Raw genomic sequence first — 57,671 nt, 5'->3', positions numbered from 1 at the left:
TACGTTTCTTCAACTTCTTCTGCTAAAGTCGGTCCACCAGATATATGCGTATCATGTAGACATGTGTCCACAATATGTCTGAATGTAAAGGCCTTATCTTCAACAAAATCTAAGTATGGCTGGATCCAAACGTCTGGATTAAGGAGAAGAATTTCAGCTTCACTAATAATCATATAAGAAAGATGTCCTGTGCTTGGTCGAATAAACTGGTAGACCTCTCCTCCATCTGTTAGCTCACCTACTTGCACCGATTCGATATACATTGCCCATTCCTTCATACCGCCTTTAACATAATACATTTCAATACCTAGTTGTTGCTCGAGTGTAGTAACTTGATCGAGTGAAGACTCTTCATCTTCCCCCAGTAGAATGGCTTCGAGTTCTTCATTCATGATTCGCTTATCGTTAAAATCTTCCTCAATCCTTAGCATTTCTACTGGAAAAGATAACTCTTTTGAGTACGTTTTGTTACGACCATCAATCAATACAAATAGCTGCCCTTCCCGACATCGCTTATACAATTGACGCGGTGATAATGATTGAGCCATAGTACCCCTCCCTATTCACTTCTTGTCTTCTTATTTTGGCAGTGGTAATCATTTCTATACCATTAGAATTGGACCTACATAACTCTACGGTTTTCCTACCCCGGCAGAATTGTTGAAAACTCGAAACTGAGAAACTCTATTTTTTATGGGTCCGTTACGTTTATTTAGAGTTAGGTGTGCCTGGCTATATATTCTCTAACGGCCCCGCTGCTTGAGCGTGATGGTGTACACTTGAATCTACACATGGTTTGTTTCCGTTTCTCTGATTATGGAAAGGTTAACGGAAATGTTCTCAGCTTTGAGTGTTGTGCATAAAAAAGGGGTGGCTTATATGGAGCGAGTGAATCTATTTATTAACAGGTACTTGTTTAAAATAGCCACTAAAAAAGCGAAACCCTATAAGGTTTCGCTTTTAGCTTGAAATTCTTTATTAAAGTATAAGATCCCTTTTAAAGAAGGTACTTACTTATTTGTCAACGCTACCTTCCCATGCTAGCATGCCGCCATCCATGTTGATGACATTGTAGCCGTTCTCTTCCAAGAACGCTGTAGCTTTACCACTACGTCCACCAGAGCGACAAACCATTACATATTCTGTGTCTTTGTCTAACTCATCTTTACGCTCATCAAGAGAACCAAGAGGAATATGCTTAGCTCCTGGAATTTTCCCTTCTTCAACCTCTTCAGGTTCACGTACATCTACGATATTAATTGCTTCGTTACCTTCTACTTTTTTACGAACTTCTTCTGGTGTAATGTTTTTCATTATTAATTCCTCCTTCATATTAGTTCCAGGCGTTTATACCGCCACGAATATTTGTAATGTGTGTAAATCCTTGTTTTTTTAACAATCGAGCTGCCGCCATACTGCGTGTCCCACTTTGACATAGTAACACGACTTCTTTAGACGAATCCAACTCGCTTGAGACTGATTTCAAGGATTGAAGCGGGATATTGTTGAATCCCTTGATTTGGTTTCTATTATACTCCCCAGGGGTACGAACATCAACGAATTGATCTGCCTTCTTTCTGTTTCGTAATTTCTCTTTAGCTTCTTCTGGAGAAATCTGTTCTACACCCTTTGGTGGGATTATTGTTTTAACGATAAAATAGATTGCTATTCCAACTAGCAAAACTGTTATAATTGTATCCAAAGAATCCTCCCCTTACCTCTTCTTTTAACCCCTATGGGTATATTTTAATAGGTGGGGAGGTATTCGTCAATCCCCTTCTTATTTTGTTGCAACAATATAGTATACTTCATTGTTTAGATGTCCAACTTCAACGTCAAACCCTTCTTCTGCTACTTTCTCAGCCAGCTCGTTAGAGGCAATTCGATGTGCTTTAGGTGGCCCCTGCTCCCCATCAACTTTTTCCCAATCCAAAATAAGGAGACGACTGTTCTCCATTAGAATGCGATAAACTTCCTTTAATGTTTGATGAAGATCAGGTACTTCATGCAATACGAAAGCCGTTAGCGCTCTGTGGAACGAAGCATCCGGAAGATTTAAAGAGTCTAAACTACTTTTCATACGCTCTATATTTGTAATGCCTTCCCCTTCAGCCCTTGAAGCTAACAGTTCCAACATTTCAAATTGCAAGTCGACTGCCGTAACGCGGTCTTTCGTTTCTTGAGCAATAGGTAATGTTAAATACCCATTACCAGCACCTAAATCGGCAACTTTCTCTTCACCTGATAATTGAAGTAGTTCTAAGACCTTTTCAACAGGTACCGTTTCTTGGCGAGTAGGGTCTACTAGCTTTTCAGCTTTTTTCGGATCAAATACCTCTCCTGCCATGATGATGCACTCCTTTTTTATCTAAGTTAAATTGTGTTCTCATTCACTACTGTAGTTTTACCAATTTAGAAGAAAAGCTAAACATAGACAATGGTCTTTAATGTAAGTAAGGAGCCTTTTAGAGATCCTCGAAGGAAAACCAGTGATCCCAATTCTAGCCAGGATTAAGAAACCCATTAAAAGTCCTTAACCAAACATAAATAAATAAAAAAGGGCTACCCTAGCGGCTTCCCTTCATTTATTTTATAACCTATTTTTCCTTCTTAATCGTTTCCGGACAGATTTACTAATAATCATAATATAGAACATAACTGGCGCAGCTACTAAAGTGACAGCATGATCCGTTATGAGGTTCTGCGAATATAAAAGCATCAAGGTTGCTAAAATGGTTAAAGCCCCTAAGTCGACCCACTCATACCACTTCATTTTTGTTCACCCATTTTTTATTTATGGTATGTGAGTTTGAATGAAAACGGTACTCTTACTACCCTCTGCTCACTGCTTTTTTTGCTGACACTGCAGCGAATGTTATGGTAATAGCGCATGCAATCGTAATGGCAATAATTCCTTTAGCAATACCCCAGAATTTCCACCCATCTATCAAAACCGTCCGCATGCTTTCAAAAATATACGTTGTGGGGTTAATGGTAGCCGCTACCTTTAACCAAGAAGATTCAATGAGCTCATAAGGTACAAACGTTGTACTTAGAAATATTAAGGGAAAGAAAATTAGTGTACCCGCTTGAGCAGCTTGAGCGTTTTTTGTTTTTAGAGCGATTCCTGCTGAGTACCCCGCAAAAGCCAGACCCCATCCGACAGCTAATAGTAAAACAACGAGCACGCCTAAAAAACCCGTAGCTACTTCAAGCCCCATTAAGAAAGCAACAATAAGAATTAATATGGTTTGAACAAATAACTGCAACATACCGGCAATAATAGGACCAAGAACAATGGATAGTCGTGAAGCAGGTGTGAGCAGAAGTCTTGAGAAGAAGCCATTTTCGATATCCTTCACAATTCCTTGCCCCGCTCCCCCTGCACCACCGATCGCTGCTGAGACTACAGAAACTGGCAGTATAAACGCTAAATAATTCGCCCCTTCAAACGCAGGAAGCTGGGATATACCACTCAATCCACTGTCGTAGACAAGGAGAAAGAAAGTAGAAATTAGTAAATTAGGAATAAAGGAAAACGGACTCCGAAGCGTAGTTAGAACACTTCTCTTGGATAATACCCATATATCTTTTAATAATCCATTACCCATGTTCAACCTCTCCTCTCTTTCGTTCTCCTTCTGCTGTAATCTTTAGGAAAATATCATCAAGAGTAGGCGTGTTGACATTAATGGTTTGAGCGGCCAAATCTTGCTGATCTAATAATCGGACGATCTCCATTAGCCGTTTCGCACCATCTTGAACATATATATTCAATTCTGTAGTATTCTTCACATAATCAGCATCAGGCATATGTTGTGTAATAGCTGCTTCTGCTTTTTCAGCTTCTCCTTCATTTTCGAAAGTCATTGCAATAATATCGTTACCAATTTGGGCTTTTAACTCCTGAGGTGTGCCCGTTGCTACGATTTCTCCATCATCGATAATAGAGATACGATCTGCTAACGTATCTGCTTCTTCTAAGTATTGCGTAGTGAGGAAGATTGTTGTTCCCTCTTCTTTATTCAATCTCTCTAAGTAGTCCCATATGCTCTTACGATTAGAAGGATCAAGCCCTGTAGTAGGTTCGTCTAAAAAGAGAATTTTAGGCTTGTTAACTAATGTCAGAGCAAGATCCAATCTCCTTCTCATTCCTCCTGAGTAATTTCCGCAAATCCGGTCAGCAGCTTGTGAAAGCTGAACCACTTCAAGCAATTCATTTGTTCTCGATTTAGCTTGTTGGTTGGTAAATCCGAATATCCTGCATTGGAGATGCAACATCTCTCTTCCTGTTAAACTTGGATCAATTCCTGTTTCTTGAAGGGCCACGCCGATATGCTCACGTACCTCCTTAGGATTTGTAAGTACATCTTGCTCTGCAACATACACTTTTCCAGCAGACGGGCTAATTAGTGTTGTGACGATTTGCACCGTTGTAGATTTCCCAGCACCGTTAGGTCCTAAGAAGGCAAAAAACTCCCCTTCTTCAACCGCAAAACTTACATCCTTCACCGCTTGAACATTCCCTTTTTTAAAGGTTTTTGACAAGTGTTCAACGTAGATCGTCCCTTTCACCATATTCATAAACTCCTTTCCTGACTTAAGTACTATATTCCATCTCACTCTCTTCTTTCCTCTTTATTCAAAAAATATCACCCTTGGATATGTTTCATACTTTTAATCTTAGTAATGTTTAAAGGTACATTAGTAAGGGTACATTCAATAAAATAGTTAAGATAAAGAAAGGATTCACTTTGACATGGAAAATGTATTACAACTCTATATATACATAGCTGTAATTCTGAACGGTTTAATCGGATTAATTAGCTATAAAAAAAGCCAGCACCAATTTGTACTAGCTACTGGTGTTACTCATATTATTTTAAGCATACCTTTATCCTGGACGTTTGGACCACTAGTTTTTGCCATTGGAACGACTCAAGTCTTTTACGGTATTATTCACACACAATCTCGAAAAGCTATAGAATAAAAAAGGGGTGCCCTCTACTTTGGACACCCACCCCCTTAATTATTTGACTTTCTTACACGTTTCTCAATAAACCAACAAAGGTCCTCTACGGTTTTAAAGTATTGAAATTCTTCTCCATAAGGAACTTCATCCAAGCCGCCGCCTGGCAAATCCCAATAATTCATTAATTCACCGAACGAAGAACGAAAACGGTCACTTTCCCCTTGGAAAACGTAAGAGAGTGGAGTTTTGGTATTGATATTCTCAACCGGCTTCTCAAACTCTTTCTGTAAGTTTTCATTTACGTACTTTACTACTGTTAAGTAGATTTCGTAAATAACCCCTTTATTCCCTGCAGACTTCTTTAAATCTTTTCTCGCTCGTCTAGTTTGAAAATCGATCAATTCCCCCATGAGTTATCCTCACCTTTTTTAAGAACTAAGCAAAAGCGTAAAGTTTTAGTGACAAGCGTCAGAACTATAACAACTCCTCTACAATGATTAGACAATTATTCTACGAATCTTGTAATATTATACAACTTTTAATGTTATTTCAATAAAGCTATAATGGTACTGGTACTTAGCATTTTAGAAGAGGGTACTGAGTGAAGAATCTGCAGATGATTTGTTTCCAAGAGGTCAAGAGGAAACACGTGCTATAAGGAAGTAATTGATGTTATACATTATATCCTAACACAAAGCAGGACACTTTTAACCACTATACCATTTGTTTCCTATATTATGTAACCCGTCTTTTAATAATAATTGTGTTTTCTTAATATAGATTTTACTATTCGCCTGAAATAATAATTTTACACTTATTGTTCCTCACTATAAAAAATTAAAATCATATTTTTTGAAGAATTGCTTCAATAAGAGGTACCATAAAAGTACAAATGAATGGTGAAGGAGATCTATGCTATGAATCAAACTCTAGAAACTCTATTGCAACACCGCTCAATTCGATCATTTACGGATAAGGTGTTAACAGAAGAGCAAATTAATACCGTTGTGGAAGCAGCCCAAATGGCTTCAACTTCTAGCTATATGCAAGCTTACTCAATTATCGGAGTCACAGATCAAGAGAAAAAGGAAGAACTAGCGGATATAACAGGACAGTCGTACGTTAAAGATAACGGACACCTTTTCATTTTTTGTGCTGACTTATACAGACACCAAATTCTTGCATCTGATTTACAAAAACAAGACATGATTCAAAATATCGAGAACACAGAACATTTTCTCGTGTCTTCGATCGATGCTTCACTTGCTGCACAAAACGGAGCCATTGCCGCTGAATCAATGGGGCTTGGAATGTGCTACATCGGAAGTATTAGAAATAACATCGAGCGCGTAGACCAACTATTACAATTACCAACACACGTCATCCCGTTATTTGGTATGGTTGTAGGTTATCCAAATAAGCAAACCGAACAAAAACCACGCCTACCAAAACGAGCAGTTTATCATGTGAACACGTATAACAAGGACCAATCCGATGACCTACGTACTTTTGATCAAACCATACAAGAATATTATAAGAACCGTCAGCAAAACTCACGATTGGACTCATGGACAGATCAAATGATTCGTCGTTTCAGTCATCCTATGAGAATGGATGTTAGTGATTTTGTTCGATCCAAAGGATTTAACAAGCGCTAACTTAGTCTTTAGTCCGTTTTAATGTGTTTGCTACAATAGTGTAAAACCTTTAAAGGATAGGATAAGATGGATCAACTTATACAAGAACTGAACCAAGCCAATCATATTACAGTATTAACGGGTGCAGGTGTAAGTACAGCAAGTGGCATCCCTGATTTTCGCTCTTCAAATGGTATTTGGACAGAAGACGAATCACGGGAATACTTTATGTCTAATCAATATTTTCACTTAGACCCAAATGATTTTTGGAAGAAGTATAAAGATATTTTTCAACTTAAACTTCTACGTAACTATAAGCCAAATGAAGTACACAGTTTCATTCATAGTCTCGAGGAAAAAGGGAAAAAGGTTGCTGTGATCACGCAAAATGTGGATGGATTACATCAAAAAGCCGGTTCCTCAAACGTTATTGAGTATCATGGTTCCTTAACCACTTCAACTTGTCCTGGTTGTGGGGCTTCTTATGATATGGATTACATCAATAACAGTGTGGTTCCCCGTTGTGAACGTGAGACGTGCGGAACTATATTGAAACCTGATATTGTTTTGTTCGGAGACGCCATTACAGAGCACGATCGAGCTGAAGCAATTATTGACCAAACCGATCTTGTACTTGTTTTAGGAACATCTCTCCTTGTAATGCCCTTTAACTTCTTACCGGAGTATGCATATTCGAGAAAGATCCCAACGGCTCTTATTAACCGAGAAGAAACTCCTAAAGACCGCTTATTTCACTATGTCATCCATGATGATTTGATTAGCACCTTACAACAGATTGAAGGTCAATTAACTTAATAAAAGTTCATTAACTATTTAGTATTAATCTACAGGAAAACGAGTTGTCCAAAAAGCCTGACCTAGCTACATACAGCAAGGGACTAATCTCTGGTTTCCTAACGCATTTAAACAAAACAAGCCGCTTGCGTATGCAAGCGGCTTGTTTATTAAGATGTACCTTTAGCCATATTAAATTTCTTAATAAGAGGCTTAATGGTCAATCCTTGTACTACTAAAGAGAAAAGTACGACAGAGAACGTGAGAAGCAATATATCTTCGCGTCCAGAGAAATCAGCCGGGAGACTAAGAGCTAATGCTATGGATAAACTCCCTCGAAGACCAGCCCAGTTCACAAGGAATCGCTCTTTCTGAGTCAGGTGTGAAATATAACTAGTTGCTGTATAAATCGCAATCGTTCGCCCAACTAAAACAATAACGATTGCCAACGCAATAATTCCCCATTTTCCAGTAAAATCAACCTCACGAATTTCAATTCCAACCATCAAGAAGATAATAGAATTAGCCAGCAAAGTAATCGTGTCCCAAAAGGTATTTATATTAACCTTAGTCTCTTCTGACATTCCTATTTTCTTTCCGTAACTACCAAATAGAAGTCCTCCAATTACTACTGCAATAACGCCTGATACTTTAAAGTGCTCGGCAATAAAGTAACTTCCGAAAAACAATAGCATAGACAGAGCAATTTCAAGAGGGTAGTCATCAAAAATGCGAATAACCTGGGAAAAGATAAATCCGATTACTAAGCCAACAAGCGCTCCTCCAATGGCAAATTTCAAGAATAAGAAAACTCCACTACCAACTCCAGCAGCGCCCATATCCATATACGTTAACAAATAGATAGAGGAAATTTTAAACAGCACTACTGCAATACCATCATTGAATAAAGACTCACCTTCCATAATGGTGGACATTTTCTCTGGCACACCAAGATCTTTAAAGATGGAGATTACACTAATTGGGTCAGTCGCACTCATAAGAGCTGCAAATGTAAAGGCTACTACTATCGGTAAACCTAGTAGAAAATATACACTAAACCCAATCACTACAAACGATATAAAAGTTCCTAAAAAGGCAAGCGATAAAACCAATTTTTTCATTCCATATAAATGGTGAAATGGCATTTTGAGTGTAGCATCACCTAATAAAATAGGTAAAAAAAGTGAAATAATAATCGCCTGAAAAACTGAAGACTGAGTTATGTAGGATTCCGCTTCTTCGATGAAAGGAATCTCAGTCACCCCTAATAACACTCCAACAAGTACAAGTGCGATTGAATAAGGCTCTTTTATGAGCTTAGCAATCCCAATCACGGTGATCGAGATAGCTAGTAACACTAATATCTGCATAAATACTTCATGAAACCCGTGCATTGAACTAGCCTCCATCCACTTCTAAAATTCATGTCATGTTGTATTTAGCTTTACCTTACTAACAAATCTGATGCACACTCATTAGAAGAATACCCTTTCAAATCTTATCCATAACCTTCCTTATTTATCATTTGCACTCATGTAACTATAAAATGTATGGATCTCTATAATATAAAAAACAAGCTGACTCAATTAGAGCCAGCTTGTTTTTTATATTTACGGAATAAGTGTCAAGGTTTCCCCCTCAGGCTTATTTAAAATCGTTTTATGATACTCCCCATTCACCCAGTCTTCACGCTGATCATGATACCAAGGACTTCTGAAGTGACCGGACTGACCTGGGCCTACAATATGAGAAGCTGTAGTGAAGTCAGTTCCATCTAAGACAAACCGCCAGGACGCACCATGGTTTACTAGACCACTTTCTTCCTCATAACTTGCTGCCATAACAGTAACTTGGCTTCCCCCGACGGGTATTGGATCTTCACTATTAAAGAACCTGTCTAAGAATGAAATAGAAGATAGAGGATGTTTGAAAGCCACCCTGTGGTAGTCTCCCCACTCCCACTTCTTTGTCTCTTCTCCGTACTGCTTGGTTAAAGAAGTTACCGTTTGTGTAAATGTCTCTTCTATTAAACGCTGTATCCCTCCCTGCTCTTCCACCCACACTGTTTCTTTACCTGCATATGCCTTTCTTAGCAGTTCATCTGTGGTTTGACCTTTTCCTTTAAATAAGCGATCCATTGAATGTGGAATATCACTATATAGGCGGTCCATAATCGTATTCATCCAAGTATGAAACAGAAGAGGCTGAGGGGCGCTTACATCGTCAACATAATCCCATCCCTTTAACAATTTGACCGCTTCTCTCTCCCTTTGTGACAACCCTTCAGACCCTATATAGTTTAAAAACACCGGGACAAACTCACGAGCTTGGAGATTTACCTGATCCATCTGCAAGTCTTTCATGTCTTCTTTTGTAAAATCACTTCTTGTTTGAAGCACCTCATCAATGCGCATATAACGATAAGGTTGAGCCCAATTATTTGATATGTGGTAGGGATATTGTTCACCAACAACTTTATTGTTTGCAGTCGCGATGAACCCTTTCTCAGGATTCATAACTGTAGGTAATTCTTCAAAAGGAATAAATCCCCTCCATTCATTATCTTCTTCCCAACCTTCTAACGGCAAAAGGGCATCTGCTCCATTTTCATAGATCGGGATCTTACCATTTGCTTTATAAGCGATGGTTCCATCCTTACTCGCAAACACAAAGTTTTGGGCTGGAACTAGGAATTTCTCTAACCCTTTCTCGAATTCCTTCCAATTTGTAGCTTGGTTGATTTCAAGGATCGCCTCAAGCTCAGTCGAAGCATCAAGGGCTGTCCACCTTAAAGATAGAACCGTTCCCTTTCCACTATCTTCTGCGAATTCTGATAGAACTGGACCATGCCTCGTCTCCACCACCTCATATTCAACAGATTCTTCGTCTTTTACTTTAATTGTTTCTTTAAACACTCTTGCTTTTTCATAACTACCCTCATAAAGATATTCATACTTATTATCTGGATTCCTCTTTTCCAGATAGAGTTGTTGTACATCTGGCCCTGTATTCGTTACTCCCCATGCTATATCTTTGTTATGTCCTAAGATAATACCTGGAATCCCTGCAAATATAACCCCACTTACTTGGTAACCAGGTGAATCTAATTTCATTTGCAACCAGATTGAGGGAGTTGCTAACCCTAAATGTGGATCATCTGCTAACAAAGGATTTCCCGATTTTGTTTTACTTCCGCCCACCACCCAGTTGTTACTCCCGTTGAACGCATGCGGAATAATTGCACTCTCGAAACTTGATTCAATATCTATTTCACCCTCATTGATGATCGTTGGCGCTTCTTCTGGATAGCTAGAAAACAATTCATAGGCTTTCTGTTTTGGATACTGTTGAAGCAAATAATAATGAAAAGCTTGTCTTTCCCAATGGCCACCAAGATCAAACGCCATGTATTTTCCAATCGTTAAAGAATCTATAGAGGTCCATACTTCTGGTGCTGCCCCCATTAAGGTAAACTCAATGGGAAGTGTTTGATCCTTTTTTGCTTGTTTAATATAAGCATTCACACCATCTGCGTACCACTCCATAACTTGTTTAGCTTCATCAGAATACTCATTATAAGACTTTGCAGCAGCTCTCCTAAGTCCTAACGTACGGAAATATTTATCTTGATCTAATGCTTTCATGCCCGCCACTTCACTTAACGTTCCTGATGCTTGTCTCCTAGCCATGTCCATTTGAAACAAGCGTTCCTGTGCTTGAATATACCCTTGTACCATAAATAAGTCCTTACTGTTACTTGCCTCAATATGAGGGACTCCATCTTGGTCCCGCGTTACGTTGACAGGCGCTTTTAACCCGGTAATCTGGATACTCCCGTTCGTTTGAGGTATACTTCGATTTATGTAATCGTTTACAAAAATGAGCACTCCTATCCCAGATGTAATGATAAATGCCACAAGGATCAAACTTATTTTATGCCATCTTTTTAAATACCTTCTTTTTATAGGTTTTGCTCCAACTTCCATACAGTTCCCTCCCTTACCTACATTATAATATGAATTTTCAGATAATTGTATAGTGGCATATAGAAAGCCTTAACGAACGAACCGTTAAGGCGTCTGTTCTCTTATTGTAATGAACTCAGCAAAATCTTCCATTCTTCTATAGAAAATGATTCGTTCGTGGATACAGCATATACGTTCGCACCATTTTCCCATACCACATAATCTGCCTTCTCCTGTTCCATATTCATGTGAAAGACTTGTCCATTCAACACTAATTCTGTCATATCCGTTGATTGTGATGAGATAACTTCTTTTTTGGAAAATTTCGGTCCTTGTTCAAACGTCATTTTCCCGTTGGGATAACGGATGAATGTTTGCCTTGTCAAAAAAGACCCCTCATCTACCTTTTTATAACCCATGCTGATTCGTTCGAAAGAGTCTGGTAGTACATTAAATGTAGAGACAGATGACCCGACTGTGTTTTCAAGTTCTTTAACTGTATCTACGTACGTTATGGCTTCAGGGAAAGCGACAGTCTCCTGAGAAAAGGATCCTTCTGGCACAATCATATCCTCCGCCCGTATAAGACCAACCCAACTAAGTATAATAAAAAAAAGCAAACACAAAATAAGAGCGGACCCTTGAGATACTTTAATCATTGTAGAAACCTCCTCATAAAGCTAGTACTACTTTATTCAGAAGTCGTCGAATTTATGAAAATGTTTATTCAAGCACATTTATTGTCATCAATTCGAGAATCATTTACTGTATAACCATACCAACCGGTTGGTTTTGAAAGGAAGAGTGTTCTTAATGAATAAAGGTGCCTTGGCAAAAGAAGAGATTATATCGGTGGCTGCTGATGTAATCCGTTCGAAAGGATACCAATCCACTTCCATTAATGATATTTTAGTCAGTTCAGGTATCGGGAAAGGAAAGTTCTTCCATTATTTTAAAACGAAACATGATCTCGGCATAGCCGTTATCGATCGCTATATAGACACCTGGAAATCGAGAATGATCGAAGAGATTCTTCAAGGGGAATCACCTGCTAATACAAGAATTCATCATATGCTTGAGGAAACCCTTGGATCTTTCCAAGATTCTAATGTAAAAAAAGGATGTCCATTTGGAAACTTAGCCATTGAAATGAGTGAACATGACGCCTCTTTTCGTGAACGAATCGCTTTCTTTTTCCATGAATGGGCTATGGCGCTTAGTGAAACATTAAAAGATGCAAACCTCATCTCGGATCAACGTGCCTATGATTACGCTGAGCATATCATTAGCTCAATTGAGGGCGCGATTTTAATGGCGAAGGTCAAGCAAACGTCTAAACCTATTGAAAACACTGTTTGGATTTTAAAAAATACACTTTTACATCAAAGGAGTCATTCACATGAGTAATGTTCAAATGAGAGTTAAAGCCACTGCAGAAGGTGCAAAGGTAGAAGCAAAAGCTAAGAAACACACAATTATTATCGATGAGCCCGAACAGCAAGGTGGAACTGACGAGGGTGCTAATCCACTTGAAACTCTATTAGCTGCTTTAGCAGGCTGTGAAAATGCTGTAGCTAACATGGTTGCAAGTGAAATGGACTTTGACTTGCAGGGCATTGAGTTCGAAATTCGCGGAGAATTAGACCCTCGTGGCATGATGGGAACTGAAGGAGTGCGTCGTCACTTCCAAACTGTAACTGTTAACGCTCAAATTAAAACAAGTGAACCTGATGAACGTATTCAAGAATTAAAGGATAAAACAGATGATCGTTGTCCTGTATTCCAAACCTTATATAACGCAGATGTTGATATGGTTACAAACTGGACGAAAGCTTAAGTTAAACAAGAAGGCCTTTCTTTTCATAAGAGAGGTCTTCTTTTTTCATGCATCTGAAAAACCTATTTAAATGATTAGTCTATATAACTAGCGGGTAAACTTCGCTAGAGAGTAGCTAAGGCTACCAACCTTTGGAGGTGAAACAATGGAAAACATGCAAGTCAGCAATACGGGAATCGAAACTTCACGCATCGGACTAGGAACATGGGCCATTGGTGGCTGGATGTGGGGTGGAACTGACGAAGATCAGTCCATTAAAACAATCCATGCTGCTTTAGATAAAGGCGTCAAGCTTATTGACACTGCACCGGTTTATGGCTTTGGACGTTCTGAAGAAATTGTCGGCAAAGCCATTCAACAATATGGTGGCCGTGATCAAATCACACTAGCAACGAAAGTAGCAATGAACTGGAAAGACGAACAAGTTTTCCGTGATGCATCCAAACAACGCATCCATAAAGAAATTGATGACTCTCTACGTCGACTTCAAACTGACTATATCGACATTTATCAGGTTCATTGGCCGGATCCTACCGTGCCAATTGAAGAAACTGCTGAAGCTCTTTACTACTTATATAAGCAAGGCAAAATACGTTCAATCGGGGTAAGCAACTTCTCTCCAGAGCAAATGGATACATTCCGTGAAGCTGCTCCCATTCATACGGTACAACCTCCGTATAATATGTTTGAGCGAGGAATTGAAGACGATATACTGCCGTATGTACAAGAGCATGGCCTTCATACGCTGTTATACGGAAGCTTATGCCGTGGGTTATTAACAGGAAAGATGACAAAGGATACACAATTTAATGGAGATGACCTTCGAAACAATGATCCTAAATTCCAGCAGCCACGTTATGAACAATACCTAAATGCAGTGAACGAGCTTGATCAGTTAGCTCAAAATCGTTTCGACAAACGGATTATCCACCTGGCTCTTCGATTCATTCTAGATCAACCTGGTACAGGAACAGCCCTTTGGGGTGGACGTAAGCCAGAACAAATGGATCCAATTGATGAAGTGATGGACTTTAAGATTGATGAAGATACCCAAAAAGACATTGACGAAATTCTAGTTAAGAACATTAAAGACCCTGTAGGTCCTGAGTTTATGGCTCCTCCTACTAGAAGAGATGTCGAATAATAAAATCCCCCGTCATAAATAGACGGGGGTATTTTTATGCCATTTTAACAGTTTTCTAGAAACTATTTCTTCATTGTATATCAATGGTAACTTCAAAATTACTTATATAATGATGAGAATCCATTTCTGTTGAGTGAAGATAAATATCTTCTTCAGCAGGGAAATCATAAAACGTTTGCTTAAACGTGTTTCCCTCCACACGCCTTTCAACGCGATTCTCTTTATACATGTTGTTTTCACTGTCCTCTATCCAAAACGTACTCGACTGCATGGCTTCATCTTCCCCATCTACTGAATAGGTAATGGTTACATCTCCCTCTATCCTTTCAACGCTCTGTACAGTCAAATTACCCATTTCTCCTTGTGACAGGGTGATAGGCTCACCTTTCCATTTCTTCGTTGTAAAAACTACCGGCTCAACATCTTCATTCTCTAACGGTATTTTCATAAGATATGGCTTGATTGTAATGCTTTCAGGAAGATCTTCTCCATAAGGTTCCAAATCAAATGTATACTGCCCCTGAACCGTACCATCATGTAACAAAGCAGATCTACTACTTGCCCCTATACCTCTTAATACTCTACCATTCCCATCCTCTACCTGAATGTCAAAATGCTGTCCATTCTGAATGAGCTTAGAATCTTCAGGTGTAATTAATTGAAATTGAACTCTCGTAGAAGTAGATGTAAAGCTAAGCGTACTGTAACGCAAATGATTATCTTCATTTGAGAAACTTTCGTTAAGCGGAATGACCGTTTCAGCGCCCTTTTTTTCTACAGGTAGATCTACTTGCCACTGTGACCCGTTTGTTTCACCGCCAAGCGTCAAAAGAAATTCATCAGGAAGTTCTTCCGAGGTTCTAATCGACATCGTTTCGCCATAGACACCTTCTTTCAATTTCTGCCCACCAGCACCAATTCCATAGTTTCGTAATGGCTCACCATCAATCATTACGGTAGGCACACCTGAAAGGACTTGTTTGTTAAGATCAGTGGATGTATTAAGGTAGCTAATGTATATACTATTGCCATCATAAAGGGTTTCTGTAAAGATAATCGTCTGATCTCCGATGTCAACTTCTTCTCCTGCTGTGACAGTTAAGCCTTTTTGTTGACCATTCTTCTCTCCTAAACCGCCTACCTTTTCCATTACTGAGCCAATAACAGGCACACTTTGAAGAGAATCCGCAATGGTTGTAGACACCGATGAACTACTAACCACTATACCCGTAGCCACTACGGCTGCTGCAACAGAATACATCCACTTCTTCCTGCTTGCTTTCTTATTCGGTAAGGTATTTAATGTCTCTTCTATTTGTTGTTCTACAACCTTAGGCAAATTACCGTTTACCTCCTGGTCTAGCTGTTGTTCCCACTTTTCCATTGCAGCCCCTCCTCCTTAACTTGTAATTGCGCCCTTTTCTTGGCCCGACGTAGTTTTGTTTTAAGTGTATTCTCAGGTATATCCATTACTTCCGCTATCTCTTTTATTGGTAGATCCTTTATGTAAAATAACTTTAGAACAGAAGCATCTTCCTCAGATAAAGAGTAGAGCAACTCTTTCGTTTCAATTTTGCTATAACCTTCTTCTAAGCTACTACTTTCCGGCACTTGATCAAGTTGAATAACTTTTTTCTGTTTCCGAATGATGGTATAGCACTCATTCATAACTATACGAAGCAACCACGTCTTAAAATACTTTGGTTCTTTAAGAGTTTTAATGGAATGAAAAGCTTTTAGAATCGCCTCTTGTATAGCATCAGCACAATCTTCTTCTTGTTTCAGGATGGTTTTAGAAACACGATACATGGTGGTTTTGTATTCTCGGATTAACATCTCAAACGACGCTTTATTCCCTTTCCGAGCTCGTTTCACCTCTTTTATTATATTCACAAGGCTTTCCCCTTTCTGTGTTCTCATTTGTTAGAGTCACATGCTTCACAAAAAGTTTCAGGAGTATAAATTTTCTTGTAATTATTCCATATAAGCCCCCTTATGTGGAATAATTGAAGTTGCGAGGTTGCTAGTCGTTCCCCAGACATCCCAAGCTCTCAACAAAATAACGGCCCCATTTACACTAAGATGTCTCAGCTTCAAGTTTTCAACATTCCTGCCCAAATATTGAATATTCCAGAGGGGGAGGGATAATATTGCACATAAAAGCAGCGTTCCATTTTTAGTGGAACGCTGCTTTTTCCGTCAATAGCTTACTGTTGAGTAAAGACCCAATCCCCATTAATCATTGTTTGCACAGGACTGTTCCGAAGGTCGAATGGATCACCGTCCCATAGGACAAGGTCTGCGTCTTTTCCTACTTCTAATGAACCTACTCTTTCTTCAATACCTAGGTGTTTAGCGGCATTATACGTTAATGCTTGCATAGCAAGGGATTCGTCTAAACCGTTTTTCACTCCCATAATGGCGCTTGTAATAAGGTGTTCAATCGTTACGACTGGGTGATCAGTTGTAATCGCAAATGGAATCCCCACCTCACCAAATGCTGTTAGCGTATGCCATCCTCTGTTAGCAAGTTCTACTTTAGACCTTGAAGTCATTGTCGGTCCAACAGCAATACTCACTTCTTTATGTTTAGCAATGAAATCTGTAATGAGATGTCCTTCTGTTCCGTGCTCAATCGTCAGGTCTATATTGAATTCTTTCTTAATACGAAGCACTGTTGCGATATCCTCTGCACGATGGGCATGAACTCGTAAAGGCATTTCTTTCTTTAATACTTTAGCGATCTGTTCCATTTCCAAGTCCCGAGGTCTCTCCTCTTTTTCCAGAGCTTTTATGTAAGTTTGTGCTTCAATTAATTTTTGCCTTAATATAGCGGCAACACCCATTCGCGTATTTGGTTTCTTTCCTTTCCCTCCATGTACACGCTTTGGGTTTTCACCTGTTGCTGCTTTTAGTCCAGAAGGTTCAAGAACGACCATTTCATCCACGACTGTCCCTGCTGTTTTGACGACAACCATTTCTCCACCGATAACATTCGCACTACCCGGTAAGATCTGAACTGTTGTTACGCCACCTTGACGAGCGTCATCAAACCCTTGATCGAAAGGATTAATACCATCGAGGGCCCGGATTTCGGCTGTAGTTGCACTACTTGTTTCATTGAAATCATGCCCCTCTGAACCAATGCCTTGCTCAAAAACACCTAAATGAGTATGTACATCAATCAATCCTGGTGTGATTACTTTCCCTTTTGCATCAATTACTGGAGCCCCTTCTGGAATGGGGACGTGCATACCAATTGCTTCAATCTTACCGTTTTTAATTATTATCGTTGCGTCTTCAAACGTTTCTCCTCTTCCGTTATAACCTGTTACATTTTTGATTACAAGCATAGTAAACCCCTCTCTTTCTTTTCTAGTTTACATTATTTCCAGTACCGAAATAAACAGAAAATTGTTAATAGTTGAGCGCAAGAGGTGGCAAAATGTCGTATATACATTTGGACTTATTGTATAACAAACTTACAAATAAGAAGGAGCGATCCATAAATTTGTTTATGAATCGCTCCTTTCTCGTTAGGCTCTTCTAGCAGCTTGCTGTATGGGGTCCCATACACTATTAAAAGGTGGGGCATAGGACAGATCTAAATCTACGAGTTCGTCCACCGTCATGGAATGATATAAGGCAGTTGCTATTACATCAATCCTTTTATCAACGCCTTCTCCCCCAATAATTTGAGCACCTAATAAGACACGTGTATGATCATTGTATACTAACTTAACTTTCATTGGATTATCTTTTGAATAATACCCTGCAGCATGATTAGAATCGATTGTGACTGAAGTATAAGGAAAATGGATCGCCTCAGCCTCATGTTCAGATAATCCAGTTTTACCAAGAGCAGCATCAAAGAATTTAATGATCGAGGAACCAACAATCCCTTTAAATGGTGTAGGGATATTAATCATATTCAATCCAGCCACCCTCCCTTGCTTATTGGCATGTGTTCCAAGAGGGATATAATCAGGACGTTGTTTCACTCGGTGATATTGTGTGGCACAGTCACCAGCAGCATAAATATCCTTAATCGTGCTTTCCATGTAAGTGTTCACCTCAATTGCTCCATGAACGCTTGTGAAAATACCTGTTCCTTGTAAAAAGGACGTATTTGGAGTCACCCCAACGGCTATTATAACCAGATCTGAAGGGTGCTCTCCCTGATCGGTAACAACACATCTTACACGACCATTATCATTGGTCTTAAAACCTTCTACCGATTCTTTGAATGTAAGCTTCACATTTTGTTTTTCTGCTTGCTCATGAATGAGTTCACTCATATCTTCATCGAAAATTTTAGCAAGGCGTTCACCACGCTCGATAATTTGTACATTCTTCCCTATGTCACAGAGTGTTTCCGCCATCTCGAGGCCAATGTAGCCACCTCCAATAATGGTTACATTCTGCACATCCTCATTTATGTAATTCATTATTTCCTCTGCATCAGGAATCGTTTTTAAGGTGAAGATCCCCTCAGACTCAATACCCTCCCACGGAGGACAATTTGGACTAGCCCCTGTCGCTACAAGAAGTCGATCATATTGATCTTCAAAGCCTTCCCCTGTGTGATGATTGGTTCCATAAACCATTTTCTTCTCACAATCAACTTTTGTTACTTCATGTAGAGTATGGGTCTTAATTCCGTATTTTTCTTGAAACGTTTCTGGTGTCCTGGCAATAAGATCGTCTGTGGAATCAACAATGCCATTAATGGTATATGGCAGGCCACACTGACCATAAGAATACGTCTCACCTTTCTCATAGGTTACGATTTCATTTCCTTCACTGTTTCGTACAATTTGCATAGCGGCACTCATTCCAGCCGCATCTCCCCCGATGATTATGTATTTCATCGTAACACCTCTCTTTATCATGTATACTAGTATGTTCCTCTATTACCTTACCCATAAACCCAATGTGGTATAGCTATTTGCATCATTTTGTATTCCATTAAACCCAGTAATCTAAAAAGACTTGATTGTTGGAGCGCATAAAAAACCCTGCTCTTTATGAGCAGGGTTTGGGTTATTTTAATATTTAGGGTCAGCAACTTTTACTAGTTGTTTTCCTAGGTTTTTCCCTTGGAACAGTCCGAAGAATGCATCTGGAATGTTTTCAAAGCCATCTGTTATTGTTTCTTCATATTTTAGTTTGCCTTCAGATAGCCATTTGGCAAGGTCTTGAACACCTTCACCAAAGCGGTCTGCATAGTCTCCCACGATAAAGGCTTGTAGTTTGGCGCGGGATTTGAGTAGTTTGGTTTGAACGCGTGGGCCTAAGTCACCATCTGTTCGGTTATACGAAGAAATCGCTCCGCAAAGAGGAATTCTGGCAAATGAGTTTAAAAGATTTAGTACAGCGTCAGAAATCTCTCCGCCTACGTTATCGAAGTACACGTCAACACCATTTGGGCACAGACCTGAAAGAGCTTCTTGTATATCATCAACAGTCTTATAGTTAATACCTGCATCAAATCCTAGTTCTTCTGTGATATAGTTTACCTTCTCATCAGAACCGGCAATACCGACTACGTGGGCTCCTTTTAGCTTTGCGATTTGACCAACGATCATACCTACCGCTCCTGCAGCACCAGAGACTACAACGGTTTCTCCTTCTTTAGGTTCACCAATATCAAGTAAACCAAAATAAGCCGTTAAACCAGTCATCCCTAATACGCCAAGGTATGCAGATAATGGGGCTTGTTCACCGTCTATTTTTCGAACTTGACTAGAAGGAATGGTATTATAATAGCGCCAACCAAGAAAGCCTGTTACTTTGTCGCCTACTGAAAACTGATCGTCTTCAGATTCAACGATTTCTCCTACAACCGTACCGTTAATGGTTTCATTTAAAGGGAATGGTTGAGTGTAGGATTTTTGATCACTCATACGTCCTCTCATATAAGGATCGACAGAAATATATAAGCTTCTGACAACTACTTCTCCTTTTTGTGGAGATTTAATTTCTACATCTTCATAAGTGAAATTTTCATGTGTGGGCATCCCTTCAGGACGCTTTGCTAGTACGATTTGTTGATTCTCTTTTGTCATAGTAAAAATGCTCCTTCCATTTAGCACCTTGAATATTCAAAATAGCAAATCACTGTATCATAAATCAACTTATTCGACTTTTGCCATGTCTCTATTGATCATGGGCTTTTAGCTTCTTATGCCCTTACATATCATGTGATTCACTGGAAAGAGGATTTTTAAACGTTTGAGTTCTCTTTCTTAAACCTTCATTTTAGAGGAAATGTATTCCTCTTATTAAAAAAGGGACAACACTTTTACAGTGTTGACCCTTGTTTGATAATTTGGAGATTGTCTAAGAAACGCTCTGCCTCTATAGTAGATTTAACTATATGTATGTTCTTGTGTGCGGCTGCTTTGTGAAGTCGTTCTTTCAACTTTGGGCGCTTGTCATAATGAAAGTTCCAAACGTACTTGATAAACTCAAAGTCTAGCTTTTCTTCACAACCTTCCCCCATGTCAGGCCTCGTTTTGTTGCGATTCTGGACGTACCGTTTCAGAATGCGGTATAGACACACTTCCCTAGGCGGGTCTAGCCAAATGACCGTATCAGCTTTTTCTAAGCGAACAGGAAGAGTGGCTCCGAAGTTCCCATCGATCACCCATGATTCTTGATTCATAACCTTTTGTTGCATCTCTATAAATTCTTCACGCTCTCTCATAACCCAACCAGGCAACCAAAACAATTTATCTAAATGATACACCTCTTCATTTAAGACACTTCCTAGACGCCTTGAAAACGTAGATTTCCCAGCCCCAGGGCACCCCACTACCATTACACGCTTCATATAATCCCCCTCTCCATTGTAATAGTTTACCATATCAAAGAGTGTCAGACACCCTTTACCATTTTAGAGTGTGAACGCGTGCCAGACACCCTTTACTGCAGTAAAGGGTGTCTGGCACTGTTTGTCGCTTTACTTCGGTGCATGGAATAACTATAATGGGTTCATGTTTAGATTAGGGGGGATCGAATGGATAGTCGCCATTTAAGATATTTCGTAGAAGTGGCACGTGTTAATAGTTTCACGAAAGCTTCTCATTCGTTGAAACTTTCACAACCTGCTTTGAGTAAAATGATTCGAAATCTTGAAGAGGAACTAGACGTTACGCTAATTGATCGTTCAAAAAAACAAATTACGTTAACTGATTCAGGAGAACTCGTTTATACACAAGCCCAGCGTGTACTTGGTATGATGGATGACTTAACAAGTTCCCTTTATGATATGGTGCATTTAAAAAAAGGTACAATTCAACTTGGCCTACCTCCGTTAATAGGTACGCTTTTCTTCCCTGAACTTATCGCCAGGTTTCGCCAGAAGTTCCCTGGCATTTCTATAAAGATCACTGAATATGGTGCTAAGAAAATTGAAAAAATATTGGAAGAAGGTCATGTCGATGTAGCTGTTGCTGTTGCACCTATAGATGAAACGGTATTTCAAGCTCATCCATTCAACGAAGAAACAATGGATGTCGTCTTACCAACTGACCACAAGTTAGCTCAGAAAGATTCAATTGAGCTAGCAGAATTAGCTCATGAAAAGTTCATCCTATTTCAAGAGGATTTCGCCATGCACGATATTATACAAACCTACTGCCAGTCTGTAGGTTTTACACCTGAGATTGAGTTAGAGAGCTCTCAGTGGGACTTTATTGTAGAAATGGTGAAAGCTCAAATAGGAATTGCTATTATGCCGAAATCCATATGTGAAAAGATCAATTCAACAGAGGTAAGGAACATTCCTGTTGTGAATCCATGCGTTCCTTGGACATTATCCATGATCGTCAAACAAGATCGCTACTTACCATATGCAGCAAGGGAGTTTATACAGTTTATTCATGAATCAAAACTATAACTTTTTTTTATAATTCAAATAAGAAATATGTATTTTCATTATGAACATCTCCATCATATAATGAGAATACGTCAACATCATGAAAAAACAGCTCCCAACCTGTCTTTTTCATGAAAGGTTCTCCCAAACCTTTGACTCCCAAAAGCTTTCAAAATTAAAAGATCGTTCAAGAAAAGAGCCCATCCCAAGGCTCTTTTCGCATGTTCAGGGGGTGTAAGCATTTACAAAACGTTTCTAAAACTTGTTTTACAATTTTTACTCATTAATGTCTTTTTCTTTTTAGGAGTAGCCGTCCAGCAGCTTACACAATTTCCGATACCTGGAAGCATTTTTGGTTTACTCTTTCTTTTTATTGCTCTTTATTTCGGTTTGATAAAATTAGAGTGGGTCGAAGAAGCTGGTAAATGGTTGTTGGCAGAACTTCTTTTATTCTTCATTCCTGCAGCAGTCGGGATCGTTCAATATCCTGAAATGGCTGGGTGGAATGGATTCCAGATACTCATTATCATCATGATCAGTACCATTTTAGTGATGGGAAGTACCGGCATTGTTGCCGATTTTCTTTCTAAACGAAGGAAGGAAGATTCAAAATGATTTATTTAATTGCAACGATACTCATTTATATTGTGAGTAAACGTATATATAAACACTATCCAAAAGCCTATTTAACACCATTACTTGTGGTACCAGTTGTATTGGTGGCAGCCCTAGTTGTTCTCGATATCCCATTTCAAAACTACGAAAAAGGCACAAGTGCGATCAGTTACTTTTTGGGGCCCGCAACAGTCGCGTTTGCGATACCCATTTATAAACACTTTGAGCTAATTAAGAAATTTATGGTTGAGATCTTATCAAGCATCGTAGCTGGCTCAGTCGTAGCTGTGTTGTCTTCATTTTTCTTAGGGTATCTCATACATTTAAGCGGAAACTTTATGACGAGCATTATGCCTAGATCCATTACGACACCTATTGCAATGGAAGTTTCTAAGACAATTGGAGGAGTACCGGCCTTAACAGCCGCTTTTGTTGTGGCAACCGGTATTATTGGTTCTATTGTAGGCCCTCATGTCATAAAAGTGTTCTCCTTAAAATCACCTGTTGCCCGAGGTGTTTCTTTCGGAGTAGCTGCTCATGGCGCCGGCACATCGAAGGCATTCGAATTCGGAGACCAAGAAGGAACGTTCTCAAGCCTCTCCATGATTATAGCAGCAGGAGTAACGCTAGTTTGGGGGAACACTTGGATCCCTCACTTCCAACATTTATTCATTCAATAACAATAAAAAGGACCAGGTCGCATTTTTTTGCAACCTGGTCCTCTATTATTAGTTAAGCTATTTCTTATCTGCCTTCATATCAGCGGAGAATGATTTGAGAAGTCCCCACACCATTACGAGCAGAATAATCGTGAGTGGTAAACCTGTAATAATGGTTGCGGCTTGAAGACCATCTATTCCACCTGACCACATTAGGATTGCTGCAATAGCAACCATTACAATTCCCCATGCAAATTTCACGAAGAATGGTGGATTTAAACTACCATTGTGTGTCTGCATTCCGAGTACAAATGTAGCTGAATCTGCTGAAGTAACGAAGAATGTAAGAATTAGCAAAACAGATACCCCAGAGAGAATAAAGCTAAAGTTCATTTGTTCAAATACATAGAATAACGCTGTCTCTAAACTTTGACCTGCCACATCAATGCCCATGATGTGATCGTAGTAAATACCTGCACTACCAAAGACGCCAAACCATAAAGCACAAACAATTGATGGAGCTATAATGACCGCTACAAGGAACTCTCGTACTGAGCGCCCTCTTGAAACACGGGCAATAAATGTACTTACAAACGGTGTCCAAGAGATCCACCATGCCCAGTAGAAGATTGTCCAGCCTTTTACCCAGTCATTATTCTCTTGTTGGAATGGAGAGAACCTGAGCCCCATACTAGGCAAGTTCTGTACATAAGACCCAAACGTTGCTGAGAACGTTTCCAACATAAACTGAGTTGGTCCAAGAAATAAAAAGGCAAAGAATAGGGTTACGGCTAAAATTAGGTTCGCATTACTCAAATAGCGAATACCCTTTGATAAACCACTTGCTGCCGAAGTAATAAATAGTACCGTTGTGATAGCCATAATAATAAGCTGCACACCAAAATTATTTGGAACATCAAATAAGAAGTTTAAGCCTCCATTAATTTGAGATGCACCAATTCCAAGAGATATGGCTACTCCAAATAATGTTGCAAATACAGCGATAATATCGACTACCATACCTATTGGACCGTTTGCACGATCCCCGATAACTGGTCGTAACGTAACACTCATTAACCCTGGCATGTCTTTCTTAAATTTATAATAAGCAAGTGCCAGAGCTACGATCGCGTAAATTGCCCAAGCATGAAAGCCCCAATGAAGATACGTATATCTTAAACCTACCTTTGCAGATTCAATTGTATTCGCTTCTCCAAAAGGAGGTGTCGAGTAGTGAGATACCGGCTCTGAAACACCATAGAATAGTAGCCCGATTCCCATACCTGCACTAAAGAGCATAGCAAACCATGTTGATGTACTGTATTCTGGTTTTTCGCCTTCTTTTCCTAATTTAATCTTCCCATATTTACTAAATGCGATAACAAGAGAGATGACAAAGAAGAAGGTTGTAGCAAACTGATAGAACCACCCAAACTGATCAAGCACAAAGCTTTTACCCGCACTCATGACATTGAACATTTGATCAGGTAATATAGCTCCCCATAGTACGAATGCGATACCTATTGATAATGAAATCCAAAACATCTTCGTGAAACTCTTCACGTATTTTCCTCCTCTTTTTAATAGACGCCCCATTATTCTCCGGGCGCAGGAGAGTTTTATGTAACTTAGAAACTCTGGTTCCTCTCCCATAGATACTTTCTACTAACTAATCCCTTTTATACAACTTTTCAAACCTTTACTTTTCTAGAACACTCCCCACCGCCTTATACAGGAAGAAATGATAAAATGTCCCTTTTTTCGACTCATTTCGCCCTTTCACTAGTTATTTATGTTACAATAATGCCCCAGAAAATTCAAATAATTATATGGAATAGGTGAGCATCATGAAATTATCACGTTGGAGTTTCGACCGTAAGAATAGGATTCGAGGATATTTCGACAAGTTCCCAAATTCTACGATCTATTTCAGAAGAATTAAACGATATTATAGTGTATACTCCTTAGACTGGAGTGAGGAGGATCCTTTGGTTACAATGGAAGATCGTGAAGAAATGCAGCAACTATTAAATAAAGAGATTGGCAGGCTTGCCGCTTATGAAAACAGAAAATCGCGAGAACATTTATAATTGTTCTCGCGATTTTGTATGTGTTCTTATAGTGCTCTGTTATCTGTAGACTGTGGAGTCTGGATAGTTGATGTAGTTGGAGCTGTTTGCTCTTCCTCTTCTTCATAAGAATTTGTTAATTCTTCTTTCGCTTCTGCAGCTTTTTCGCCTACATCTTTTAACTCTTCTCCAGTCTCTTTTACTGTAGAGACAATCTCTTCTGACTCTTCTTTCACATCTTGCATTTGTTTCGCTAAATCTTTTCCTTGGTCATTAATAATGTTCTGAATTTGATTGACAGCTTCTTTTGTAGCTGTAGCAGTACGCTGAATGCGATCCACAAGGTCATCTTTTGTTCCTTGCGGGTCTTCTTTTACGGTTGATACATAGCTACTTACGGAATCTTTCGTAGAAGAAGACTTCTCTTTAAGAGAGTTGCGCGTCTCACGATTCATAAGTGTAACCGCTCCACCAACTAAAGCTCCAATCGCCATATAGAATGTAACTTTTCCTAATCCACTTTTTTGATTTGCCATATCCATTCTCCTTTGTTAATCGTTTATTTTTGGTTTGTGTGATCTAGTGCTGCCTTCATTGCTTTTTTGCGCTTCGTCAGGAAATAACTAAACGCTATCGCTCCATAGAGTCCGCGTAGGTTCTCTTCGTTTACGACGGTTTTACCGTCATTAGTATTCTTCTTTAATGAAGAAGTCATATCGACTAAGGAGGAGGTTAACTTTCTAGAAGACTCTCCAACATCGCCGATTATGTAAAACAATGGACTAAGGGTGCGAATCTTCTCATTCACATCTGCTAATGTATCTCTACTTTGACCTAACACTTCTGCTGTTTGATTCATTACCCCGTCTAATTGATCAGGTAATTTCTTTACCGTTTCGTCTACCCCATTTAGGACATGAGCTAAGTTATTCAGGGTGCGCGCTACAAAGATCGAAATAATAGCAAAAGCGATTCCGATAATGAGTACTCCAATTCCTACTAACGTCAAACCTATTCACCTTCTTCCTATTAATGTGTTTCTTGCTTGGTCATCTTCCACTTTTGATAGAGAGACAAAGCTGTAGTCCCCCAATGATAGGCTTCCGTCATCTTAACGGAATGATCGGCTGTGTATGTTCTAAGCGTACTTGGAACTCCATCAATGGACCGATTCAATTGAATAAGGGAAGAACCTAAACCATGTAAAGAGTGAAAAACCGGTTGAAGGGCATCTGTTTTCTCCTTTACATCGTCAACAATGAGATGAGTTTCTTGAACGATCTCTTCTGTTTCTTGTGTAATCCCGTGAAGCTGTTGTTCTACTTCAGATAATGTGTTCCCTAAATCATTCATTGATCTTGAAACTGAAGATAATAGTTTAGCAATATAGATCGACAGTAAAGCAAATGAAATGGAAACGATCAGTATTCCAATATAAAGATAAATCATCTTCCCTATCCTCCCTTCTCTACGTTTTACCACAACACTATCTAATCAAAACACATTCTTTACATCTTGACGATTAAAAAGTTTTCCAAAAGGGGAAGGAATGTACATAAACAAATAAAACGGAGGGTTTTCGTTGAAATCAATCATTAGTTATGTAAAAGAGTTAAAGAACAAGTTTCAAGAAAATAATATCCCCATACTTGCTGCAGCCCAAGCCTATTACTATTTATTAGCAATCGTTCCGCTACTTATACTAATGCTCTCTATTCTTCCATACTTAAAGATAGACTCACAACTTGCTATTGAATTTATGGGAAGTATAATACCAGATGAAACGATGAGTATCTTTAAGGAGCAGATCATCAGTTTAGTCGACTCCCCTAAAGGTGGTTTGTTAACCGTTGGTATTATTGGTACCCTTTGGTCTGCATCCTCAGGAGTAATGGCATTTATTAATTCAGCGAATCTGGCCTACGAAGTTGAGGAAACTAGATCTTTCATTAAGGTCCGGTTATTATCGATCGTCCTTACATTAGGAATGATTGTAGCCATTGCTGTAGCACTAGTACTGCCTGTGTTTGGTGATCTCATCATTCAAGGAATCAACCAAGCTTTAAATCTCCCTGAACAATCCGTCATTATCTTCCAGTTTTTAAGATGGGCGATTGGGATTGTTGTAATGACAGGAATTTTAATGGCTTTATATCATTTTGCACCGAACAAAAACTATCCATTTAAACACATACTTCCAGGAGCTATGATCACTGCGATCTTATGGCAACTCATTTCCCTTGCTTTCTCCTTCTATGTTAGTAACTTTGGGAATTATTCAGCTACGTACGGTAGTTTAGGTGGGATTATTATTTTATTATTATGGTTCTTCCTAACAGGACTTATCCTTATGATTGGCGCTGAAATAAATGTTCTTTACCATAAGAGGCACAGAAAATCTTCCACCGATTCTACGTTTTCAGCATAAAAATAGCCCGGTCCTAAACTGTAAACACATGTAAGGATCGGGCTAGCTTTTTTGTATTTTTCTTTGTTGTTTACAATCACTTATACTTCCGGACATTTATAACACTCATCTGACTGAAATGTAATATTTTCAATAGCGAAGGGAGTTTTCCCATCTAGTGCAAGGAATCCTGCAATAGATAATAGAGCCAAATCAAGTTCAAACCCCGCTCTTAAGTTGGTGCCTAAAAACCCAATCGGTAGTTTTAGTTGTGTAATAGAAAGTAACATGACTACCGCAATGATAGATGACGTTATTTGAACTTTAAATCCAATCATTAAGAATAGCCCTCCTATTACTTCAATAATACCTATTGAATATAACAAGGACATAGGGATTGTAATCGATTCAAGAGCAATTGATGTGTTACCCATACCGATTTTAAATTTTGTAAGTCCATGTATAAAGACTGTAAACCCTAAAAAGAGGCGTAATAAAAAAATGCCAATTTGATGTCGCTTATGACTCATTCTTCTCATCCTTTCTATAGGATCGTTTTTCACTCAACAAGTTACTTTATGTAACTAATTATAATCATGTAACCTCGATACGACAAGTAATTTGTTTATGGTATGCAATTAGGTTACGGAAAGGCAGAAGTTATGTTACACTATAAACGAAGGAGAGATCGACTGTGGAAGACTCTAGTTTATGTCCGAGATTTGAAAAAGCTGTCGGGATTATTAGCCAGCGTTGGAATGCACTTATTATATATCAATTATTATCTGGCCCTCAGAGAAACCATGAAATAAAAGACGCAATCGGGATTAGCGGCCGTTTATTATCTGAACGGTTGAAAGATTTAGAAGCTGAAGACATCATTCACAGAGAAGTATACGCTGAAACGCCTGTAAGAATTGAATATTCTCTAACAGATAAAGGACATTCTCTTAAACCATTAATGAAAGACATCAAAGCATGGGCGGATGAGTGGATTGATATTCCCACCCATAAACAATGCAAGTCCTAATGGAACTTATTAAAACAAAAGAAAAAGAGAGTGAAATCTTGGCTTAAGATTTCACTCTCTTTTTAATACCAATTAACTATACTTAGAAGCCCTTCACCTTACTGATTTCGAGATTGTTTACGAGCAAAGACTGCTGTACCAGCCAGCATCGCTAACACAGATAAGATAATCCAAGTGAAGTTGTTTGACTGCTCTGCTCCACCCATTCCCGTATCTGGCATTTCTGAAGGCATGTCAGAGCTAAATTTCTCTGGGTATTGATTTACAAACCCTGAGGATAAAGCTTTTGCTGCTCCGAACATGTGGCCATAAGATTCACGAAGTGTTTCATATGCCATATCATAATCTTCTTGTGCATACTGATCAAACGTAGTAATCAAGTAGTCAACGTGACTCTGCAGATTCTTCGCTAGTGTTTCGGATTTTAGCTCTCCTTCTGTGGCTTTCTCTAAGAACATGGAGAAATCCTGACGATACTGATCAAGAGCATCTAATGCTTTTTGTTTCATTTCCTCATCATCAGCACCGGTAGCTTTTACATAGTCTACAAAGTGGCCGATATGGTTCGTCCACATTTTCTTAAACTCCTGACCTGCTTCTTCACCATAAATGGAGCTAATGGCTGCTGCAAGATCATCCGTGTTATGGCTTAAAGCTTGTGTAGATGCTTTGAAGTCTTCTGATCCATCAATACCATTTTGCATAGCCATCATAGCCAATCCTGCGTGTTCGCTCATGAGATGGTTTAAGTTTGAGCGCAGATCAGCTGCTGGTGTTACCGCCTTCGTCTCATTGAATTGATCCGGGAACTGATCCACAATTGCACTCGTTAGTCCTTTACTTACTCCGTACATGTGTTCAATCGCTTTACGTTCATATTCGTAAGCTTTTTCATAATCGCCAGCTACATAGCTATCAAAAGCTCCGATAAGTTGGTTAACATGCATCTGTAGTCCATCTGCAAGTTTTCCTGCTTTTAAGCGCTCATCTGTTGCATTTTCTAAGAACTGTGAGAAGTCTTTACGGTATTCAGTTAATTCCTGAAGAGCTGCTTCTTTAGCTTCAGCGTCTTCGTTGCCTGTGGCTTTAACATAATCAACGAAGTAACCAATATGATCCGACCAAATCTGTTTAAATTGTTTACCTGCTTCTTCACCATACACAGAAGCAATCGCTTTTGATAAACCTTCTGTATTACTGCTAAGGGCATTTGCCGATGCCTCAAAATCCTCTGCCCCTTCAGCCCCTTTTCTCATCGTTTCAACAGCCAGGTAAGCGTGCTCACTTAAAAGACGATCCAAGGAAGCACGTAATTCAACAGCTTCTGTCGTGACAGTTGGTTTTGCCGAGCTGTGATCATCTGCGCTCACAATACTTGCTGTTGTCGGAAGTAATAAAGAGAAACTTAAAGGTACAGTTACAAGTGCTTTTTTCATGTTCATGGATAGATCCACTCCTCTTTGTTTTTTGTTTATTCACTAAGCTATCGAGGAGGATCTTTATTTGGATCACCATTTTTTTAAAAAATTTATAGTGCCCCATCAAAGAGTGGAGCCAGGACTGTATAGATGGAGAACACGAACACAACATAAAATGTCTTGGAGCCGATCCTTCCCTTAAGAAGTTCATGACTCTTCCCTTTACTTCGATGTGCGATGATTGAATAGAGACAAAACAAAGATAAAGAGATCCCAAACCAAACTTTCCCTATATTACCCATATAAGAAATACCAGCTTGTTCATAAGTAAAACTAAGAACATATTCACTTATAAAAAATCCGATCACAATAAATACCAATAGTTCTGCTATAGTAACCACATACCCTTTCCATACTTCCAACCTAAACACCTCCCCATTTCTCCTTTCACCTTAACACTTTTTTCCATTTAACGCTAAGGCTCTGCTAAAGTTTATTGTTGTCATTCTTTATAACAACCTTGTTCAAGAATAGGACAGTAACCTTGAAGGCCCGAAGCTGAGATAATGTTTCTGTTAACTTTAGTTGAGCGTAAGGTGGGCCTGGAAACCACTCGCTTTCCTGTGGGGAGCTGGTGAGCCTCCTCAGCCGGCATAGCCGGCCTCCGGGGTCTCACCTAGATTGAAAAGTGTAGGCGTGGTGCCTAGGACCGTACGGACAAGACAGCTTTTTGGAAAAGGCGCTAAGCCTTTGTAAAAAAGATGACTTGTCTCGCTAGGTCCTCCACGCCAGAACTAGACTAGGCTCTTCTGCCACGGGAGTCTCGCAGTTTCCAGGCCCACCTTTACCATACAAGGAGGAACGAAATCATGCCATATAGGGTAACAACAGACCTGCTGATGCGAACTTCGGGGCCGTTCACCCTTTTAATGTCAGGGCTTGCTCGGGGACTGCGAGACTCCCGCGGGAAAAGAAGCCTAGGGAAGACCCCACAGAGAGCGAATGCGAACGAGGAGGCTTCCCAGCTCCCCGCAGGAAAGCGAGTTGTCCCCGAGCAAGCCCAAGCACTCATAATCGTAACGGCCCTCACCTCAACTTCAAGACTTATATAGAACAAAATCAACACTAAACAGTAACAGATCCATTGCTACAAAAAAAGAAGACCTGAACCATTATTGGTCCAGGTCTTCTTTTCTTTAAAGCTTCGAGGACAAGACAATGTCGCCTCGAGGGGTTTCACTTGTGGCGTCAGGCTCTTTCGTAATGGCGATTGTATCAAAATCACCTTGATCATTTAGCTTTTCTAGAGAAAAAGCTACAGCACCTTCACCATTTTGATTGGTCACAAAGCTACCTGCTCTGTATGGGGTTTCTCCATTAATGAGCCATACTTGGTAAACTTCTTCACCTTGTAATTGGCTCAGCTGCTCCGCTTCTACAACAAGCGTCATATCTTCTTGTTGTTTAATAATAGATGCCGAGCCCGATCCTTCTTGCTGCCCAGATAACGTGACTTTATTCGTTACCTCGTCTATGCTGTCCACCACAGTACCGGTATCTTTATCCGCTTCATTGAATAGAGTGTAAACATTTCCTGACACGGATAATAGTAATCCCGCTGCTAATAACGCTGTCCATGGTTTTCTAGCGCGCTTCTTCTGTTTGTGAGTCGTGAGCGATGCTACTTTATCATCTTCATAAGATTGTTCCGATTCATCACGTACAAAATCCGCTTCCGTTTGTTCTTCCTCAAACACACTCTCAAGAACCCTGTTCTTCATGCCTTCAGGTGGTTCTACTGGCTCTGCAGCGTATGGAAGATCTTCCATAATGCTGCCCATCTCTTCAACTTCTTCACGACATTCAGAGCATTCTTTCAAATGATCTTCAAATGCTCGTTTTTCTTCTTCATTTAGCTCGCCGCTTATATAATCAATTAGCCGATCACATTGTTCAGGCATCACTCACACCCCCTTTCTCTTCGATGATGGCCAGTTCTTTTTTAAGACGTTTTAAAGCTAACCTAATTCGACTCTTTACGGTTCCTAAAGATATATCTAAATGTTCAGCGATCCGCTGTTGTGTCAATCCTTTAAAATAAAATAGCATGACGATTTTCTTTTGTTCTTTGGGAAGATGCTTCATAGCTTCCCTAATCATACTCCCTCTTTCCTTCCATTCCACGAGATCCTCAACAGAAGGTTCTTTCTCATTTGGTGCATCCCACTCTTCATCTAATGCATAGTTTTGATTTTCCTTTTTACGTAACACGTCAATCGCTGTATACCTGGCGATTGTAATAATCCATGATGAAAATTTCCCTTTTGTTTCATCGTATGTTGCCTTTTGAGTCCATATTTTTATGAACACTTCTTGCATAACTTCTTCTGACATCTCCTTCTGCCCACATGTCTTATAGGCAAAGGAGTAAAGCAACTTCTCGTATTTATCATAAATCTTCTCAAGCGCATGTTTATCGCCTGTTAAGACCTTTTGATAAAGATCATAGTCCCGCTCCTTCATACCATTCTCCTTTTACGATCAATAATACCAATATCATAGCATACTAAGTGGGATCGATGAGAAGTCACAAGATGGGAGTTATAAAGAAATCGTTTTGATTCCCTTTTTAGATCACCTTTAAACGTAAAAAAAGCCACCAATATGGTGACTTTTAACTTGATTCTATTAAACTCATATATTTTATTTATTTAATACTTCTAATAACACTTCTAAATTATGATTCATTAAGCTAAAGTAATCCTCACCTGCATTGAGGTCATCTTCAGTAAGAACCGATAAATTGTGGATTCGCTTTATGTCAGCGTCGATTTCTTTTTGAATAACAGACGCCACTTTTGGTGTAACGTTTTGTTCGAAAAGGATGGTACTAATTTTATTTTCTTTTGATTTTTTTATAATACTTTCTAATTGCTTCTGAGATGGCTCATTTGTTGGGGACAACCCTGATATGGCAATCTGCTCGAGCCCATATGCTTTTTCCCAATAGCCATACGCAGCGTGTGAAACAAGAATTTTGTTTGATTCAGCTGCTTCAAGTTTTGAATGGAATGTTTGATCTAATTCCATTAAATCCTGTTTTAATTGATCAAAGTTTTTTTCAAAATCTTCTTTAGCCTCTGGATTTAATTCTACCAATTGGTCTTTAATATTCTCTGCTAACGTAATAGCTCGAACAGGATCTAGCCAAACATGCGGATCCTGATCACCATGGTCATGACCAACATGTGCTTCTGATTGGTCATTATGACTCCCACTCTCATTAGCATCTTCTTCATGAGCGTGATCCTCGCGGGATTCTTCTCCTTCTTCATGAGCGTGATCCTCGTGGGATTCTTCTCCTTCTTCATGAGCATGATCCTCGTGGGATTCTTCTCCTTCTTCATGAGCGTGATCCTCGTGGGATTCTTCTCCTTCTTCATGAGCATGATCCTCGTGGGATTCTTCTCCTTCTTCATGAGCGTGATCCTCGTGGGATTCTTCTCCTTCTTCATGAGCATGATCCTCGTGGGATTCTTCTCCTTCTTCATGAGCATGATCCTCGTGGGATTCTTCTCCTTCTTCATGAGCGTGTCCTTCTTGACCTTTTTCCTCCTCGTTCGAGTGATCATGGACATGGGTTAATAGCTCAACACCTTCTGAAGCTTCTAGAATTTCAACGCCCTCTCCTCCGATTGCTTCAGAGATTTTCGTCGCATAGGCTTCTAAGTTTGCCCCGTTATAAATAAATGCGTCGGCTTCAGCAAGTTCGACCATCATTTTGGTTGTAGGCTCAAATGTATGTGGGTTAGCCCCTGCCGGTAAAATAGACTCCACTTCAACGTGTTCTCCACCAATTCGCTCAGCAAAATCTTGCAATGGAAATAACGTCGTATAGATTGTTAGTTTATTAGTTTCTTCTGATGTATGACTAGATGCGCTCTGATCTTCTGCATTTCCACAAGCTACAAGCCCGAGTAACAGTAGAATCGAACCCAACATTAGAAATCGTATTTTCATCATTGTCCCCTCCAAATGAGTTATGTATAAGTACAAAAACATTTTATCGTAACGATTACGCTTTGTAAACAGTAATCGTTACGTTTTATTCACCAAAAAAAGACAGGGTCTTTATCCAAAAGACCCTGCTTATTGACAAGCTGGACACTTGCCATACACTTCAAACTTGTGATTTTCAATTTGGTGACCTGGTAATGATAATGCAACATCTTCTACAGGGCACAAATGAATAGCACTAGTTTTACCGCAAATTGTACAAATAAAATGATGGTGATGATCACTTGTATCACAATGGAAGCGGAATTGCTTTTCACCATCAAAAGACGTCGTTTCCAAAATACCAATATCAGCTAGTGTATATAGATTTCGGTAGACTGTATCATAACTCGCACCAGGAAAATCCTCACTGAATTCTTCCCATAACTGCTTAACAGAAACATAAATATCATCGTGTTGGTCTAGTAAATTCAATAATTTCTCTCGCTGTTTCGTATGCTTGTAACCATGCTCTTTTAAAACTTTTAATGCTCTAGTGGAATTCATTCTATCATTCCTTTATCTGTCTTCTTATTACATTATAGTAAATCTAACGCTTTCTGTACATTTTTCAGTATTTACTCTTTGTAGAATTGCGATTTCCATATCACCCAACTCATTTACTGTAGTCATCCCCGCTTAAGCCGTTTACATAGAAATCTATTTGAAAAAAAGGTATACACATCCCTTAGATTTAATAGTATAGTATTAAACGATAATGATTACGATCTAGGAGGTGCTTGATCTACATGATCTCTCATAAATTCTCAACGTTGATAGGATACATATTGTTACTTTTATTTTTCGCTCTCTTTTTGTTCGGGGATTTGTTCCCGATTCCTGATATACTAACACCGTCTGAAAATATATTAAATGTGAATACGATTTTCTTGAGTATTGTGTTAGAAGCTATTCCGTTTATTTTGTTAGGAGTATTTGTATCGTCCTTGATTCAACTCTTTGTGAAAGAAGAGCATCTAAACCGATTTATTCCTCGCAATCCAATACTTGCACTTGCACCAGCTGTCGCAATTGGCGCAATTTTCCCTGTTTGCGAGTGCGCAATCGTACCTATTGTCAGAAGACTAATTGCTAAAGGGATGCCCATGCATGTTGGAATGGTCGTTCTTGTTTCCGCTCCAGTCTTAAACCCAATTGTGTACTTGTCTACCTTTCACGCTTTTCAATCCACCCCTTCAATTGCTTACGCCAGGATGGGACTAGCTTTTGTAATTGCACTCCTTGTTGGTTTGTTAATGTACCTTTTGTATGAGCGTGCCAATCCTCTAAAAGAAAGTAAAATTAAAGTTGGACATCACCACCACTCCAGGAACCGATTCAAAGAAATGTTTGATCATGCTAGTGATGAATTTTTTGATATGGGGAAGTTTTTAATAATCGGGGCATTCTTAGCAGCCCTTGTGCAAACTTTCATGGACCGGGATACTCTGGCTGCCATTGGTAACGGAGTATATACAGGACCAGCTGCTATGATGGGAATGGCGTATATTTTATCCCTATGTTCTGAAGCAGATGCATTTGTAGCCTCTTCGTTTCAGTCATTTGCAACTCCAGCCTCTTTGTTAGCCTTTCTTGTATACGGTCCTATGATTGACTTAAAAAATACAATTCTTCTCTTTGCCTATTTCAGAGCGAGATTTGTAGCTTCACTCGTATTCGTTATAACGTTAACTACCTTTAGCATCATTATGATTTACCAAAACTTCTTTTAAGGAGGCTAAACTTTATGAAACGTCACCATCATATTTTTATTAGAAGTGTGATTTTACTCGGCTTTACGTTACTACTATTTAAATTAATGGTTACAGGCAATATTTATAATTACATCGCTCCTAAAATGCTTCCTTACTTTTATTTCGCATTAATCGTTTTTATGATCCTGGGTGGTAGGCAATTTTTGAGAGGAGACCGGGAACAAGAAGCAGCATGTGGATGCAATCATGAGCATACTTATTCAACGTCTACAATTAAATCGTTAAGTATCTACCTGTTATTTATTATTCCTGTAATAAGTGGATTTTTATTTTCAGAACATACCCTGGGGGCTTCTGTCGCTAAGAAAAAAGGGTATCAGTTTGCTCAAATAGAAGAAACAACAGAATCTAGAGTTGATAACCCAACTGAGAACAATCAGCAAGAGGGCGTGAAACAACCAGAAGTTCCAGCCGGACCAGACGAAACATCTCTAGAAAATGGCGTGATTACGCCTAAAGACATGTACCCAGACCGATACAAAGAAATGAGTACAGAAGAGAAGATCATGTTAAATGACGATAATTATATCAGTACGATAAACCTTTTGGAGGAAGAACCTGAAACATTTGCAGGTAAATCGATTGTGATTCGAGGATTTGTATATAGGGAACCTAATTTCCCCTCTTCAAGAATCGTTGTAGGCCGTTTTGGAGTAAGTTGTTGCGTAGCCGATGCGGGGATCTATGGCATTATGGTAGAAGGAGAACAAGTCCTTAATTACAATGAAGATACATGGATTGAAGTGCATGGAACCGTTCAAACGGCTATGTTCAATGACTGGCATTTGCCTATTATAGAACTCTCCTCAATCCACGAGATCAATAAGCCTAAGCAAACCTATGTTTACGAAGAAATTGATTATAGCAATTTAGAACAATGACAGAAGCCTTGGAAGTTGTCTTCCAAGGCTTTCTTTATCTCATCACACCTCCACCTGATATTTTTAATGACTCCCCTACAATATTCTCAGCCGCATCAGTAAGTAAAAAAAGAATCGAATTCGCTACTTCCTCTGGCTGCGTGATACGTCCAGAAGGTAACCCTTGCTCTGCTACCTCTAACTGTTCCTCAAAATTCCTTCCTTCTCGTTCACCAATAGAAGCAATAGAGTTCCTCCCCATCTCTGTATCAACGAACCCAGGACACACCGCGTTCACTCGTATATTATGTTGAATCGCCTCATGAGCAAAAGATTGAGTGAAAGCCGTTATGGCAAATTTCGATCCGCTATAAGCTGTATTTCCATATGTACCTCTCAACCCGGATAAAGACGAAAGGTTCACAATGGCCCCATTTTGATGTTGTTTCATTTCCCTATAAACCTCTTGTGTAAATAAAACAGTTGAGAAAAAGTTTAGTTCCATTGTTGAGCGAAGCTCCTCTTCTGAAAGGTCTTCTAACGTTCCACCACCTGTTTTTCCAGCTGAATTCACTAACCCATATACAGGGCCAACTTCTTTTATTGCTTCTTGAATGACGTGTTTTCTGTCGTCTTCCTTATTTAAATCAGCAGGGACACTAAGCACATGAGCACGACCATCAAGTGCGATGCATTCATCTTTCAGTTGATAGAGCTTTTCATAATCCCGACCTGTAATTGTAATTGCAGCACCAGCTTGCACCGCTGCTTTCGCTGCCTCGTAACCGATGCCACCTGTAGCTCCTGTAATAATAATATGCTTTCCTAGTAAGGCGTCTTTTGCGAAAATGGCCATAATTCTCCTCCTCTTTCATTTATCTACCTATTTATCCTATTTACCAAATGATTAAACGCACGCCCTTACCAAACAAAAAAGCTGTCTCTAAAGTAGGCACAACTTTAGAGACAGCTCTGGTTAATATGAATAAAGGTACTTCTTCTCATGTGGAGAGGAAGTTGAGGAGGGCAGCATCAATTCTTGATCCATAGATACAATTTGGAATGAATAACGTTCGTAGCTTCCTAATTCTTTGAGTGCATTCACAAAGCATTTGGCGGCTCCAAAATCATTAAAAACGAGATCCTGGTTGTCAGTACTCTGAAAAGTAATCTTCGTCATTTGGTTATAGTATGCAATAACTTTGAATCTCATGGGAAGTCGCCTCCTCAAAGGTGAAAGTTTTCTACCTTTTCATCTATTATCCGCCAAAATTTCTGAAAATTCAATACGTATATCATTATTCTTAGAAACTTAATACAATTAGACATACTTCGACAATCCCCTTTTTACCCAAACCTTCACCTGAGGTCATTCATTTCGTTTACACTGCCTTTCTGCAACTCTTGCTTCCTATACACCGCGTACCCACCTATTGTTGCCACTCCTATGAATAGAATCCCCGCTAATACGCCTAGTGTAGTAGGGGAATAATAAGTCAGTAGTAATCCAGTCCCAAACATAGACAATCCCATAACGACATTGGTTACCATGTCAAATAAGGAATAAACAGCACTTTCCTGTTCATTAGATAATTGTTTCATAACCATTGTATCCATCGCACCTTTCCCTACTCCTCCACTTAAAGAAATAAGCATAAAGAGTAAGATAGCATAATAAAACCCGTTAGCCTGGCTTAGGAAAACTTGAAAAACCCCCTCAGTCAAAAGTGCTCCTACCGCAACAGGCATTAGATATTTAAATCGTGCTACAGGTACCCACATGCTTAATACAAGTCCAACACCTAAGGCTCCATAAAATATACCAATACCTACACCTCCTGTTTGGAATCTTTGATAAGCATATACACTTATTAGCACATTAAAGATTCCGTCTGCCATTGATATGAAAACGTCTATGAAAAATATTCTACGTAGTAGTGGAGATCTCAAAGTAATTCCAAAGCCTTTTTGAATAACCGTATAAACCGCTTGTTTCGATGATATAAACTTCGATTTCTCTTCGTAAACTTGTAGCAGAATCAAAGCAGCAACAAGGAAAGTAAAAGCATTTACTATGAACACAAGTTGGGGACTGAACAGATAAGAAACAACCCCTCCCCCTGCAGAACCTAAAATAAGAACAAACCCTAACAACACTTGTTCTAATTTATTTACAGTTAACATGTCTTCCCGTTTGATATAGCGTGATATATATGTACGTCGAACAGGCTGGTAAACCGCTTCTGAAGCAGCTAACAGAAATAAAATGGCATATACAATCCAAAGATCTTGACGATTTTCGACCAATAAAAGAGAGAGCGCAAAGAAAATCCGTACCAGGTCTGTCCCCACCATAATCCTCCTTAACGAAACCACAGTAGCAAGCCATCCTCCAATGGGTGAGAATAATAAATAAGGAACGATACGGATCGCAAGCGCCCCACCCACTGCAACTCCTGAACCTGTAAGAGAAAGTATCATTGCTAGAACAGCCACTTGATTAAATCGATCGCCAATTCCATTTATAATACCAGCAACAAATAATCTCCTGTAAGAAAAATGGGAAGTCGAAGTCATAATCATTACCTCCTCACCCCTGTTAATTAGATACTCATCAAATTAGATTTCTAAAAAGAAAGAGTGTCTAGTTGACACTCTTAAAATTCGATCGGCCACATTTCTTTAGGGTTAAGTTCATATTGGTTGTTCTCTCGATACATAAAATGATTCATCACCCATTCACGGCGAATGGTTGCGTAGTCTTCATGAAACTGCTTAATATACTCATTGATTTCTTTTTCTTCATATAGCTTCCCCGTCTCTATACCTCTAATCATATAAGCCAGTACGACGAGCTTCTTCTTCCTTTGACTTGGAATTTGCTTAAGCGTACCATCTGGCGCAAAGAAGTTTTTCACAATGGATAACTTATCTTTATCTTCTACACTCATTTCAGGACGCACATTTGTCACCTCCCCAAGTTGTAAAATAGCGTTAGCACTATATTCTAATTTCTTTTGGTCTAAGTAAAAATAGATCGTATTCTTATCTCTTCTTTGATATACAATCCCAATTTGTTTCAATTTCGCTACGTGATGAGTAATAGTTGGCGGCTTTAACCCTAATTTGTTGGCAATTGCCTGACCGTGGAGAGGTCCTTGTTTAAGAAGTGAAATAATTCGAATTCTTGTTGGATCCCCCACCACTTTATGAAAGTTGACCACTTTGTCTAATTGCATTTACAAACCTCCAAATTCGATAAGTATCTAATTAGATAATAAACTAAACTCCAAGTTTTGTAAATATAAGATACATATTTAGAAAACCTTATACCGAATAATAAGACATAAAAAGAGGAAAGCCATTAGCTTTCCTCTTGCCTTAAATAATTCGTTTAATTAGCAAATCTCGCAATCAGTTGTTCTAGCTGATTCGCTACAGAGCGTTCTCCATTTGCAATATCTGCATTTGTGAGGCGTGTACGAACATGACTCTCGTCAGCGTCAAACGCTTCTGCTAATAAACCTCCCAAACCTTTCGCGCGACGGTCCACCTCTAGCACAAGTTCTACCCCATCTTCTTGTGGGAAGAACACAACTTCTAGTTCATCAAGATCTCCGCGGAAACGTCCTCCTGGTAAGAATTCAAATTCCTGAACAATTTGTCGGTTACGAGCTTCTTCCATTTCCACTTTACGTAACGAGAAACCAAGTTCATGTTGAAGAGCGGTAAGAATCGTTTGTACAGGTTCAGCTGGATCCACATGAATAAAATCACGGTCCTGAGGATCTATTGCCATAGGGATATCAAGTCCTGTTTGGAACCAAATCGGAAGACGCCCAAAACTTGCAGGAGTATTTAAAGGAAGCTTAAAGGAGAAATCAATTTCTTTGTCCTCCCCTTCCTTCAATGTAAAGGATTCTGTAATGTTGAAGCTGTGAATGATCTCTTCTTCACGTACTTTTCGATCATCCTTTTCTTTCACAACTTCAGTCATTAAAAACAAGTTGATGCGATCAATTTGCTGCTCTGCATTTCCGCCTTTCATCACAACCTTGCCTCGTACCTCTTCACCTGCTGAAAAGCGTTCTTTCTCTAACTGTGTATCTACTTTCGCAGCACCTACACCAATACTTGCCATAATCTTTTTAAACATCGTAACCATCCCTTTCTTCGTTATTACTTCATACCTTTTATACGTTCATTCATTCAATACGTTTCATCCATTACAAGATATTTTTATTTTAACATTCTCAAGGATAAAAGAGCACAAAAAAACAGGTGAGCATATGTCCACCTGTAGGTTTGATTACCAAAATAGTATACCAAACATCGTTGCAGCTATTAATCCAATCATTACGGGAAGGAAGTTTCGCCTTACAAGCTCCATTACTGAGACACCGCAGAAACCAGCAATCGCAATGACGGATGACCAGGCTATAATCGTCCCTCCACCTGTCCAGATCGATCCCATTTGACCTATCGCCGCGAGTGTACCTGCATCTAATCCCGAAGAAGCCATAGCACCAGCAAGCGCTCCTGTTAAAGGTAATCCAGAGAAACCCGATCCATCAAGACCGGTTATGATTCCAATTATCAGAATACTAAAAGCTACTAGGATCGAGCTTTGAGGTAAGATATCCTGACTCGATTGTACAAGATCAAATAAAAAGGCGGGTGCTGTTGCCTCCCCTAGAGATAATATGCTTCCTGAAAAGTCTGAACTTCCTAAAAAGAAAAATCCAGCAATTGGTATAACAGGTCCCATAGCTTTAAAAGCAAATACAAATCCATCTGTAATATGCTCTGTAATATAATCTAGAGAATTCTGGCGACCGAAGGCTACCGTTGCCAATAGTAGCAAAATAACAGCTACTCCTCCAATAAAGGCAGCTCCATCCCCTCCTTCTAGACCTCCCATTCGTCCTGATCCCAATTTAGTCGTAATCATAAAAACCATAACACCAAGCATGGATAGAGGAACGAGCACAGCAAATAATTTACTCCACATCCCTATTCCCTGACTTTTTGCTTCCCTTGTCGATTGATCCCCTGCACCTAGCCCTTGTAACGATCGAAGTTCTACTTCGTTCTGTACATCTTTAGAAGACCTTATACTAGTACGATAGAATAAATAAGCAAGCAAAAGCGCAATAACCCCTGTAATAATAGATAAAATAAACGCCTTATCCACCACTTCACTTGTTTCTATTCCAGCTGACGCCGCTGAAAGCCCAGGTGCCACTTGCATAATGTAATCAGATGACAGGGCCATCCCCTGACCCGCAAGAGCAACGGCCATCGCTGCCAACATAGCAGGTAACCCAGCTCGAACAGCAGCAGGTACGAGTAAAGCACAAATTAAAGGAACTGCTGGTGTTGGCCAGAAGAATAAAGATATGACATACGTAACGGCTGCTAACACAAAGTAAGCGATATGCCCGTTTGTCATGACTTTTTGAATGGGGATAATCATCCTTCGATCTGCCCCTAAATCACTTAATGCCTGCAGTAAAGCAACCATAAACGTAATAATTAAGAAGATGTTAAATAGCTCTTTAGCCGCTACAAGGTTTGCATTAAAGACAGAAGTAAACCCACCTATTACACTCCCCTTGTATACCCAAGCTATTAAAAATGTACCAAGTAGTGTTGGTAACACAACCCCTTTTCTAAACATCATCGTGGCAATGATAACGATCGTTATGATCCCGTACATCCAATGCGTAACGGTTAATTCCACTTTAGGATCACCACCCTTTTCTTCTACACATTCTGTGTGTGCTATTACACTATGCACGAATGCCCAGAGTGGTGTTTGTTCTTAAAAAGGCATTAGAAAAAGGCTGTGCACATGCACAGCCTTTTTCTTCTTTGTCTCTATATATCGTCGTCTCTTTTTAGCCAATCCAAACGTGTTTTCTCTAGTTATCTCTTTTTTCTTGGAAAGGTGAGCTCACTCTTACCAAAAGTGATGGCCCACCTAAACGGCCTATGTGGGTAAGATCAAGTATTTAATGGAGTATGTTTCCCCGATCGGTCCTTCCGAATCGTTGATGGTGGTTTTCGAAAGAACCCTATACTCACATCAAATCAGGTAATGAAAATCGTTAAATAAGTAACTATCTATTTACCCTTCATTGATCTTGTATATAATGTAACAGTTAATTCCTTTTACTTCAAAATAAAAATGGTACTTTAGACCAATTACTCCCCCCTTTAAGACATAAAGAAGAGCATTTCAAACAAAAAAAAAGACCATTTAAAGCAATATTTAATAAAAAATTGACATATGTCCTAGACACGTCAATAACTCCAGTATAAAGCGTACACTTCTATACAAAAGGCTCTGTTAAAGGTTACTGTTCTTATTTACTATAACATGCATGTTCAAGAGGGGGAGGATTGTTGAAGTCTCGAAAATGAGAGAATGTTTCCGTTTGCATTACTTGAAACTGAGGCGGTTGGGGAAACATGCCATATGAGGAAACCCCACAACTATCACCAACCTTAAGATATGGGGCCGTTCGAAAAACTATAGCAGGGGTGTCTGGGGAACGGGGAGACTCCTGCGGGAGAAAGAGGTCGACGAGACCCCGCAGGGTGGTTTTCCCGAGGAGGCTCTAAAAAGAAAGAGGAAGTTCGACTAAAACCGTCACGTCAATAGCCAACGTCGAACGACCCCACGTCGTGTGGGGCCGCCCGCGGAAAGCGAGTCGTTCCCCAGACACCCCAACCACTTGACAAGCGTAACGGGCCTGTCTACACAAAAGTGTCTCAGCTTAGAGTGTTCCATATAAGAGAGGCTTATATGGAACAACCAAAAAGCCCGTCTGATTAAGACGAGCTCATAAACCATTACAAGAAGTCATTCATCATATGCTGAATACGTTGAATGTTTTGCTTCGATATTTGAGCAGGCTCTTCATACCCATGAAAGAAAACTAAATAACTTTTACCAGAGGTTTGAATCCTTGAAATTCGTTCTAAATTAATGATGAAGGATCGGTGAGACTGAACGAATTTATCATCCAAATACTCCATAAAATACTCTAATGTTTCAGGCGAGGAATATTGTTCATAAGACGTATGTATAACTGCCTTTCGGTCACTTTTCTCTATAAATAGGATATCATCTACTTGTACATAGTAAAGTGAACGATTGAAGCGGACAGGAATTCGTTGATATTCCTTTAACTTCGTTTCCTGGTTTTCAGTATTAAGCTGGCGCAATACTTTCTTGGCTCTTTCTAAAGATAAGAGCAAACGATTTATTTGAATAGGCTTCATAACATAATCAACCGCATTTAAATTAAAAGCCTCTACTGCAAACGTGTCGTATGCTGTAGTAAAAATAAACTGAAGGTCCGCATTTATTTCTTTACAAGCTCGGATTGCTTCATTTCCCTTCTGTTTTGGCATTTCAATGTCACAGAGCACAAGGTCAGGTTCAGAGAGAATCACTTTCTCAACAAGCTGTTCCCCATCTGTTGCTTCATCAATAATTTCAAATGCATCACCAGCAACCTTTTCCACCATTTGCCTTAGCAACTTACGAGAGGCATCTTGATCATCGGCTATTAATACTCGATACTTCATTCTTTACATCATCCTAATAAGACTAGTTTCCTAATAATTAGTATACGATAAAGCTACCAATTTGTTTAGGAAAATACACAAATTAAAAGAAGAGAATTCTATGACAAAAAACTAATCCAAAGAAAAAAAGCAGCTGAGGAAGGCTTCCCCGCTGCTTTTCCTTTAATCAGATTGTTTAAATAAATGAGCTTCAACCATTTTCATAAACTTCCCTACTTGAATTGGTTTAGTTAAATAGTCGTCAAATCCAGCTGCTAGTCCCTTCTCAATATCTCTAGGCATAGCGTTTGCACTAATAGCTATTACAGGAAGTTCACGTGTTTCATCCATGTCCTTCAGTCGGGAGAGAACGGTGAAACCATCTATACCTGGTAAATTAAGATCAATTAAAATAAGGTTAGGCTCATGGGCTTGAGCAAGGTCAATCCCCATTTCCCCTGTGGTCGATGACATTAACTCAATCTGCTCGTATGTTTCTAATATACGCCTAACTAGATTTAAGTTGGCGGGATTGTCTTCTATATACAAGACTTTTTTCTTTTCAGCAAACTGTACAGGAGCGTTATTCTGTTGATCATACCATTGTGCTGATAAGTTATTGGGTTCATCCACAAGTGGAAGTTCAACCCAAAAAGTACTCCCTTTGCCTGATTCACTTGTTAAAGAGATTGAACCACCCATTAAGGACACTAGCTGCTTCGATAACGTTAATCCGATCCCTGTTCCTTCTACAATATCATTACTCGGAACACGAGTGAACGGCTCAAAAATGCTGTCCATTTCCTCCTCAACAATCCCAATACCCGTATCTTTAACGAAGAAAGAGACTTTATCATTCTGGACATGGCAAGTAAACGTAATTTCTCCACCTTCACGATTATACTTTACAGCGTTAGACATTAAATTTAGAAGAACTTGTTTTAGTCTTGTTCGATCAGCAAACACAAATTGACTATGACAAGCACATTCTTCAACGATCAGTTTAATATCTCTCTTTTTGGCAAGGGGCTGTGTGATACTAACAACTTCATCAATTACAGGGGAAACCTCTACAGGCTCAATGGAGATCGACATCTTTCCTGACTCCACTCGAGCTAAATCTAATATATCATTGATAATGGTTAACAGATGGTTCCCTGCTTTAATAATTTCTTCAACACTCTCGTCTTGAGTAGGGCTTAGCTTATGATCGCTGTCATACTGTAGAAGCTGAGCAAATCCTAAAATTGCATTCATCGGCGTTCTCAATTCATGACTCATACTAGAGAGAAAATCCGATTTAGCTTGACTTGCACGTTCGGCTTCTTCTTTTGCATCCCGGAGAGATTTCTCCATTTCCTTTAATGGGGTTATATCTCGAGCAGTTAAAACAAAATGTTGAAATTCCCCAGATGATTCAATAATCGGAGCAATCCTCCCTTGGAACCATCTTGTGCCAGTTAATGTCTCAATAACATATTCAATATTCTCTGCTTTTCCCGTTTCATTTACGTACTCGATTGTTTCCATAAACAGATTAGCCTCATCTTCAGAGAAGACTTGTTCGATTGTAGTTTGCAGAAGTTCGCTTTTTGGCTTAGAAAGCTTTCCTTCGTCATTCGTCCATATATTGAGATAGGTACCTTTTCGATCCAACTGCATAATCACATCATCAATAGACATAACAAGTGCTCGAAGATCTCCTTCCTTAGAACGGATCTCTTCTTGAGCTTCTTTTAGCGCTTTATTAGAAAGTCCCAGGTTTTGCCCCATTTCAATTATGCTTTTAGACGTTTCATCTAACTCGTCAATATCAAAGGCTCGCCTTCTCTGGAAATAGTTCCCTCCCCCTATTTCCGTAACCATTTGATTCATCTCTACGAGCGGCTTAGAGATCGTTTGACTAACCTTCCGTGAGTTCCGGTATAATACGATGAAGAAAAAGATATAGAATAATATCAATCCTAAAATCATAAGGGCACCAATTTTCACTAACTTCCCATTCATCGTGTAAACATCTTCAAAAACAGCAGACTCATCTACAATAATTAAAAAGCGCCAACCTGTTCCTTCGACGGTCGACCAGGCTGCAAACTTCTTCTCACCTTCCCACTCTAAAGTCTCCAACCCATTTTCCTGACCGACTAATACCGTTGCAAGTGGCTTTGCTTGAGAATGTACTAACATATTGTATGTACTTGGCTTATAAATATCTCCAGTACTTGAATCACCATGTTCCTGATCTTCAAGCGCTTCTACCCCTAACAATCTTTCAGCATCCTTAGATAAGGCTAAGATCTCAGCATCATCTTGTACAAGCATGCCCACCCCTTGCCAAGGAAGATCGAGGTCCTCGATTTTATCTCCAATTGTACCGATGGTGATATCCATCCCTACCACTCCCTCAAGTTGGTCCCCGTTGTACACAGGTGCAATAGAAGAGAAGGTCCATCCTTTCCCAGCAGGATCCCAATAAGCAGGTGTCCATAATTGTTCTCGATTCTGATTATGGTCCTCGTCAGCTCTAAAATAAAAATTATATTTCGTAATATCTAGGTCAGATTCTAATTCTTCCAATTTATCTACAAATGGATAAATGATATTAAGGGAGTCAGAGGTATTAAAATAAATTGAGGAGGCTAATGGCTGTGAGTTATAAATATTCTCCATTAACTCTTCGCTCTTAAGTAACCGAGCTATCTTCTCACGATCTTGCCCCCCACTCGTACTATAGAAAATCGCCGCACCACCGTCTGGGTGATCTTTATCTGTATATAGAAGCCCTTCTTCCGTTTCTTCGAGCCTATTTAAATCATTTTGATTCAAATCGTCTAATGAGATGGGTTGTTGGAATGATTCTTTCATTTCTTCTTGAAATAACTTCGTTGCATTTGAAATGGAACGAACTTGATTTGAGATGACTTCGGCCTCTCTTGAAGCAGACTCTCTCATATCTTCTTCTGCTTCACTTTTTATCATGTCTATCATTTCGTTCTTTGACCATTCGCTTGCTACAAAGTAGATCCCAACAAACGCCAGTTCTACGACTAGCAAAGGGATCAAAGCGACTTTCAAAAAGTTTTGCCAGACCCATCTTGTCAAAGGATAAGTCGTATGTTGCTTAAACTTCATCACCGTAAACTCCTTATTACATTTATGCAATTCAATGACTATACTACTTAAATTATGATATACAGTCTTTTCCTATTGTAAGGTCTTTGCCCCTAACAGACGAGTTTTCTTTCTACCATTCAACCTTACTTTTTATATCTTCAAGAACAATTGTTGACTTTTTAGACAAAGAAATGTACTTCCCACTACATTATACTATTTAATGACACAAAAAAAGCCCTTCCATTGTAGAAGGGCTCCTTAAAAATGTTACATTTTCACAATTGTACGACCTTTCACTTTGCTTTGTAAGATGTCAGTAAGCGTTTGTGGTAGTTCGTCTAACGTTATTTCATTCTCTATTTCGTTCATCTGATCTGGTTTTAAGTCAGTAGCAAGGCGATCCCATACTTGTTTACGCATATCCATCGGACAATAGACAGAGTCAATTCCTAATAGATCAACACCTCGAAGTATGAATGGCATAACCGTTGTTGGCACCTCTACACCTGCCGTTAATCCACTTACTGCAACAGAACCACCATATTGAATGGAAGCTAAGACACTTGCTAATGGTTTACCTCCAACAGGATCAACAGCGGCTGCCCATTTTTGTGATTGGAGAGGGCGTACTTTCTCAGGTGTTACTTCTTCACGTGAGATAATCTCTGTAGCACCGATTGAACGTAAATAGTCATGTTCAGACTCTTTACCTGTAGAGGCAACAACGTGATACCCTTTTTTTGAGAGCATGGCAACAGCCATACTACCTACGCCACCTGTTGCTCCACTAACAAGTACAGGTCCATCCTCAGGTGTTAAACCATTCTGTTCTAAACGGTGAACAGATAAAGCTGCGGTGAAACCGGCTGTACCGAAGGTCATAGCTTCGCGAAGGGATAATCCTTCTGGTAAGGGAACAACCCACTCAGCCGGAACACGTGCGTATTCACTAAACCCACCATCATGTGAAACACCAAGTCCATAACTTGTCACGATTACCTCGTCCCCTTCTTGGTAACGATCATCATTTGAGGATGTAACTGTACCTGCAAGGTCAATTCCAGGGATGATTGGGTAATCTTGTACGACTTTGGCTTTAGGGTTTGTTGCTAGTCCATCTTTATAGTTCACACTTGAATAGGCTACCTGAATGGTCACATCACCTTCTGGAAGCTCTGATTCTTGTCGTTCTATTACGTTCGTTGTAACTTGATCTTGTTCTTTTGTAGCTAATAAAGCGCGGAATGTCATAATCTAATTCCTCCTCTTTATAGGTTAGTCTTTGTTTTTGATTCATTTTTTATTCTGACTGGTCAAAATAAATATGTCAATTAATTTGTCCCAACGGTATAATTTTTATACAATGGAGGTACTATAGACAATTCGGAGGCTGACATGAAAAAAAGAGAGCAACAACGAAAAGAACAATTGCTTCAGGCAACTTTTGAAGCGATAGCAGATAAAGGGTATAGCTCGGTTACACTTCAAGACATTTCGAATTATGCCGGCGTAAGCAAAGGCGTGACCAATTACTATTTTAAAAATAAAGAAGATGTCTTCGCTCATCTATTAGAATGGCTAACCAACAGAATTTATCAAAAAGAAGCAAATGCAGTGCAACATGCTCATACTGCAGATGAAATGTTATCCGCCTATGTGAACGCTGTGTTTGTTGGGCCGAGGGAAAATGACCGATTTTACAAAGTATATCTGGACTTCCTCTCTTACGTTCCTAAAATACCCCGTTTTCAAGAAATCAATCAGCGTTTTTACAACAATTGTTTTTCTATTGGTCAATCTATTATTTCTAAAGGGAAAAGTGAAGGAAAGTTTCTAAATGTAGACCCTGAAAAAGGGCCTAAAGCGATTCGGAGCCTAATCGATGGCTGCATTATCCAATGGGTCATGAGTGGGGACCATAGTCTGCATAAGATGTATAAAGACTTATGCTACGAATCCATTATAAATATGCTTAAAGATTAGACAAAAAGAGACTCCCTTAACGGAAGTCTCTTCTGCTCTGTCTATCTTGCATACGAATCTGAGAACGAAGGTCTTCTATTTCTGAAACGAGGCTAGCGATCATCTCGTCGCTCTTGCGTAACTCTTCACCCAACATCTTAATGGTGTCTTCTTCCCACTGGAACGGATCTCCATTTTCCGGAGTGACGGGCAAATTCAAGTACTCTTCCCCTCCCTGCTCTTCGTTCTCATTCAAGTGAACCACAACGCGACAGTGGTCGTCTCCAACAGCAATTCGTTTATCAAGTTTGACTTTTGAGTACCCAAAATGCCTAGAAGCAATTCCCCCTATTACACTAGAGGTCATTTGACACAAATGAGGCGCATCTTTCACCATATCTCCAAATGGACATTGAGTTCCTTTCACAACAATTCGATCAGGTGTTGCCTCTTCTATCTCAAAGTGACCTCCAATATCATTCTTAATGGCAAGAATTACATTGACATATTGATCAACAGACCGAGTAGATTTAGCATCTACATAGTGCCCTTCCATCCATTCTCCTGTCCGTATTCCTAGTTGTTTAATATATTCTTCGGCACGATCACCTATTGCTTTTTCATGTAATGTTGCATACTGAGTAAGAAGTTTAGAGAGAAATGTTTGCGCCGTTAATGTTTGGTTTTGACTCATTTGTTATTTCCCCCTTTAAGATATATTCCACATACACCTTTACCCTATTTATAGAACAATGAACCTTATTCTATTAATTATTTAAAAGCTTTTTCACATCTTTTTCATCTATTTCCGAGGTTAAAGATTTTCCTTATTCCCCAACATATTAACGTTCGTAAACAAAGGCCTTTCTAGACTAGTACTTCCTCAATCAAACCGCTTTCAAACTCTATATTTAAACAAAAACGTGTCGCAGGTTAAATTTCCCCTGCGACACGTTTTTGTTTAAATATATTTTTAGGGTTTAGGCGGATTTAATAGATTCGGTCCCTCCAAAATGGAGTAACTTTGGCTGTTTGTATAAGATAATATTCAATATTACAGCGCTAATGATGAAAGATGGGAGCATATAACCGATGTTATATGTTAAAGAATATACCCAAACTGGCGTACCTTCTGGTGCAAATGAAGAGAAGAATACAATCCCACCTATAAAGTGACTCATGAAGCGAAGACTACTACCAAGCAGCGTCCCTAAAATGATATAAATCGTAAATGATTTTGCATGCCCTTCGCGAACAGCTTTTAGAGCTGGTTTGGAGAAGATCCCGGCCACTCCGACAACAGTATATGCAAGTGGATAGTCCATTACATACTGCACAGGATGAACGATAAACGGGTTAATTAATGAGTTAAATATACCTACTAAAAGACCTGTAGTTAAACCTCCTTTTAACCCCCAACGGTAAGCCATAAAGAAAATCGGCACCATAGCAAAAGCGACAGATCCTCCTTGCACCCATAACGGAATCGTTAAAAACGGTAAACTAAGAACAGCACCTAATGCAGCAAACATGGCAATCTCAACTAAAAACAGAATTGGACTACGTTTCATCTTTACTCTCCTCCTTAAAGATAAATGTGCACACAAAAAAAGCAATGCAAGGGAGAGCTTTAAGATGGAAGTCCATTTGCATTGCGCCATCACTAAAGCCACATCCCTACGCTAGTACTAACTAACAGGTTCAGAGGGTCAGAACAAAGCGTTCAATCTCAGCCTTAAGGCTCCCCTTGTGGTCTTCTTACTTATGCTTTTTTCGTTACTCCTATTATAGGCGAAGAAATTATTGGACTCAAGTCATCAATATAAAGATTCTTCTATTTTTATCCAATATTTTCATGTTTTTGTGGTATACTAACAAATGGACAGTCTATCAATCATTTATAAATTTGTCTCAAACTCCTGTTCCAAACATCCGTTCTATCCCCCTTTATCTTTTCTACTTGCGAAAAACACCTTATATCTACTTATAACTATATGTCTTTTTACCCAATTTTCGATAATACCTCTTGTTCACCTCGAATTCTCTTAATCTAACACACTCACATGTCTCAAAGATTTTCACTATAGCTTCGTATTACAATAGAATCAACTACTTAAGGAGGGATTCTATTGAAACGTTTTGTAATAGCTATACTTAGTTTCACGTTCATCTTATCTTTATCTATTGGGCCGATCGCAACTTCGGCTCAACCATCAGAGAAACCTCAGGATTACTTAATAGGTTTTAAGACAGGGGTAGATAAACAAGAAGTATCTAACATTAAACAGTTAGGCGGAAAAGTTAAGCACCAATTCAAGTACATGAATGTCGTGCAAGCTAAACTTTCTTCTAAAGCTGTAGAAGCTCTTCAAAAGAACCCAAATGTTGCTTACGTTGAAGAAGATGCAAGTGTACAAGCTTACGGTCAAACAACTCCGTGGGGCATTCCAGCCATTAACGCTGATGATGTTCAAGCAAGTGGCAATTCTGGTAGTGGTATTAAAGTAGCTGTTTTAGACAGTGGAATCAGCGCTAGCCATGAAGATTTACAAGTAGCAGGTGGCGCGAGTTTCGTGGATGGTGAGCCTGACCCATTCAATGATGAAAATGGGCACGGTACTCACGTAGCTGGAACGATTGCAGGTGTTAACAATTCTCTTGGAGTATTAGGTGTAGCTCCATCAGCTGATCTGTACGCTGTTAAAGTATTAAGCAGCAGCGGCAGCGGTTCTTATAGCGGGATCGCGAAAGGTGTAGAGTGGGCAATTGACAATAATATCGATGTTGTCAATATGAGTTTAGGCGGAAGCCGCGGCTCGACTACACTACAACAAGCAATGGATAACGCTTATCAACAAGGTGTTTTGTTAATTGCTGCAGCCGGTAACGAAGGATCTAAAGGCAAAAAGAACACCATTGGCTATCCTGCCAAATACACATCCGTTGTTGCTGTTGGTGCTGTTGACGAAAGCCTAAACCGTGCCTCATTCTCTTCTGTTGGAGAAGAATTAGAAGTTATGGCACCAGGTGCAGATATTTATAGTACACTTCCAGGTAACACATACGGCTCTTATAACGGAACGTCTATGGCGTCTCCTCACGTAGCCGGAGCTGCAGCACTCATCTTAGCTGAGGACAGTTCTCTCACTAATCAAGAAGTGCGTAGCTTATTAAATAGCACGACAACGCCTCTAGGCGACGCTTTCTACTACGGTAATGGTTTCATTAACGTACAAGAAGCAATCAACGCAGCTACTACTACTTTTGCAGTAGCACAATAAATGAACTTTCCCCTTCGTTCCCCGGGTCCTTCCGGGGAATTTTTTTGTCTTTAGCTTTGTTAAGGTTTAATGTTGTTATATTTTCAAGTATAGGGCAGATTGTTGAAGATATGAAGCAGAGACATGTTAGTGTAAATGGGGTCATTATTTTGTTGAGAGCTTGGGGTGTCTGGGGAACGACTCGCTTTCCGCGGGCGAGCTGTCGAGCTTCCTCGGGAAAACCACCCTGCGGGATCTCGTCGACCTCTTTCTCCCGCAGGAGTCTCCTCGTTCCCCAGACACCCCTTACCAGATTAAGTATAATGTCCCCTCAGCTCGAGTATGGCGGTGATCCAACATCCCCGCCTTATGTAGCATGCTTCCGTTCCCTCTATATATGGCAAAGGTGGTTCGGGGAATTGCGAGACTCCTGCGGCACTAGGAGCCTTGGGGAGACCCCACAGAGAGCGTAGCGAACGAGGAGGCTTCCCAGCTCGCCGCGGAAAGCGAGTGATTTCCCGAACCACCTTACCCGCAATCTGAGCAAACGGAAGCATTCTCTCAATTTCGAGTCTTCCTTATACGGAATTCTTTAGGAAGCATATGCCTTTACAAAGATCCTTGATAAGCCTATGATGTTCCTTGGTGTTTAAAATCGAGATTCCATCAGGAAACGAAACACCATAGGAGGACTTATTATGACACAAACAAAATTACCAATATGGACGAAAAGCTTCCTTTTCATTTCCTTAAGCAATTTCTTCTTATTCCTAACCTTTTATGCTTTGTTAACTACTTTACCGATCTTTGTAACAGATGATCTACAAGGAACAGAAGCACAAGCAGGTTTAATTGTTACATTGTTTTTACTATCAGCTATTCTTGTCAGACCGTTTTCTGGAAAACTTTTAGAAGACTTCGGAAAGAAAAAAATGCTTCTCATAAGTCTTTTACTCTTTATGTTGACTACCTTCGTCTATGTAGCTGCAACTAGTTTTTACTTATTATTAGCTTTACGATTCTTCCACGGTATTTGGTTCGCGATAGCCACTACAGCAGCTGGTGCAATTGCTGCAGACATCATACCAGATAGCAGACGTGGAGAAGGACTTGGGTATTTTGCTATGTCGATGAATCTTGCTGTTGTTGCAGGTCCTTTTTTGGCTTTATCGCTTTTAAATTGGATCTCTTTCTCAACACTCTTTATTGTACTTGGCGCCCTTTTAGCTGGAGCTCTTCTTTTCACTAGCTTTGTAGCTGCTCCCGTTGTGAAAGAACCTTCCAAAAGGAAGAAAATAACCCTTCATGATTTATTTGAAATGAATGCTTTACCCATTGCATTAGTAGGAAGTTTACTAGCTTTCACCTACTCTAGTGTTATATCTTATATATCTATTTATACGAAATCTATTGGATTACTAGAAGCAGCAAGTTTCTTCTTTGCTGTTTTTGCTGTTGCAATGCTCATTTCGAGACCGTTCGTCGGGCGCATCTTTGACTCTAGAGGACCAAGCATTGTCATCTATCCGTCTCTAGGCCTCTTTGCTTTAGGTTTATTCACATTAAGTATGACAACTTCTTCCTTTATGCTTTTGCTGTCAGCTACACTAATAGGTCTAGGCTACGGAAGTCTTGTTCCTTGTTTCCAAACATTAGCTATTCAGTCTGCTGCTCACCATCGAAGCGGACACGCAACAGCGACTTTCTTTACTTTATTTGATATAGGTATCGCAACTGGTTCATATGTGTTGGGAATTGTGGTTTCTCTTGTTGGTTATCAACCATTGTATTTCATCATGGGATTATTCGTGTTTGTTGTTATGTATCTCTACAATACAATGAATAGAAAGAGGTTAGCACACCTTAATTCCCGATCAACAGTTCATTCATCTTAAACCGTTTATTCCAATCAACTTGAATTAATCATGGGAACGATTACTGCCTTCAAAATAACCCATCCAGACGTTTCAGTGACTATTCACAGGGTAAAAATACCAGGAAACAGTATTTAGGAGGGTTATATAATGAAACCATTTGTACGCGAGTACCATAACGATCAAAAACTACAGAATGATGTACAGAAGCTAGCGGATAATGGTATTACAAAAGAGCATATTTATTTAATGTCACATGATGAAGATCGTACCGAACGCTTGGCTAACAATACAGATGCGAATACCGTCGGTACACAAGAAATGAGCCTTGCAGAAGTAGTGGGCAACATTTTTAACGAAAAGGGCGATGAACTTCGTAATAAATTACAAGACCTTGGCTTTTCTGAGTCGGAAGCAGATACTTATGAAGAGGATTTAGATGAAGGTAAAGTTCTTCTAATGGTTACAGAATCTAAAGATATTGAAAAAATTATCTAAACCACTACAAGAAGCTCATTAATGTGTATACAACGACAGAAAAGCCCCTGCCTCTTAAATGTAGTAAGAGGCAGGGGCTTTTTCTAATTAAATATCTGTTAATTCAATGGTTGTTGGCTCTGGTTCTTCATCAAGTGATAATTGAGTTGCTGAGAACCCTCCTAGTGCTGAAAATGCAATTGCCCCTACTGCTAAAGCTGAAATCATCCATTTTTTCATACTTTCCCACTCTCCCTCTACGTAATTGATAATTTTTTATATGATTCATTAGCTAGAGTTAAATAGTAACAAGCATCCTTATACCTTTTGTGTTTTTGCAAGCACTCAGCCAACAGTTCACAATATAGTCCGATATAAAACTGGTTCTCGTTATCGATAAAATAAGGAATGACTGTCTCTTTTAAGAAATGCTCCAGACTAATGAGATCCTCAAGAACTCGGTATTTATATACCTGAAAATAATAGCGTAGAATTTTAAAGTCATTCTGTTGTTCGATCATAATTAATCCTCGATCGATCCATTCCAACGCCCTGCCCCGTTCACTTAATTCAAAAAGTGATTCCACAATGGAGGCAATACTAGTTAACTTTCCTTTTACATTATGATTATCTTTAAACACTAGACTCTTCTCAAAGTGATCAATTGCTTTTTCATGATGCTTGAGAGCTGCATGAAGAGAGCCGAGGTTATGATAAGCAATCCCTTTTAAATAAGAGCTTTGCAAGTTTCCTGCTGCCTTTACAGCTAGTTGAAAGCACTGTTCCGCTTGTTCAAATTGGTGAATTCGCTTATAGCATATACCAAGTAAAATCTGACAATCTCCACTTCTTTTAAAATCGAATTGGACCGTATACAAATTTAGCGCTAACCTAGCGTAATGAAGCGATAAAGTCACATTTTGAAGGGATGATTCATTAATAGCTGATATAAAATACAGATCAGCTCGCTCACTATCACTAAGCGTAATTTGGTGAGCAAGTGCTAATGCCTTCTTATAATACTGCTGAGCCTCTCTAAATCTTTCTTGCATATTGTGATACAACCCAGAGAACTTCATATAATAGTACTGATGCTTTTCTTCAAACAGGTCTTGCATTCTCTCTAACTTATCTAATAAGACCGGTACTTCCGAAAAGTGACGCATCAACAAATGATAGCGAACCTCATACAACTTAAACAAAGCTAGTATACTCGGAGTTGAGAGTGTGCTCAATTTTTGTTTTAACTTTACATATAACTCTGTTGCCTGGTCCGTTTCTCTATGCATGATAACGGTGTACCATTCGTGTAGTTCTTGTTCGAGTAACTCTTCATCCACCCCTTCTTCTAGTACTTCAACTGGAATATCAAGGCGGTGTAAGAGCAGTTGAACAATTTCCTCACTTGATTTTGTAAGCCCATTTTCGATTTTACTTAAATAAGAAATCGAACATATTCCTTGAGCCGTTTCTTCAAGAGTACGATTTTGGTTTAACCGATGTAACTTAATTGTTTTGCCTACTTCAGACCCTTTTAAGATTTGAATCAACTCACTCTCTAGTGAAGCAACCTCCTTTGCTAGAGTATATGCTTCAAATGTTCCGACTACCCCTCTCACAACCATTTTCTCGTTTGGGAAAGAAAATCTATCAATATAGCCATAAAGACTGGATTACATCTGCATTTTTTCCCAAACATATTCTGAATATGGGATGTAAGTTATATTCATCATAATCAAAAATTAGAAATATATCAATATTCTGATAATTTTAGGTACTAGAGGACTAGTTCTTATAACCTAAAGTTTTATTCCACTAGGTTCAATTGAACTATCATTTTTCTGGGGATCGACGTTGGATCTAATACGTTTACCTACCTCACAATAGAAGCCACACTTTTCTTTTTTATGAATCTATCACCACATTTTTTTCTTCTTTCATTGACAATAAAACAAGTAATAAGTAAACTTAGACATTGCATGTAAACAAAAAATGAATACTCCTTCTTATCACGAGAGGCGGAGGGACTGGCCCTACGATGTCTCGGCAGCGGGCTCATTACTAATGAGTGCTGTGCCAAATCCAGCAAGGTTACACTTGATAGATGAGAAGAGGAGCTCTAAATAAAAAGCCCTCTTCTGATCAAGAAGGGGGCTTTTTTTTTTGATGTGTGCCCGACATGGGCGCAAGCTTTAGGGTTAGAGTCCCGAACGGTGAAGGTCGTTGTAGCCGTTAGCCAAGGGCAAGGGTGTCCGGGGTGACCCGGAATCTGAAGGAAGCCGGAG

Annotated in this window: 59 protein-coding genes and 2 riboswitches (1 of these 61 running past the window's edge); of the genes, 18 read left to right on the top strand and 41 right to left on the bottom strand. The window is 39.4% G+C overall.

Features of this window, described 5'->3' with window-relative positions:
- From IEW76_RS17505 to IEW76_RS17475, 7 genes are all read right to left on the bottom strand, one after another.
- On the bottom strand, nt 1–548 hold the 5' portion of the coding sequence (locus IEW76_RS17505) for a hypothetical protein (RefSeq protein ID WP_188655722.1). Its footprint begins 370 nt before the window's first position; the window shows 548 of its 918 coding nt (coding positions 1–548); it begins with the start codon at nt 546–548; its stop codon lies beyond the left edge, outside the window.
- Nucleotides 549–1,014: 466 nt separating this feature from the next.
- The gene (locus tag IEW76_RS17500) at nt 1,015–1,314 is read right to left on the bottom strand and encodes a rhodanese-like domain-containing protein (protein WP_188655721.1); all 300 of its coding nucleotides are present in this window, start codon (nt 1,312–1,314) and stop codon (nt 1,015–1,017) included.
- 19 nt (nt 1,315–1,333) lie between these two features.
- Nucleotides 1,334–1,702, bottom strand: coding sequence for a rhodanese-like domain-containing protein (locus tag IEW76_RS17495; protein WP_188655720.1), 369 nt, complete (start codon nt 1,700–1,702; stop codon nt 1,334–1,336).
- A 78-nt stretch (nt 1,703–1,780) separates the two neighbouring features.
- The gene (locus tag IEW76_RS17490) at nt 1,781–2,347 is read right to left on the bottom strand and encodes a class I SAM-dependent methyltransferase (protein WP_188655719.1); all 567 of its coding nucleotides are present in this window, start codon (nt 2,345–2,347) and stop codon (nt 1,781–1,783) included.
- A gap of 243 nt (nt 2,348–2,590) precedes the next feature.
- Nucleotides 2,591–2,773 carry a hypothetical protein gene (locus tag IEW76_RS17485; RefSeq protein ID WP_188655718.1) on the bottom strand — a complete coding sequence of 61 codons (183 nt, stop codon included), beginning with the start codon at nt 2,771–2,773 and terminating at the stop codon, nt 2,591–2,593.
- Between the two features lie 58 nt (nt 2,774–2,831).
- Nucleotides 2,832–3,611, bottom strand: a complete 780-nt coding sequence (locus IEW76_RS17480; protein WP_188655717.1) for an ABC transporter permease — start codon at nt 3,609–3,611, stop codon at nt 2,832–2,834.
- Nucleotides 3,604–4,584 carry an ABC transporter ATP-binding protein gene (locus IEW76_RS17475; protein ID WP_229721290.1) on the bottom strand — a complete coding sequence of 327 codons (981 nt, stop codon included), beginning with the start codon at nt 4,582–4,584 and terminating at the stop codon, nt 3,604–3,606. Before IEW76_RS17475 ends, IEW76_RS17480 begins: the two co-directional genes overlap by 8 nt.
- A 175-nt stretch (nt 4,585–4,759) precedes the next feature.
- Here IEW76_RS17475 and IEW76_RS17470 point away from each other — a divergent pair, with 175 nt between their 5' ends.
- Entirely contained in the window at nt 4,760–4,990 is a 231-nt protein-coding gene (locus tag IEW76_RS17470) for a hypothetical protein (protein ID WP_188655716.1), read from the top strand.
- A gap of 35 nt (nt 4,991–5,025) precedes the next feature.
- Here the strand turns inward: IEW76_RS17470 and IEW76_RS17465 are convergent, their stop codons facing one another.
- Nucleotides 5,026–5,382, bottom strand: coding sequence for a hypothetical protein (locus tag IEW76_RS17465; RefSeq protein WP_188655715.1), 357 nt, complete (start codon nt 5,380–5,382; stop codon nt 5,026–5,028).
- A 507-nt stretch (nt 5,383–5,889) separates the two neighbouring features.
- Between IEW76_RS17465 and nfsA the strand changes: the two genes are divergently transcribed.
- Together nfsA and IEW76_RS17455 are read left to right on the top strand one after the other, a co-directional pair.
- Nucleotides 5,890–6,630 (top strand): oxygen-insensitive NADPH nitroreductase, encoded by a 741-nt coding sequence (nfsA, locus tag IEW76_RS17460; protein ID WP_188655714.1) that lies wholly within the window; start codon nt 5,890–5,892, stop codon nt 6,628–6,630.
- Between the two features lie 66 nt (nt 6,631–6,696).
- Entirely contained in the window at nt 6,697–7,425 is a 729-nt protein-coding gene (locus IEW76_RS17455; RefSeq protein WP_188655713.1) for an NAD-dependent protein deacylase, read from the top strand.
- A gap of 149 nt (nt 7,426–7,574) precedes the next feature.
- Here IEW76_RS17455 and IEW76_RS17450 read toward each other — a convergent pair whose 3' ends face one another.
- The 3 genes from IEW76_RS17450 to IEW76_RS17440 form a co-directional block, all read right to left on the bottom strand.
- On the bottom strand, nt 7,575–8,798 hold the full coding sequence (locus tag IEW76_RS17450) for a cation:proton antiporter (protein WP_188655712.1): 1,224 nt from the start codon (nt 8,796–8,798) through the stop codon (nt 7,575–7,577).
- Nucleotides 8,799–9,014: 216 nt separating this feature from the next.
- Nucleotides 9,015–11,390, bottom strand: coding sequence for a penicillin acylase family protein (locus IEW76_RS17445; protein WP_188655711.1), 2,376 nt, complete (start codon nt 11,388–11,390; stop codon nt 9,015–9,017).
- A 101-nt stretch (nt 11,391–11,491) separates the two neighbouring features.
- Complete coding sequence (locus tag IEW76_RS17440) at nt 11,492–12,028, bottom strand: hypothetical protein (protein WP_188655710.1); 537 nt, start codon at nt 12,026–12,028, stop codon at nt 11,492–11,494.
- A gap of 154 nt (nt 12,029–12,182) precedes the next feature.
- Between IEW76_RS17440 and IEW76_RS17435 the strand changes: the two genes are divergently transcribed.
- From IEW76_RS17435 to IEW76_RS17425, 3 genes are all read left to right on the top strand, one after another.
- Nucleotides 12,183–12,776, top strand: coding sequence for a TetR/AcrR family transcriptional regulator (locus IEW76_RS17435; RefSeq protein WP_188655709.1), 594 nt, complete (start codon nt 12,183–12,185; stop codon nt 12,774–12,776).
- Complete coding sequence (locus IEW76_RS17430) at nt 12,769–13,206, top strand: OsmC family protein (protein WP_188655708.1); 438 nt, start codon at nt 12,769–12,771, stop codon at nt 13,204–13,206. Before IEW76_RS17435 ends, IEW76_RS17430 begins: the two co-directional genes overlap by 8 nt.
- 145 nt (nt 13,207–13,351) lie before the next feature.
- The gene (locus tag IEW76_RS17425) at nt 13,352–14,350 is read left to right on the top strand and encodes an aldo/keto reductase (protein ID WP_188655707.1); all 999 of its coding nucleotides are present in this window, start codon (nt 13,352–13,354) and stop codon (nt 14,348–14,350) included.
- 70 nt (nt 14,351–14,420) lie between these two features.
- On the opposite strand, the gene IEW76_RS17420 is transcribed toward IEW76_RS17425, so the two are convergent.
- From IEW76_RS17420 to IEW76_RS17395, 6 genes are all read right to left on the bottom strand, one after another.
- Complete coding sequence (locus tag IEW76_RS17420; RefSeq protein ID WP_188655706.1) at nt 14,421–15,734, bottom strand: DUF4179 domain-containing protein; 1,314 nt, start codon at nt 15,732–15,734, stop codon at nt 14,421–14,423.
- Nucleotides 15,710–16,243, bottom strand: a complete 534-nt coding sequence (locus IEW76_RS17415; protein ID WP_188655705.1) for a sigma-70 family RNA polymerase sigma factor — start codon at nt 16,241–16,243, stop codon at nt 15,710–15,712. Before IEW76_RS17415 ends, IEW76_RS17420 begins: the two co-directional genes overlap by 25 nt.
- A 314-nt stretch (nt 16,244–16,557) precedes the next feature.
- Nucleotides 16,558–17,703, bottom strand: a complete 1,146-nt coding sequence (locus tag IEW76_RS17410; protein WP_188655704.1) for an amidohydrolase — start codon at nt 17,701–17,703, stop codon at nt 16,558–16,560.
- Between the two features lie 183 nt (nt 17,704–17,886).
- Nucleotides 17,887–19,221: an FAD-dependent oxidoreductase gene (locus tag IEW76_RS17405; RefSeq protein WP_188655703.1), complete on the bottom strand. Its 1,335-nt coding sequence runs from the start codon at nt 19,219–19,221 to the stop codon at nt 17,887–17,889.
- Between the two features lie 177 nt (nt 19,222–19,398).
- Nucleotides 19,399–20,418 (bottom strand): NADP-dependent oxidoreductase, encoded by a 1,020-nt coding sequence (locus IEW76_RS17400; protein ID WP_188655702.1) that lies wholly within the window; start codon nt 20,416–20,418, stop codon nt 19,399–19,401.
- Between the two features lie 236 nt (nt 20,419–20,654).
- Nucleotides 20,655–21,185 carry a DNA topology modulation protein gene (locus tag IEW76_RS17395; protein ID WP_188655701.1) on the bottom strand — a complete coding sequence of 177 codons (531 nt, stop codon included), beginning with the start codon at nt 21,183–21,185 and terminating at the stop codon, nt 20,655–20,657.
- A gap of 186 nt (nt 21,186–21,371) precedes the next feature.
- Between IEW76_RS17395 and IEW76_RS17390 the strand changes: the two genes are divergently transcribed.
- The 3 genes from IEW76_RS17390 to IEW76_RS17380 all read left to right on the top strand — a co-directional run bounded on the left by IEW76_RS17390 (nt 21,372) and on the right by IEW76_RS17380 (nt 23,527).
- Entirely contained in the window at nt 21,372–22,253 is an 882-nt protein-coding gene (locus IEW76_RS17390; protein WP_188655700.1) for a LysR family transcriptional regulator, read from the top strand.
- Nucleotides 22,254–22,406: 153 nt separating this feature from the next.
- A complete protein-coding gene (locus IEW76_RS17385; protein WP_308422091.1) occupies nt 22,407–22,847 on the top strand; it encodes a CidA/LrgA family protein in 441 nt (146 codons plus the stop codon).
- The gene (locus tag IEW76_RS17380; protein ID WP_188655699.1) at nt 22,844–23,527 is read left to right on the top strand and encodes an LrgB family protein; all 684 of its coding nucleotides are present in this window, start codon (nt 22,844–22,846) and stop codon (nt 23,525–23,527) included. The genes IEW76_RS17385 and IEW76_RS17380 overlap by 4 nt, the downstream gene beginning before the upstream one ends.
- A 57-nt stretch (nt 23,528–23,584) precedes the next feature.
- Here IEW76_RS17380 and IEW76_RS17375 read toward each other — a convergent pair whose 3' ends face one another.
- The gene (locus IEW76_RS17375) at nt 23,585–25,069 is read right to left on the bottom strand and encodes a BCCT family transporter (RefSeq protein ID WP_188655698.1); all 1,485 of its coding nucleotides are present in this window, start codon (nt 25,067–25,069) and stop codon (nt 23,585–23,587) included.
- A 284-nt stretch (nt 25,070–25,353) separates the two neighbouring features.
- Between IEW76_RS17375 and IEW76_RS17370 the strand changes: the two genes are divergently transcribed.
- Entirely contained in the window at nt 25,354–25,596 is a 243-nt protein-coding gene (locus IEW76_RS17370) for a protein YuzH (protein ID WP_188655697.1), read from the top strand.
- A gap of 26 nt (nt 25,597–25,622) precedes the next feature.
- Here the strand turns inward: IEW76_RS17370 and IEW76_RS17365 are convergent, their stop codons facing one another.
- From IEW76_RS17365 to IEW76_RS17355, 3 genes are read right to left on the bottom strand one after another with little or no spacing between them, the layout of a single operon-like run.
- A complete protein-coding gene (locus IEW76_RS17365) occupies nt 25,623–26,111 on the bottom strand; it encodes a hypothetical protein (protein ID WP_188655696.1) in 489 nt (162 codons plus the stop codon).
- Between the two features lie 23 nt (nt 26,112–26,134).
- Nucleotides 26,135–26,584, bottom strand: a complete 450-nt coding sequence (locus IEW76_RS17360) for a DUF948 domain-containing protein (protein WP_188655695.1) — start codon at nt 26,582–26,584, stop codon at nt 26,135–26,137.
- Nucleotides 26,585–26,604: 20 nt separating this feature from the next.
- Nucleotides 26,605–27,024: a DUF948 domain-containing protein gene (locus IEW76_RS17355; RefSeq protein ID WP_188655694.1), complete on the bottom strand. Its 420-nt coding sequence runs from the start codon at nt 27,022–27,024 to the stop codon at nt 26,605–26,607.
- 133 nt (nt 27,025–27,157) lie between these two features.
- Between IEW76_RS17355 and IEW76_RS17350 the strand changes: the two genes are divergently transcribed.
- Nucleotides 27,158–28,003, top strand: a complete 846-nt coding sequence (locus tag IEW76_RS17350) for a YihY/virulence factor BrkB family protein (protein ID WP_188655693.1) — start codon at nt 27,158–27,160, stop codon at nt 28,001–28,003.
- A gap of 80 nt (nt 28,004–28,083) precedes the next feature.
- On the opposite strand, the gene IEW76_RS17345 is transcribed toward IEW76_RS17350, so the two are convergent.
- Complete coding sequence (locus IEW76_RS17345; protein WP_188655692.1) at nt 28,084–28,512, bottom strand: DoxX family protein; 429 nt, start codon at nt 28,510–28,512, stop codon at nt 28,084–28,086.
- Between the two features lie 164 nt (nt 28,513–28,676).
- Between IEW76_RS17345 and IEW76_RS17340 the strand changes: the two genes are divergently transcribed.
- Nucleotides 28,677–29,012, top strand: a complete 336-nt coding sequence (locus IEW76_RS17340) for a winged helix-turn-helix transcriptional regulator (protein WP_188655691.1) — start codon at nt 28,677–28,679, stop codon at nt 29,010–29,012.
- A 98-nt stretch (nt 29,013–29,110) separates the two neighbouring features.
- Here IEW76_RS17340 and IEW76_RS17335 read toward each other — a convergent pair whose 3' ends face one another.
- The 6 genes from IEW76_RS17335 to IEW76_RS17310 form a co-directional block, all read right to left on the bottom strand.
- Nucleotides 29,111–30,454: a copper amine oxidase gene (locus tag IEW76_RS17335; protein ID WP_188655690.1), complete on the bottom strand. Its 1,344-nt coding sequence runs from the start codon at nt 30,452–30,454 to the stop codon at nt 29,111–29,113.
- Between the two features lie 86 nt (nt 30,455–30,540).
- The gene (locus IEW76_RS17330; RefSeq protein WP_188655689.1) at nt 30,541–30,852 is read right to left on the bottom strand and encodes a hypothetical protein; all 312 of its coding nucleotides are present in this window, start codon (nt 30,850–30,852) and stop codon (nt 30,541–30,543) included.
- 774 nt (nt 30,853–31,626) lie between these two features.
- Nucleotides 31,627–32,391: an anti-sigma factor gene (locus IEW76_RS17325; RefSeq protein ID WP_188655688.1), complete on the bottom strand. Its 765-nt coding sequence runs from the start codon at nt 32,389–32,391 to the stop codon at nt 31,627–31,629.
- Nucleotides 32,384–32,953 carry an RNA polymerase sigma factor gene (locus tag IEW76_RS17320; RefSeq protein WP_188655687.1) on the bottom strand — a complete coding sequence of 190 codons (570 nt, stop codon included), beginning with the start codon at nt 32,951–32,953 and terminating at the stop codon, nt 32,384–32,386. Before IEW76_RS17320 ends, IEW76_RS17325 begins: the two co-directional genes overlap by 8 nt.
- 180 nt (nt 32,954–33,133) lie before the next feature.
- Nucleotides 33,134–34,453: a metal ABC transporter solute-binding protein, Zn/Mn family gene (locus IEW76_RS17315; protein ID WP_229721288.1), complete on the bottom strand. Its 1,320-nt coding sequence runs from the start codon at nt 34,451–34,453 to the stop codon at nt 33,134–33,136.
- A gap of 126 nt (nt 34,454–34,579) precedes the next feature.
- The gene (locus tag IEW76_RS17310; protein WP_188655686.1) at nt 34,580–34,993 is read right to left on the bottom strand and encodes a Fur family transcriptional regulator; all 414 of its coding nucleotides are present in this window, start codon (nt 34,991–34,993) and stop codon (nt 34,580–34,582) included.
- A 242-nt stretch (nt 34,994–35,235) separates the two neighbouring features.
- Between IEW76_RS17310 and IEW76_RS17305 the strand changes: the two genes are divergently transcribed.
- Both IEW76_RS17305 and IEW76_RS17300 read left to right on the top strand, forming a co-directional pair.
- The gene (locus IEW76_RS17305; protein WP_188655685.1) at nt 35,236–36,219 is read left to right on the top strand and encodes a permease; all 984 of its coding nucleotides are present in this window, start codon (nt 35,236–35,238) and stop codon (nt 36,217–36,219) included.
- A 14-nt stretch (nt 36,220–36,233) separates the two neighbouring features.
- Nucleotides 36,234–37,142, top strand: a complete 909-nt coding sequence (locus tag IEW76_RS17300; protein WP_188655684.1) for a TIGR03943 family putative permease subunit — start codon at nt 36,234–36,236, stop codon at nt 37,140–37,142.
- Nucleotides 37,143–37,176: 34 nt separating this feature from the next.
- Here IEW76_RS17300 and IEW76_RS17295 read toward each other — a convergent pair whose 3' ends face one another.
- From IEW76_RS17295 to IEW76_RS17255, 9 genes are all read right to left on the bottom strand, one after another.
- Nucleotides 37,177–37,977 carry an SDR family NAD(P)-dependent oxidoreductase gene (locus IEW76_RS17295; RefSeq protein WP_188655683.1) on the bottom strand — a complete coding sequence of 267 codons (801 nt, stop codon included), beginning with the start codon at nt 37,975–37,977 and terminating at the stop codon, nt 37,177–37,179.
- Nucleotides 37,978–38,097: 120 nt separating this feature from the next.
- On the bottom strand, nt 38,098–38,334 hold the full coding sequence (locus IEW76_RS17290) for a hypothetical protein (protein WP_188655682.1): 237 nt from the start codon (nt 38,332–38,334) through the stop codon (nt 38,098–38,100).
- Between the two features lie 146 nt (nt 38,335–38,480).
- The gene (locus tag IEW76_RS17285) at nt 38,481–39,698 is read right to left on the bottom strand and encodes an MFS transporter (RefSeq protein WP_188655681.1); all 1,218 of its coding nucleotides are present in this window, start codon (nt 39,696–39,698) and stop codon (nt 38,481–38,483) included.
- An 80-nt stretch (nt 39,699–39,778) separates the two neighbouring features.
- Nucleotides 39,779–40,360 (bottom strand): DUF2087 domain-containing protein, encoded by a 582-nt coding sequence (locus IEW76_RS17280; RefSeq protein WP_188655680.1) that lies wholly within the window; start codon nt 40,358–40,360, stop codon nt 39,779–39,781.
- A gap of 155 nt (nt 40,361–40,515) precedes the next feature.
- Entirely contained in the window at nt 40,516–41,277 is a 762-nt protein-coding gene (locus IEW76_RS17275; RefSeq protein WP_188655679.1) for a sporulation protein, read from the bottom strand.
- Nucleotides 41,278–41,430: 153 nt separating this feature from the next.
- Complete coding sequence (locus IEW76_RS17270) at nt 41,431–42,864, bottom strand: hypothetical protein (protein ID WP_188655678.1); 1,434 nt, start codon at nt 42,862–42,864, stop codon at nt 41,431–41,433.
- A 1,115-nt stretch (nt 42,865–43,979) separates the two neighbouring features.
- The gene (locus IEW76_RS17265) at nt 43,980–44,720 is read right to left on the bottom strand and encodes a LytR/AlgR family response regulator transcription factor (protein WP_188655677.1); all 741 of its coding nucleotides are present in this window, start codon (nt 44,718–44,720) and stop codon (nt 43,980–43,982) included.
- Between the two features lie 162 nt (nt 44,721–44,882).
- Entirely contained in the window at nt 44,883–47,831 is a 2,949-nt protein-coding gene (locus IEW76_RS17260) for an ATP-binding protein (RefSeq protein ID WP_188655676.1), read from the bottom strand.
- A gap of 249 nt (nt 47,832–48,080) precedes the next feature.
- On the bottom strand, nt 48,081–49,067 hold the full coding sequence (locus tag IEW76_RS17255) for an NADPH:quinone oxidoreductase family protein (RefSeq protein WP_373286016.1): 987 nt from the start codon (nt 49,065–49,067) through the stop codon (nt 48,081–48,083).
- A gap of 141 nt (nt 49,068–49,208) precedes the next feature.
- On the opposite strand from IEW76_RS17255, the gene IEW76_RS17250 reads away from it, so the two are divergent.
- Nucleotides 49,209–49,796 (top strand): TetR/AcrR family transcriptional regulator, encoded by a 588-nt coding sequence (locus IEW76_RS17250; protein ID WP_188655674.1) that lies wholly within the window; start codon nt 49,209–49,211, stop codon nt 49,794–49,796.
- Between the two features lie 16 nt (nt 49,797–49,812).
- On the opposite strand, the gene IEW76_RS17245 is transcribed toward IEW76_RS17250, so the two are convergent.
- On the bottom strand, nt 49,813–50,469 hold the full coding sequence (locus tag IEW76_RS17245; RefSeq protein WP_188655673.1) for a methanogen output domain 1-containing protein: 657 nt from the start codon (nt 50,467–50,469) through the stop codon (nt 49,813–49,815).
- 286 nt (nt 50,470–50,755) lie between these two features.
- The gene (gene thiT / locus IEW76_RS17240) at nt 50,756–51,346 is read right to left on the bottom strand and encodes an energy-coupled thiamine transporter ThiT (protein WP_188655672.1); all 591 of its coding nucleotides are present in this window, start codon (nt 51,344–51,346) and stop codon (nt 50,756–50,758) included.
- A gap of 86 nt (nt 51,347–51,432) precedes the next feature.
- Nucleotides 51,433–51,533: riboswitch (TPP riboswitch) on the bottom strand.
- 371 nt (nt 51,534–51,904) lie between these two features.
- Between thiT and IEW76_RS17235 the strand changes: the two genes are divergently transcribed.
- The 3 genes from IEW76_RS17235 to IEW76_RS17225 all read left to right on the top strand — a co-directional run bounded on the left by IEW76_RS17235 (nt 51,905) and on the right by IEW76_RS17225 (nt 55,407).
- Complete coding sequence (locus IEW76_RS17235; protein ID WP_373286015.1) at nt 51,905–53,056, top strand: S8 family peptidase; 1,152 nt, start codon at nt 51,905–51,907, stop codon at nt 53,054–53,056.
- A gap of 677 nt (nt 53,057–53,733) precedes the next feature.
- Nucleotides 53,734–54,930 carry an MFS transporter gene (locus IEW76_RS17230; RefSeq protein ID WP_188655671.1) on the top strand — a complete coding sequence of 399 codons (1,197 nt, stop codon included), beginning with the start codon at nt 53,734–53,736 and terminating at the stop codon, nt 54,928–54,930.
- Between the two features lie 129 nt (nt 54,931–55,059).
- A complete protein-coding gene (locus IEW76_RS17225; protein ID WP_188655670.1) occupies nt 55,060–55,407 on the top strand; it encodes a YflT domain-containing protein in 348 nt (115 codons plus the stop codon).
- Nucleotides 55,408–55,494: 87 nt separating this feature from the next.
- Here IEW76_RS17225 and IEW76_RS20990 read toward each other — a convergent pair whose 3' ends face one another.
- Together IEW76_RS20990 and IEW76_RS17220 are read right to left on the bottom strand one after the other, a co-directional pair.
- Nucleotides 55,495–55,626 carry a hypothetical protein gene (locus IEW76_RS20990; RefSeq protein WP_268235079.1) on the bottom strand — a complete coding sequence of 44 codons (132 nt, stop codon included), beginning with the start codon at nt 55,624–55,626 and terminating at the stop codon, nt 55,495–55,497.
- A 17-nt stretch (nt 55,627–55,643) separates the two neighbouring features.
- Nucleotides 55,644–57,005: a helix-turn-helix domain-containing protein gene (locus IEW76_RS17220; protein ID WP_188655669.1), complete on the bottom strand. Its 1,362-nt coding sequence runs from the start codon at nt 57,003–57,005 to the stop codon at nt 55,644–55,646.
- Between the two features lie 384 nt (nt 57,006–57,389).
- Nucleotides 57,390–57,497: riboswitch (SAM riboswitch) on the top strand.
- Nucleotides 57,498–57,671: the final 174 nt, after the last annotated feature.

The sequence above is a fragment of the Pontibacillus salipaludis genome, assembly GCF_014642405.1.
GTDB lineage: Bacteria > Bacillota > Bacilli > Bacillales > BH030062 > Pontibacillus > Pontibacillus salipaludis.
The sequence above is the reverse complement of the archived record's forward strand: the minus strand, read 5'-3'. Positions and strand labels throughout refer to the sequence as shown.

Excerpts from the sequence above, each read along its gene's own strand:
- IEW76_RS17380 (WP_188655699.1), top strand. The coding sequence starts at position 22,844 with ATGATTTATTTAATTGCAACGATACTCATTTATATTGTGAGTAAACGT.
- IEW76_RS17400 (WP_188655702.1), bottom strand. The coding sequence starts at position 20,418 with ATGACAAAAGAGAATCAACAAATCGTACTAGCAAAGCGTCCTGAAGGG.
- IEW76_RS17410 (WP_188655704.1), bottom strand. The coding sequence starts at position 17,703 with ATGCTTGTAATCAAAAATGTAACAGGTTATAACGGAAGAGGAGAAACG.
- IEW76_RS17355 (WP_188655694.1), bottom strand. The coding sequence starts at position 27,024 with ATGATTTATCTTTATATTGGAATACTGATCGTTTCCATTTCATTTGCT.
- IEW76_RS17365 (WP_188655696.1), bottom strand. The coding sequence starts at position 26,111 with ATGGCAAATCAAAAAAGTGGATTAGGAAAAGTTACATTCTATATGGCG.
- IEW76_RS20990 (WP_268235079.1), bottom strand. The coding sequence starts at position 55,626 with ATGAAAAAATGGATGATTTCAGCTTTAGCAGTAGGGGCAATTGCATTT.
- IEW76_RS17245 (WP_188655673.1), bottom strand. The coding sequence starts at position 50,469 with ATGAGTCAAAACCAAACATTAACGGCGCAAACATTTCTCTCTAAACTT.
- IEW76_RS17250 (WP_188655674.1), top strand. The coding sequence starts at position 49,209 with ATGAAAAAAAGAGAGCAACAACGAAAAGAACAATTGCTTCAGGCAACT.
- IEW76_RS17345 (WP_188655692.1), bottom strand. The coding sequence starts at position 28,512 with ATGAGTCATAAGCGACATCAAATTGGCATTTTTTTATTACGCCTCTTT.
- IEW76_RS17225 (WP_188655670.1), top strand. The coding sequence starts at position 55,060 with ATGAAACCATTTGTACGCGAGTACCATAACGATCAAAAACTACAGAAT.
- IEW76_RS17425 (WP_188655707.1), top strand. The coding sequence starts at position 13,352 with ATGGAAAACATGCAAGTCAGCAATACGGGAATCGAAACTTCACGCATC.
- IEW76_RS17275 (WP_188655679.1), bottom strand. The coding sequence starts at position 41,277 with ATGTTTAAAAAGATTATGGCAAGTATTGGTGTAGGTGCTGCGAAAGTA.
- IEW76_RS17475 (WP_229721290.1), bottom strand. The coding sequence starts at position 4,584 with ATGAATATGGTGAAAGGGACGATCTACGTTGAACACTTGTCAAAAACC.
- IEW76_RS17420 (WP_188655706.1), bottom strand. The coding sequence starts at position 15,734 with ATGGAAAAGTGGGAACAACAGCTAGACCAGGAGGTAAACGGTAATTTG.
- thiT (WP_188655672.1), bottom strand. The coding sequence starts at position 51,346 with ATGAAACGTAGTCCAATTCTGTTTTTAGTTGAGATTGCCATGTTTGCT.
- IEW76_RS17490 (WP_188655719.1), bottom strand. The coding sequence starts at position 2,347 with ATGGCAGGAGAGGTATTTGATCCGAAAAAAGCTGAAAAGCTAGTAGAC.
- IEW76_RS17470 (WP_188655716.1), top strand. The coding sequence starts at position 4,760 with ATGGAAAATGTATTACAACTCTATATATACATAGCTGTAATTCTGAAC.
- IEW76_RS17430 (WP_188655708.1), top strand. The coding sequence starts at position 12,769 with ATGAGTAATGTTCAAATGAGAGTTAAAGCCACTGCAGAAGGTGCAAAG.
- nfsA (WP_188655714.1), top strand. The coding sequence starts at position 5,890 with ATGAATCAAACTCTAGAAACTCTATTGCAACACCGCTCAATTCGATCA.
- IEW76_RS17485 (WP_188655718.1), bottom strand. The coding sequence starts at position 2,773 with ATGAAGTGGTATGAGTGGGTCGACTTAGGGGCTTTAACCATTTTAGCA.
- IEW76_RS17335 (WP_188655690.1), bottom strand. The coding sequence starts at position 30,454 with ATGAACATGAAAAAAGCACTTGTAACTGTACCTTTAAGTTTCTCTTTA.
- IEW76_RS17390 (WP_188655700.1), top strand. The coding sequence starts at position 21,372 with ATGGATAGTCGCCATTTAAGATATTTCGTAGAAGTGGCACGTGTTAAT.
- IEW76_RS17230 (WP_188655671.1), top strand. The coding sequence starts at position 53,734 with ATGACACAAACAAAATTACCAATATGGACGAAAAGCTTCCTTTTCATT.
- IEW76_RS17395 (WP_188655701.1), bottom strand. The coding sequence starts at position 21,185 with ATGAAGCGTGTAATGGTAGTGGGGTGCCCTGGGGCTGGGAAATCTACG.
- IEW76_RS17370 (WP_188655697.1), top strand. The coding sequence starts at position 25,354 with ATGAAATTATCACGTTGGAGTTTCGACCGTAAGAATAGGATTCGAGGA.
- IEW76_RS17310 (WP_188655686.1), bottom strand. The coding sequence starts at position 34,993 with ATGAATTCCACTAGAGCATTAAAAGTTTTAAAAGAGCATGGTTACAAG.
- IEW76_RS17300 (WP_188655684.1), top strand. The coding sequence starts at position 36,234 with ATGAAACGTCACCATCATATTTTTATTAGAAGTGTGATTTTACTCGGC.
- IEW76_RS17265 (WP_188655677.1), bottom strand. The coding sequence starts at position 44,720 with ATGAAGTATCGAGTATTAATAGCCGATGATCAAGATGCCTCTCGTAAG.
- IEW76_RS17320 (WP_188655687.1), bottom strand. The coding sequence starts at position 32,953 with ATGAAGGAGCGGGACTATGATCTTTATCAAAAGGTCTTAACAGGCGAT.
- IEW76_RS17465 (WP_188655715.1), bottom strand. The coding sequence starts at position 5,382 with ATGGGGGAATTGATCGATTTTCAAACTAGACGAGCGAGAAAAGATTTA.
- IEW76_RS17305 (WP_188655685.1), top strand. The coding sequence starts at position 35,236 with ATGATCTCTCATAAATTCTCAACGTTGATAGGATACATATTGTTACTT.
- IEW76_RS17500 (WP_188655721.1), bottom strand. The coding sequence starts at position 1,314 with ATGAAAAACATTACACCAGAAGAAGTTCGTAAAAAAGTAGAAGGTAAC.
- IEW76_RS17280 (WP_188655680.1), bottom strand. The coding sequence starts at position 40,360 with ATGCAATTAGACAAAGTGGTCAACTTTCATAAAGTGGTGGGGGATCCA.
- IEW76_RS17325 (WP_188655688.1), bottom strand. The coding sequence starts at position 32,391 with ATGCCTGAACAATGTGATCGGCTAATTGATTATATAAGCGGCGAGCTA.
- IEW76_RS17440 (WP_188655710.1), bottom strand. The coding sequence starts at position 12,028 with ATGATTAAAGTATCTCAAGGGTCCGCTCTTATTTTGTGTTTGCTTTTT.
- IEW76_RS17405 (WP_188655703.1), bottom strand. The coding sequence starts at position 19,221 with ATGAAATACATAATCATCGGGGGAGATGCGGCTGGAATGAGTGCCGCT.
- IEW76_RS17260 (WP_188655676.1), bottom strand. The coding sequence starts at position 47,831 with ATGAAGTTTAAGCAACATACGACTTATCCTTTGACAAGATGGGTCTGG.
- IEW76_RS17455 (WP_188655713.1), top strand. The coding sequence starts at position 6,697 with ATGGATCAACTTATACAAGAACTGAACCAAGCCAATCATATTACAGTA.
- IEW76_RS17290 (WP_188655682.1), bottom strand. The coding sequence starts at position 38,334 with ATGAGATTCAAAGTTATTGCATACTATAACCAAATGACGAAGATTACT.
- IEW76_RS17480 (WP_188655717.1), bottom strand. The coding sequence starts at position 3,611 with ATGGGTAATGGATTATTAAAAGATATATGGGTATTATCCAAGAGAAGT.
- IEW76_RS17315 (WP_229721288.1), bottom strand. The coding sequence starts at position 34,453 with ATGATGAAAATACGATTTCTAATGTTGGGTTCGATTCTACTGTTACTC.
- IEW76_RS17450 (WP_188655712.1), bottom strand. The coding sequence starts at position 8,798 with ATGCACGGGTTTCATGAAGTATTTATGCAGATATTAGTGTTACTAGCT.
- IEW76_RS17285 (WP_188655681.1), bottom strand. The coding sequence starts at position 39,698 with ATGACTTCGACTTCCCATTTTTCTTACAGGAGATTATTTGTTGCTGGT.
- IEW76_RS17445 (WP_188655711.1), bottom strand. The coding sequence starts at position 11,390 with ATGGAAGTTGGAGCAAAACCTATAAAAAGAAGGTATTTAAAAAGATGG.
- IEW76_RS17435 (WP_188655709.1), top strand. The coding sequence starts at position 12,183 with ATGAATAAAGGTGCCTTGGCAAAAGAAGAGATTATATCGGTGGCTGCT.
- IEW76_RS17295 (WP_188655683.1), bottom strand. The coding sequence starts at position 37,977 with ATGGCCATTTTCGCAAAAGACGCCTTACTAGGAAAGCATATTATTATT.